The sequence below is a fragment of the Ensifer adhaerens genome, assembly GCF_020035535.1.
GTDB lineage: Bacteria > Pseudomonadota > Alphaproteobacteria > Rhizobiales > Rhizobiaceae > Ensifer.
Window position 1 is genome coordinate 57,672 of sequence record NZ_CP083351.1, and the last position, 55,866, is coordinate 113,537.

The following is a 55,866-nucleotide window of genomic DNA, read 5'->3' on the forward strand; positions in this document are numbered from 1 at the left end:
AGGCTCTGGGGCTATGCGACTACAGGGTCGAAGGCGCAGTCGCATTCTGAGATGCTATACCTCGGGTGTCGGTACGCAATTCACCCGTTCCGATTAGCACCTTCTCGCCAAGGCGGGGCGTACGACGCGGGCCGACATGGTTGCGTGAGGTATCTCCAACTGAGTGCAAAGCCTGACCTCGGCGGAGCCATCTCGCCGGGACACAAGGGCGGGGGAATCCAGTGGCGCCACGGCTGCGCCGCGGTCGCGAAGGGACATCCAAACCTAGGGTGACAGGAATTGTTCCTCCATCGGACTTCGGTCCGATACGCCTCTCGCAAAGGTCTTAGCTTCGTTGCTGCACGATCCGGTCGCACTAGTGTTTTCTCCAGAACCCTTGCCTCTCGGCCCTGCCTGCGTCGGACCGGCAAGGACCCCTATACGAAGGAAACTCAGAAGGACATGGGTTTAATGCAGTTAGGCCGCGCTCGGTTGGCAATGGCGCTTCCCCGTCACCGACGGGCGATCCTTGAATCAGGGACGACTTTTCGACCTGTTCGAAGCTTACGCATGGGCTTCTGCAAAGCTTGATAGGCTGGTGCGGGAGGTTCCCCGACAGGAGGAGCTCATTACCGAATACCAGCAAGTCTGTCTGGCCTTGCAAGGTGACGTTGAATTGCTGGCGTGGCTGGATCGTCGATCGTAGCGTTGCACAGACAGCAGGTCCAAAAACTCAAGCCCCAAGGCGTTTCGGCGCTCAAGGAACCTTCTTGGCGAGTTAGTCAGCAATCATTCCCATAAGTGTGCGCTCAACCACGCACGTCTCGATCAGCGAGGCTTGGCCATTTAGAACCGCGACGAGTTCCCCGGCAGTCATAAAGCGGAACACAAACCGGTAGAGCGCCATCGCTTCCAAGCCCTCATATTCGTCGGGATCACCCTCTTTCAGTTCTTTTCGCTGTTCAACCGCAGCACGGCGACGACCCTAAAGCTACACTAGGGGATCACCGAGCGTTTGCACTTGTTGGTTCGCCTGAAGCATTTGCCGAAGTTCGTTCAATTCCTTCAGCCGGCTTTGTCTTGTCGAAAAGAAGTCGACGACGCACGCCATCACGCCGCCTATCCGCAAAATCGCCTTGCGAACGATCAGCACCTTCACCGCCAGCAAGGCCCAAAATTCCAATGTTGCGACGCTATTTGTCGGGAAAATGTCGAAAAATACGACCGGAAGCAGACAGAGCCAAAACAACCCGGTCCAGAAATTTGCGGCGAGTTGTGCGGCTTGTCTCTGCAGCGTCGCAAGCCGGCTGAGGGCGCGGTAACGGTTGTCGGCCTGCATCGAAAAGTAGCAGCCTTGCCCGTAGCAGGTTGCTAGCAATAATCCATATGCAATCAGGCCGTAACTCATACTCAACCCCGCTAACCTGGCTTTTGAGACGGTAGACGTCGGCATTGTCCTGGAACCCGCACAGCCCCCTGTATGAGGGATGGCGGAGCTTCTTGTGGGTAAGGCGGGAGGCTCGACTTTGGCGACCACAAACCTCGAAAGTGTGGCCCGGTTCTGCCCCCTCCATCTGGTGCTATCTGAGCAGGCGGATTGCTCCTGGATTGTTGATGGTATTGTTGGCAAGCGCCGCCTTGCAATCCAGCTTGAATTTGCTGTTGCCGATCATGGTGATCTCCTGCGCGACGATGCGCACACATTCGCCACTCGTGGACCCGCTGCCGGCATACTGGATTTCACGTGATGCCGGCATGTAGATGATGCCCGCAAGCGACGAGGCGCTGTTGCCGTTGATCGTCGCCGTCGCCGTATTGTTCCTGGCGGCAACGATCGAGAACCCCGCCCAGTCGCCCGTCAGCGCAGGCGTCACCTTGAAGGTCGAACCGCCATGAATGTCGAGCTGGGCGCCGTTCATCAGGAAGAAGGTGACGCCCTCAGCGGTGACTATCGACTGGCTGGCGAATTTGAGGGGATTGCCGTCGATGATATAGGCGCCCGGTCGCAGCAGGACCTTGCCCTTGATTTCCAGGCCTCCATAGGTACCGGGCTTCAGTTCCACGGTATAGCCGGCGGGCGGGTTATTCGGCGTCTTGCTCGTGCCGTTGCAATCGCCATTGCCACTACCGCCACCGACGAAGTTCTGTCCGCATCCCGCAAGGCTCACCCAACTGCCCGTCGTCGGCATTTTCTTCGACAGGAACGGGTCCTGGACCGGTGCGACCTCTTCCACTGCCTTGGGGCAGGCAAGCGTGAGATGGGCAAGCGTCGCTGAGACTTGGCCAGTGGTGTACAGACACTCCGGTCTTGAGCGTAGCTGATCCGCTGAGATAGATCGACTGTGGGTCGCTCGAATTCGAGGTGATGGTGCAGCCGGACGTATCGACCGTGGCGCTGCCGCTTATTTCAAAAGCCCGGGTTGCGGTCGAGCTTAGAGCCAGCATGCATGCTTCTCTGCCTGGCATGCGCGCGGCAACGCTGACGCGATCGATCGTATAGGATTGAAGGCCGACGAAAGCGGTGGGTATGTGAGCTCATAGGTCGCCGTCGCCGTGGTCTCCACGCCGAGGGCACCGAAGGCGACCTTGATTGCCTGGGACGCTGGTGGCGGCGAGCTGCCCGATCCGCTCTGGTCGACGATCTCTGACGTTCCGAAATTGGCGAAGAAGGTGGTGTTCGCCAGGTCCTTCGCCTTGGTTTGATCCCCTTCGTCACCATAGGACTTCAGTGCAGAAAAGGCGGCCGCATCGAGCCCATCCTGCATTTTGGCAGCCTCTAGATTGATGCGGGCGAGATTGACGGCGACAGAAGCGCCGGTAAACAGTGGTACGATTGCCAGAGCCGTCATGATGGCGAAGTTGCCGTTTTTGTCCTTCAGGATGCGGAAAAAGGCGTTCGTCAGATTGCGTAGCATCTGCCCGGATTCCCTCATTGCTACATTAGGTAATGGTAATATTGCGTGGGCTAAGAAGTCGTTAAAGGCGAACAGATGCCGCGCCTGTCTCAATCGGTCCGCGAAATGCGTGCATCGCTGTCTGCAGGTAAGTCTCACTCAAGCAGAGACAGGCAAAAACCCATCTAATCGTGGGAGTCGCAATGACATACGTATTTGAAGTGGTCGACGAAGCTGGGGCAGTGCGCAACTACGTAGCTAAGTTTATGCGCCGGGAAGCAGATAAGCTTGTCGTGGAGCATCGCGGGCTCCAAATGAGGTTCGCAGTATCGCATATCCGCGACTGGTGTGCGGTGGAGTGAATGGAGCGATCCGCTGCCCTCTTCAGGGACGGCAGTGGGAATGTTCGATGCCGTGAGCGTCTGGTCTCAGTCTCCGTCCCGGAAGTCGATACCGACCCAGCCGATAGATGGGTCTGGCGATGTTGTCCGTCGCGATGGCGCGGCCCGTAGGGCGAGAATACTGCCGCTGAATCACAGGGGCAGAACATCTACGGTTAGGTCATGCGGCCCTTGTTCATCGGGCAGGCTGCCCCGGTCTAATAGGTTCTTGTTCTCTGAAAAAGTCATCCAGACAGGCAAGCGTGCGATTGGCAAGCATGCCGCCGACCCCCGGGAAGCGTCAACGATCGCTTGGCGTCCCGACGTTTTCGAGCAGCTTTTGATATTGCGGATGATTGCGCACCGGATCGAGATCTGAATCCTTCATGACCCAAAGTTTCATGTCACTTCCAAACTGCTGCAAGCAAATTTCCAGAAGCTCAATGGCCCGATCGAGCTTGCCAAGCTGCGAGTAGGTGCAGGCGGCGTTGTAGCGGGCGAGGTTATCGTCCGGATCGATCGCCATTGCACGCGCCAGCCATTCTTCCGCCCGATCCCGCTCTCCGAGAAATGCCAGCGCGACAGCTCCCAGCTGCGCAGGCTTAGAGCTGTCCGGATATTGCCTGAGCGCCTCTTCGGCTCGTCTTAATCCAAGACGCGCATATTTTGCCGCCTCCTCTGGACGTCCGAGGGACTTAAGGACACCGCTTAGGAAGAGTGGCGCTTGATAGTCATCGGGCTGAATTTCCATTGCACGAAGGTAATGCCGCGCGGCTTGCTCGAATTCGCCCTGAGTCATGAAAAATTCGGCGTACAACTGATGGGCTTCGTAGCAGTTGGGATCGAGCGCCAGGGCCTTTTCGAAAGCGGCAGCGGCCTCCGCGGCGTGGCTGTCGATCATCAGGGCGTATGCCCGTGCAGTATGGGCTTCCGCCAGGTCGGGCTCGAGCGTCAAGGCCTTTCCGGTGGTCGCCAGAATGTCGCCGGTCGATATCTTCTCGCCATGCTTGGAATGGAGTCGGGAATCACAGTTCGCCATGCCTGCGTAGGCGCGCGCGAAACGTGGATCCAGGTCCGTGGCTCTGGCAAACATCCGCCGCGCCAACATCAGGGAGGTTCTCGTCGCAGCATGAAGTAGCTGGCGACCTCTTAGATAGTCCGTGTAGGCTTCGATATTGTCGGTCGGCGCTAACTCGATTGCCTTCTTCTCATCCGGCAGGAGCTTGACCTTAAGCTGATCGACAATCGTTTTGGTGATCTCATCCTGGATCGCGAAAATGTCGGTGAGCTCACGGTCGTAACGGGCGGCCCACAAATGGCCGCTCGTCGCACCGTCGATCAATTGGGCATTGATCCTCACTCGATTCCCGGCTCGGCGGACGCTACCCTCAACCAAATAGGCAACTCCAAGCTCTTTCGCTATCTGCTCCAGGTTCACCGCCTTGCCCTTGTGGGTAAAGACCGTGTTGCGCCCGAGCACGAATAGCCCCGAAACATTCGACAGGTCGGTGATGATGTCCTCGGTGATGCCGTCACTGAAGAACTCCTGCTCCGGGTCGTTGCTCATGTTCGCGAAAGGCAGGATCGCCACCGATGGTCGGTATGAGCGCTCGCGTGCTGCTTCCGGAACGCCACTGTCCGGCGATCCCAGATTGATGAAGTAGACATGCACGGGCTGGGCAATGTTCTTGACGGTCTTCTCGCCCTGATCGAGGAACTCAAGTTGGAGCTTGTTGCCGACCTGATGACGCACGAACGCTGAACACGCGACACCCCCGGGCCCAGCCAGGCCCTCGAGCCGTGCGGCGACGTTCACACCGTCGCCATAGAAATCCTCGCCGTCGATGATGAGGTCGCCGACATTGATGCCGATGCGGAACTTTATGTGTCGGTCCTCGGGAATTCCCGCGTTGCGCTCCGGCATGCCGCGCTGGATTTCAACGGCGCAACGCGTCGCGTTAAGAACGCTGCTGAACTCGACCAAAAAGCCGTCCCCCATCACTTTGAAGATGCGCCCGCCATGCTTGGCGATGGTGGGATCGAAGAACTCGCGGCGATGCTGGCGCAGCGTGGCCAGCGTGCGCTCCTCATTGGCTTCCATAAGGCGACTGTAGCCCACGACGTCGGCGGCCAAGATGGCCGCCAAGCGTCGCTCAACCTTCTCCTCGGTCATGCATCACCCTCTCAATTGGCCATTATTCTACTCGATCCGAAAGCTGATGTGCAGCTCCAGCGCCGAAGCACGCGGAACGTGCGAATGCCGGTCTGGCCAATGGAATAGGCTCTTGGTGGGAGCATGGACGACATCTTCAAAGCGCTTTGCGATTCCGCGACGTGAGATCCTCTTCCCGCTGTGGGACCAATTGTCGACAGTCACATGACGCGGGATGTCGCTGGACCAGGCTCAAGTGCCGGGTCGTGTGGGCGCGCTAGCTCGTCCCGTGAAAACGAGAATGTGCCCAATCGGCCGTCGAGCATCACATGGTTGCTCGCCTTGTCGGCCAGGCGGCTCTTTTGACTGGGGGGTCGGCAATCGGCGTCGCTGGCCGTGCTCTAAGACGCTACTGGTGAAAGTATTGCTAGTCCCTTTAGGTTGATTGTCTCCAGATGCTGCCTGTGTCAGCCTGATCTCGTTGCGATTTCCGGAGACATTGTTCCCCGGTTCTGCTGTGGACGCCCGCAACCACCCCGACGACGAGCCTCCACTTCGCGGTGGAGGCTCGTTTCATACGCAGACAACGCCATGCGATCTCGCCGTGTTTAGGCTCTGCGGCTGCATCAGCGGGTGCACGCCACAACGTCATTGGCGCGCGGCCCAGGGCGGCATCTAGGGCACTAGCATTAAGCCACATTACCTGTGTCGTCGTTGAGGGCCTCGACTGCCCTTGATGTCCGTCCGACCCGACGCTCAAACGCCCGCCGCGAGCAGAGCCTTGATGTGCCGGATGTCCGAGCCGCAGCATCCGCCAACGACGCGCAACCCGGGGAGCCGTTTTGCCATTTCAGCGCAAAGCGCGCCGAACTCCTGCGGGTCACCGTCATCAAGTTCGGTGGCTTCATCCAGTTCGGCGTGGCTGCGGCGCGATGCGTTTGGCCGGACCATGCCAATGCGATCGAGCCAGCGCGCTGGCAGCTGTTCGCCGAAATGCTGGGGATGGGCGCAGTTGATCCCGTAATAGCGAGCGTAGCCGCCAGTCGCGGCCTCAACCTCGCTGAGCGCGGAATCGAGGTCCTGCCCGGTCGGCAACCGCCCGTCGGTCTCGACCGTGAATGAGAGTGCGAAAGGCAGGCCAAGTTCACGCGCGCGGTTGACCATGCCGATGGCTTCGCCTGGATGGGTGATGGTGAAAGCGGATGCGATGTCCACACCTTCCTCGGCAAAGGTCTCGAGCTGGACGCTGTGCAGGCCGGCCGCTTCGATTGGGGTCAGAAGCTGCTCGGGTGCATAGCCATCGCCTGCCGGCCCGAGTACCCCTTCGATCAGGATATGGTCACGCCATGGATGGGCGCCCCGCAGATCGCGGGCAAAGGCGATAGCCTGCCGGTTGACGTCCCGGATCGCTGCGTCGTCGAGCCCGAGCTTCGGCCCCCAGCCGCCATTGGCGCGCCAAGTCGGCGTGCCCATCACAAAGCCCCGACGCGCTGCTTGGGCCAAGTCGAAATACGAAACCGTGTAGCGCCGCAGCATATCGCGCCCCTCTGGGCTGTCGAGCAGGACGAAGGAGGCGAACAGGGGCATTTCGGCGCCTTCGTGGAAGATCAGGTCTGTCTCCATTCCCCCATCGCTGATGAATGGGTCTGGCGACGAAAACAGGCGGTCAATTATACCCATGGTGTCCTCCCCCAGAGTAACCATTGTAGCAGAATCCGACGGCGTGATCGAACTTGGCAGCGGCGCGCGGCCGGCGTACTCCGTGCTGCCTTGCGCTCGACATTTACCGTTAGAAAATGAGCTGGCCCCGGGTGTGCGCCCACGGCGAAAACTCATTCGTTGGTCGGTGAGCGACAGTCAGCACAGGGCGGTGGTCCTTTGACAGCGAGATAACGCGGGCCGATGAGCCTCATTGACTCTGCTCTTGCCGCGTTGGAAATAGGACTGATAGTCAAAGGGGACAACACATGGCAGACGAGAACAATATCGAGACCGTTGAGGCGACGACGCCGGCTGAAATCGCCCCACCGAAAAAGCGCCGGGGGCCGAAGCCGAAGAACGTTGTTTCGGAAATCGTGTCCGATAGCCCTAAGGTAGATGTTGCGACGACCGCGCCGGTGCGGGGACGCAGGAAGAACGGCGCAAAGGCGGCCGACGGCGCAGCCTCGATCGCGACCATCGGCAAGACCAGGGCGAAGAACATCGCCAAGCGCGCCGAAAAGACCCGAGCTCCAAAGGAAACGGCGCCGGCGGCTCCGGTCCTCGATGATATCGCGGAACTGCTTCAGCTCGAGCAGGAGAATGCACGCCTGCGCAAAACGCTTTCCGAGAAGCTGCGGGCCGAAAACGCCGACCTGCGCAAGCGACTTGGTCTTTCCTGATCGTTTTCGGTATTGGCCGATCGAACTGTGCGATCGGCCTCCTCCTACAATCTGGTCGCTTGCCGGTTCCAGCACTGGGAGCCGACGCGACTGTTTGCGATAAGGGCGCGCGATGAAGTCACCCTGGAAGTTTTTAGCCGATTTGGCGTCTCGGGGCAGAACAGCCAACAATCCTGCGAGCGCGCCAGAAGCCGAGCCGTCAAAGCAGGACGAACCATCGCTCGCCCCGCAAGAGGACACCACGGCATCCTTTGAGCCGAGCGACGACGTTACGAGCGCGGCAGTCGACGCGCCGGACGAGCAGGTCGACCTCGCCGAGACTGTTGTTGACCCGACTGAGATAAGCGAACCTGCGTCTGCGGCCATTCCGCCCGAGCCACCGCGCGACGACGATCACGGGCTGGAACGCGCACCGTCGACTCAACCGAAAACAGTGCAGCGACGCGCCAGGAAGATAAGCGCCAGACCAGTTGCTGCGGTTGAAGCGATCGAGCCCAAAGAAGTGCCAGTCGTCGTGCGACCGCCGCCGACCATGTCCGAGCAAGTCGCTTTCCTGGATGAAGAGGTCCGGCAGCTCAGACGGCAGCTCTCAGAAAAGCTGCGGTTGCAGAACGAGCAGCTTGAAAGATTGCTGAAGCGGTTTGACCCGTCGTGATCGGGAGGCTCGCCCTTGACCAAAATTGGCCCGCCTCACGACCAACGCAACATCGAAATCGCATAGCAAGACCACGGTCCCCATGTCTTCCATTCACGCCTTCATCTGCGAATTGATCAGAGCTGCCAACGAGGTTGAGAAGCTGACCCCGCACGAGATGAGCCGTCTTCTTGACCGTTCTGTCGACACCATCCGCGATCTGCGCGAGCACACCGACCGGGTTGGTAATCGACGCGCGAAGGACGTGCTGATCGACTTGCAAGTAGCGTCCGCGCGGGCCCGAGATCTTTCACCCGAAGATGCGAGGGATACGCTTCTCGATGCGGCGGAGATCATCCGAGCATTGAGGATCATGCAAGACGGCGATGAATGAGTTCGTCCGATCGGCCTGAGCGCTGACGGGACATTCCGTTTGAATCCTCGTTTCTGGTCCGCCGATGATCATTGATGCAGGACCAATCGGGGCTCCGATCTCCCGTGGCCCATAGAGGCGATGACTGCCACCAGTCCGCGTCGCGACTATTGCAATCCCGGTGGCCCTCATCCGCTTTGTCGAGCAACCCTCGAGCGCCTCCCCATAGCAGCGAAGAAAGAAATAGCGCTCGTGCCTCAGGTTCAGACCAGCTTCGCTCCATAAGTGAGTTAATCGTTGAATACGGATTGAAGTCGCCAGGAGTAGCTCCATGCCAAGCCGAGGAAAAATCGTCGGGCTTTTCGCTGAGAGTGACGTTTACATTGACGGACTGGCCATACCTGCGGGGTTCTACAGCGCAACAGAGAGAAAATCTGATGTCGGCGAGCGTCGCAAGAAATCAGCAATGACGTATGAGCTCCACCTGAATGCGCGCAATCTCAAGGAGGTTCGTGGCTTCACGGGAGACGCGCTTGGCGCCACTCTGGATGCGACCAAAGCGGTCCAGAAGGGCCGTTTCATTGTAGCCTGACGGAGCCAGTTGCTCTTCGTGACGGAAGCGGTGTTCCATCGCCTCTATGCGGCGCGACGACATTCGCACCGGTTGCCTGCGAGGTGGTTCAACCGGGCGGTAGCCGCGTTCCGTCCCATCCTTCACCACTGGCTTGCCTGACAAACCGCACCTTTTTCGGTCCCTCAAGCCGTCCGTCCGGAAAGCGCATGGACAGGTCCGGGCTGTCGACTGGTTCGCCGGTTCTGAAAGAGACGAGCCGCGAATAGTGATCGAAGTTGCAAACGTACTGCCGTCCCGGCACTTCTACGGCGCAGCCAGTCTTCACGACCCGTTTCAGCCTCACCTCCAGTTCTCCGAACTTACATCTTACATACTCGTCTGGCGGATAGCGTCCCGGAGAGCATCGCATTGCTGCGAAGGTGTCATTGAACCCTTCGACGACGGCGTACATGTACTTGGCCATATCGTCGGCGCTCGGTTCGTTGCGATCAGCGTCGCCGGCAATACTCTCGACCTTGATCTCCGCAAGCGCTGCCAATCTTCGGCCCTCCACGGCAATGGCAGCAAGTGAGGATGACGTGCTTCGCGGGCCGAGCACGTTGAAAATCACGTTCTCAGTCGCTTCCCGCGGCTTTGCTTGGCTGCGGGCGGTGGCGAGCGCCGAGCGAAACTCGATCGCTATGCCCGGTATAGCTTCGAGTTGTGCAATTCGCTGGACCATGGGAGCAAGCAGGTTTTCCTGGTCCAGCGCCCCGAATGCGTGTTCCAGCGATTGCCGGTAGTCCTCAACCGGAGCAATCGCTGCGCGGGCTTCGGCGAGGCCTTCGAGAGAGGGGGGTATCTTGGCCGCAACCGCTGCGATTTCTTCCAGTTTTGGCCGAAGCACCTCGGCCACTCGTTTCTTGCAGGCGCTATAGACGCGCTGCTTGACGTCGTCCGGCCAGTTTGACTTCTCCGCCTGACCATAGATCCGCAACGCAACTCCAATGCCTCGCGGAAAGTCCTTCGGACCGGCTTCTAGTTCATCAAGCAAGGCTGCCGAGCGGATACTCCCGCGCGCCTCCGTAATCTCCTCCAGCAGCGCGTGTTTGGTGGTGCGATCGACATAGCTCGTCACGACTTCCGTTTCGAGCATCTTCCACCAGCTCGGTTCATCGACGCGCTTCTGAACGTAATCCTGCGTTCTCGCCCGAACCGCGTTTATCCACTTTGTTCCTTTTCTGTCCTGCACCTTCTGCGCCAACGGCGGCGGAGGCTTCTTGAATGGCTTCTGGAAGGTGGCCCTGAAGCCGCCCGGTTTACAGCCCACAGGCCGTCCTTGAATTTGAGGCGGACCGCTCCCCACGCTGATCACTTGCCCTTGCAGTTCGACCGCTCTGAAACCTGGCAACTGATGGATCCAGGTGCCCGGCTTCAATTCGAACGCGCCCGTGGGCGTTGAGGTACCCACGACGTGATAGCTCACCTTATTCCACCCGGCTTGCACTTCAAAAACACCCTCGATCTGGCCGCTAGCCGTTTCTTTGATGTCCAGGATCATCCGGATGTTCTTGGCCTGGCCGCAGGAGAAGACACCGCGCCATTCGCCAACCAGAGGCTCCGCCGACAAAGCCGAACTACCGGAGCCCAGCAAGAGACATGACGCACACAGCCACTGTTTCATCTCAATCTCCCCTGCCTCCGGCTCTCGACGCCCCACCCTCGTCGTGGCGCACCCAGCCTCCGCCACAACCTTCACTGACCACATGCTACGCGCCGAGCCCTGGAGCACAATTCATCCGTTCGGATGACAGCGCCCCAGGGCGCGCCAGGTGCAGAGCGCAAGCGGCATGGGCCGGGTACAACGCACGTCCGCGCGGACCCAGAATCCGAGATCGACGGCATATCAGGCGGCGATCGAGGCGCGCTTACAACGCCGATCGAGCTTTGTCTGCGGCTTGGGTGATGGGCCTTTTTCACCAGTCTGCAAGCCGGCGACAGGTGGTGCAAAACTCGCGTCGGGTCGGACGATGCGAAGGGCTTTAAGGCGGTAACGGCCGCGCTAAATCCTACTTCCAATTGTAAAAGCCGGGATTTCAATGACGCGTTTTACTCTCGATGCGAAATGTTTGATCGAACTCGATGGAAATGGATCTGCCGCGAAGGAAGTGGCCGCGTTGGTCGAGGCGGCAAGGCAGGGTCAGGCGGACGTCGCGATCGTTGCGTCAAGCAGCTATAGATAAGAGCCCGGCGGTGCGCGCTCGGCCCGTTTCGCCGACTTCAAGAAGCGAATGGCCGAGGTCGGACTTGGCTCGCTCTCGCTCCTGCGACCGAAAGCGAAGCATGGATTCACATATCACGGCTTTGGTGTGTTGGGCGATGAGGCCGCGGTTGATCGTGAGCGCCTGATCTTCGAAACGCTCTTCCCAACGATACTGTCGCGATGGTCCGATTATGCAGCGAGGAACGGTCTGGATCGAAAAGACCTGCACAGCTCTGGTGCTTGGCGGTGGCGCAGCCTGCTGTCTGACGCGCAGGCCTTCTGGGCACATGAAAACGAGCAGTGGGATGTGTTTGTGACGTGTGACGTCTGCTAAATAGGGAAGAGTTTGCGAGTGCAGTGATCACGACACCGTCACAGGCGATGCAGATGTTGGCGGTCGCGGGATGAACATGGACACAGCTTCAGCTCTTTCGACTGCTGCTGCGGCCGCCAGAACCGCTGGACCCACCAGAACCACTCGAGCCGCTCTTTCCACCTGAGCCGGAGCTCTTGCTGCTTCCGCTCTCCCGGCTGCTGGATTCGCGCTTATCGTCGTTCTTGTGGCTTTTCTCGCCAGCTTTGCGGTGCTGTTCGCTGCTGCCGCCTTGACCGCCTTGGTTTGCCATCGTCGTTCTCCTTGGTTTGTGCTCAGTCACTTTGACTGAGGCGGACCTAAGCGCGACCAAACGATAAGGTTCCGCAATGACCGAAAATGGTAACGTCGTGAGGATGCGGTTCCCGGACCGCGGAACAAGCTTGGGAACGCTTCTAAGCTTTGCCAGTTCGAAGGTTTTCGGAAGGAGACCGCCATGGCTGACGGACGGTGGGAAAACGAGGAACATTGCGAACGCGATTCCGAGAAGGGCAAACAACCGGCTTCCTGGAACGAAACCGTCGTAATTGGTCTGCCCGATGCGGGCCACGAACGGCTGATCGCATCAGCGCGACAAGCGAAAGCGATTTTATTGAACGATTGGGCCGGATCTCGGTCCCGTCCAGCGTATCAGGCTGCATTGACCGCGTGTCGTGAAGCCATGAATGGTCACGTGCCTGGCTACGTTGCCCGTTTAGCCTTTGAGGAGGCTGCCCGTGACGCCGGGGTCTTGCGCTGAAGCGACTGCGAACAGCCGGCGACTTTCGGCTGAAGCCTGCCTCCCGGCACAATCCTCCTGGGAACTGTCTGATGAACCAGTCCTCGCATGGGCGAACTTATGACTGCATCGTGGTTGGCGGTGGGCCGGCGGGTCTTACCGCTGCTATCTACCTCGCACGCTACCACCTTTCCGTTTTGGTGTTCGACGATCAAACAAGCCGCGCCGCAAGTATTCCCCTCTCCCACAATCTTGCCGGTTTCCCTAACGGCGTGAGCGGCGAAGCCTTGTTGGCTCGGATGCGGACCCAAGCGGCGCGATACGGGGCCGACGTAAGGCATTGCGAGATTACGCAGTTGTCCAAGAGGGGGCGGCTGATTGAGGCAATCTCGCCGATTGGTCATTGGCGGGGAAGGACGGTTCTTCTGGCGACCGGGGTCATCAATCGCCGACCGCACATGCCGTCCTCCCTTCACGATGATGCGGTAGGCCGTGGGCTTTTACGCTACTGTCCGGTTTGCGATGGGTACGAGGTTACGGATAAAGCCGTAGGCGTGATCGGCGTCGGAACGAGGTCGGCCCAAGAGGCGATTTTCTTGAGAAGCTTCACGCGACACGTGACCGTCGTCTCGTGCGAAAACCAGCATCATCTCAATCAGACGCAGATCTCTCAGCTTCAGGAGATCGGTATCAAACTGGAACCGGGTCCCGTGACCTCCATCGAGATCGCGGACGATTTTCTGGTCGTAAACACACCAGGCGCTCGTCTCCGGTTTGCCTCGGTCTATCCTGCGCTGGGCTCTGACGTCCGGTCGGACCTGGCCTTGCGCCTCGGCGCGGGGTTGTCGCCGGAAGGATGCGTGACCGTCGATGCCCATCAAAGGACGACTGTAGGCGGCCTGTACGCGGCGGGTGACGTTGTGCATGGGTTGGACCAGATCAGCCATGCGATGGGGCAGGCAACTGTCGCTGCCACTGCCATCCGAAACGATCTGTGCGAGCAATCGTTGCGGGTGCGGTGAAGAAGCGGTGCGGGCGCCGAGATACTGATGGATCGGAAACATGGTCGAGCGCACGGCTGAAGAAATAGCGCAGCGTCGGACCAGACGCGCCGAGCGCCGTCTAAAGCAGCGCGACGCGAACGTCCTTCGTGCGGCGAAAATGAATGTCGCACGTCTCGCCGGCTGTGCGGCCGTCGATCCGGAAACCGTTGATCATGTCACCGGTCGGATCCACATAGGCTGCTCCGGCTGGTATTACTGGCATTGGAAGGGGCATTTCTATCCGGTCGGGGTTTCATCCAACCAGTTCTTCTCTATCTATCAGAGCCACTTCGACACCGTCGAGCTGAACGCCCCGTTTTACTCCTGGCCGACAATGGCGACCGTCAAGATGTGGATCCGCCAGGCTCATCCGAATTTTGTTTATACCGTCAAGGTGTGCGAGTTGATTACGCATATCAAGCGGTTTGAGGATACCCAGACCCTTATCGCGGATTTTGGTTACATCGCCGACTTGCTTGGCCACCAGATGGGATGCTTCTTGTTCCAGCTCCCGCCGAGCGTGCGATACACGTCGAAGATGCTCGACTCCATAATGTCGCAGCTCGACCCTCGGCGTCGCAACGTTATCGAGTTCCGTCACAAAAGCTGGTGGAACGAGGAGGTGTACGCCGCCTTTCGACACAACGGTGCGATCTTCTGTTCATCCAGCGGACCACGCCTTCCCGATGAACTCGTTCAAACCGCGGATGACATCTACATCCGCTTCCACGGGCTCGAGAAGTGGTATCGCCATGACTATAGCGATGCCGAACTTTTAGTATGGGCACATCGGATCAAGACGTGCGGCGCCAAAACGGTCTGGATCTACTTCAACAACGACCGCGAAGGCAATTCGATCAAGAACGCCAAGCGGCTCCACGAACTCCTCGATCGCTTGCCGAAATAGCCGCCACGTTGGACGGTTGAGCCCGCCAAAGCGACGTTCGATCATTGCGCCAACCTGTTAATGACGGCGCTGCCGAGCCTTTGTTGTGGGCCACCCGCAAAAAACGTTGGTGAGAGGAACCCGGCGGACATTCCCGGGTTGGAGAGGCCTCAAACTTAGAAAGGAGCATCCAATGCAAGACGAGGATCAACGCAATCAGAGTGCTCCGCAGGGCGGCGGTCAAGGTGGCCAACAGGGCGGCCAGGGTGGTGGTCAGGGCGGTCAGCAAGGTGGCCAACAGGGCGGCCAGGGTGGTCAAGGCGGTCAGCAGGGCGGCCAAGGTGGTCAACAAGGTGGTGGCCAAGGCGGTCAGCAAGGTGGCCAGCAGCGTTAGCATCAAGCCCAGCACTGCTAGTCAAAGATTGGAAGGCGAGAGTTTCGCCTTCCAATCTAAGTGTTATCGCCAATGCCGTTCAACACGGGGAGAAAGCTTCACTTCTTTGATCTCGGCAGTTTCGCTGCCCGAAGGAGGGACAGTCGCCGACTTTTGCGGTTGGCCGCGACCGGCTGGTAACTGTAACTGCGAATTGCACTCTGATGCGCGGGCCTCTCGACCGAACGATGGATTTTTTCGCACCGTCATCACGCCTTGTCGCTGAGGGACGTTGGCTGCCACTGCCGATGCACTAACGAAGGCTGGTCGAACAATCGAGCGCTCCGCTTTCCCGGGTCAGTGCAGTCCCCGTGATGGGGAAAAAAGGATCCCGGATGCCGCACAGCCATTGTCGGCCGTGGTGACAAACGCCGCCAATATCGATCGGCAATACGAAGCAGACTGGCACGGATACGGGCGTAACAGCAACCCTGGTGTTCCTTTCAGCACCGGTCGGCGATACGGGTAACCGGGCCCAGTAGCGGCTACGGTCCGGTTCCGCAGGCGGTGACCAGCTTAATTGTGTCCAGCGGATCCCAAAACAGGCAGAGTTTGCCCGCCGGCGGTCATGGGCCGATCTCAAATCCTTATGAGCCCCTGTCCCTGATTACCAGGGGCGCCGTCAATTGCGGCCTTTCCTGTTTGCATTCCTGGTTCTAGGAAAGCGGCCTCAGGGCTCGGCACTGTTGTGCTTTCGCACTCACACACTACGTCGGGTGGCTGAGCCCACCAAAGCGTAGTTTCATCATCAGGCCGATCAGCCATTCGCTTGTTGAGGACGCCGAGTTACGTTGATCGATATGTGCGAGAGCGTATCGGAGGGACTCCCCAGGGGCTGGTAGTCAGGTTGCGCGCATACGCCAACATCTCGGGCAACATTTCCGGGACCCCGGTCTTGCTACTCACGAGTGCGGACGAATTGTCGCCGGTAAGACACGCATCTTCAGTCTAACCTCGAGTTCGAGGGGGTCCCGCATTCCACCCATGTGGCACTCAAGAGCGTAGCGGGTCAGACAGCCGGCTTCATCGGTGTACCGGAAAATGTTCTGATCGTGGATGACCTTCTCAAAAGATTGTCGACAAGGCCTTAAACCCGTCCGGAAGCATGTATCTCGATCGTCGATGATCGATCATGGCGCAACCCACCACTTGCGGCGAAGCCGCCGGAGCCCGTTTTAATAGTACAGCTGTACCGCGAGCATGCGCCTCTCGCACGCCGGTGGCGAGTCAGCTTGTTATGTTGGTTTGGCTTGGCCGGAGCGCGCGTTCTAAACCGGGTTACGCCGCCCGTCGACCTGCGCCCCTGCTTTCAAGCATTCATGCCAGGGGCGCGCAACGGCTGGCCGCAAGAGTTATTTTTGCCACGGCGATCCATCTGCGCTCGTCACAGCTGCACCATCGATGCCCTCGCTGCGGTCTTTTCGAGGAGCGCGCTTCCGTAGGCGCCGAGCGGCGTCGATCTCGATCGCCAGGTCGTCGAGATAATCAAGCGCTTCTTCCGTTGCTACCGTGGATATTTTGCTGCCTTTCACGCTGGTCCCTCGAAGATCGTTGCGGGCCTCCTCCAGGGTCCTTTCGATAAAGCCCGGATCTTCGCTGTGGGATGCAGCCCAACGAATCAGGACGCACGTCAGCCTTTCGTTGACACGCATGGCGGTCACCGCCTGAGCCAGCATCAAATTCATCTTCTGCGCCTTTTCGGCATTGAGTTTTCGCGACATCCGACAGTACCTTCATGCTCGAAAACTCGAACCGCGAAGAATCGCGGTTGTTCCCACGCGTTTTTGACAATGCGAGCAGCGATGAAGCATCGCGATCGGTTGGGGCAATGTCGCTTTTGCACCGGGACGGCCGCCGTCGCCGATGATGAGGCAGCCAAATGCCTTTCAGAGCGCCAGAGCGCGACGCAAGGTCTCGTGCTCATCTCCGGTGGGACATCGGTTTTTCTCGAAAATGAAAAGTCCTCAATGAGAGCCGGTCCGCGCTGGCTCAAGGTGTTTAGGTCATCCGCAACCGGTCCACCCTGCGCCGTCGTGAGTACATCCTCGTTGCCGTCGGAAACCTGGTGAACTTCGCCGCCGTTTCCACGCGTGAGTGTCTGGTCATGGATCGTCGCCTTGTTGCGTGGCGTCGTGCCCGGTTTTGCCATGGTGATACTCCTTGAAAATAGGGATTAAGGCGGTGCGCCTTCTCTAATCTTTCCGGCGCTCAGACGTTCCCGCGGCCGCTCTGAGCGGACGCCCAAGACGGCCTGGAGGCGTTCCAGTGTCATCAAGTCGGGTGAGGGCAGTCAGCCGCCAGATAGAGCCAGGATCAACGTCCCGTCGGTTGGAAGACGGATGTTTCCCGCCTTTGCAGCAGCAATTGGTCGTCGAAAAATCCCGCCTTCTTTGCCTGCATCGAAGCTCAGGGCGTCCGGCGCGTCGCAGGAAGTTCGGCCAAAAGAGCAATCAGGTTTTCCACGCCGGGAACGTTTGGCCGCAGATTAACGTTCGGGTGGGGCGTCTCACCCTTGGCCACGAAGGCAATGCGTCGGAGCGCAGGTTGCCGGGCAGGGCTACATCTACGCGGGTGTTTTGGTGGAGGTCGTCAATGAAGATACTTCGTGACAACGGACTAACGATCGTCTTGCTGCTGGCCACAATCGGCACGCTGGTAGGCATGCTCTTTACGGGCCTGCGGGTCTACAATGCCGAATTGGCTGAACACGGCGGGCAAACTGTAACACTTGCGTCGTACCTTCTCAGCGGGCACTTCCTTTCCGCTTTGTTTGAGAACTGGGAGTCCGAGTTCTTGCAGATGAGCGCCTACGTCGTGCTTACAGCGTTTCTTTTCCAACGCGGATCAGCGGAATCAAAAGATCCCGACCAACCGTCCTCGCAAGACAAGGAGCCGGCGCTTGACGAGGACGATCCCGCGGCCCCTCTGCCGGTAAAGTTGGGGGGCATGGCGAGGTCACTCTATTCGTATTCCCTGGGCTGGATGCTCTTCCTGCTTTTCGTACTGAGCTTTTTGATGCACCTGCGGCAGAGCGCGTCGGCGGAGGCAGTCGAGGCCCTTCTGCATGGCCAACAAGCACCTACGATCGGCGAGCACCTTTTCAGTGCTCAGGTGTGGTTTGAGTCTTTCCAGAACTGGCAGTCGGAATTCCTGTCAACTGCGGTTCTCGTCGTCCTGTCGATTTTCCTGCGTTTCCGAGGGTCCCCCGAATCCAAGGCGGTCTCGGACCCTCACTCGAAGACAGGTGCGTAATCAACGCGGGAAAAGGAGGAGAGCACTTGCCAACGTTTTACTTCAGAACGACCGATCAGGAAGGGTTCAGCGCCGAAGATCGCGGCTTTGACTTTCCTGACGAGCAGACAGCGATTGCCGAGGCAAAAGTCACATTGGCTGAAATGGCGGCCGACGGCCTGCCACAGGAGCCCATTTCCATGATCGGTATCAAAGTACTCGACCAGCGGCATGTTTTGCTGGTCGAACTGAGACTGGTGCTTGAGATCATTCCTAACACAGACAGGGCTGCCCACGAAGCGCGGTAACCTGCCTCGGCAAAGGCGGCGCGCTATTCAAACCGCCGAATTCCACCGCAAGCATCAAAGCGTTGTTCGCGTGCTCGCCCGGCCTGGGCTGACGATTGGAACACCAAGCCCCGTGCGAGTTAGTACAGGATGACAGCTGAGGACAAAGAAAAATTTTACCGCGAATGCGCCGAACAGCTCGGGACTCAACGCGTGGCGTTAGGGGAAACCGGACCGGTGGAACAACAGGGGGCGGGGAATGGCCGTTTTCCCGGCTGCGGCGTAATACGCTATTTCGGCCCGAATTTGATTAAAGTTGCGCTCAAACTTGCATCACGTTCACTCCGTGTTGTTAAAGACAGTACTGGGTTGATGGCGTCGGCCTAAACCACGCGATGATCTGCTCCATCGACAAGCAGAGTGCGCTTAGTGCCATAGACGCCGCCAGACCAAGCGGCGACAGCGCCGAAAACCAGAGCAAGGAAACCGACAATGGCTCCGGTCGAGACCGCCTCCGTAGCAGCTTGCGCGCTGTCGACCGCCGCCTGCTTTGCCGCCGCTACGTTGTCGCGGTACGACTTTTCATACTGGTCGACCTGATTGCGGGCTTGGTCGAGAGGGACACCCTGCGCCTTGGAAATCGCGTCAGCAGCCCGGTTGCGAGCGTCCTCGGCACTTGCCTCGTCACTCGGCATGCAGCGTTGCCGCGGTGCTCATGATGATCGCGATCGCCACCAGATTGGAGACGGCCATCCCGATGAAGGTGTCCCACCGAATACGCCTCAACTCGGATGGAGCTTGCTCCGGAGCCCGTTTCAAAGGTTCGGCGCGATCCTCGGACCCGATCTCTTCCACCTAACAGGGGTATCGCGGTTGGAAAGCGGTCGACCGAGATACCTGTCAGAGCCTAGGCGCGAGGCTAAGGAACCGAGACGTCAAACTGAAGTTGGTGTTTTGCATTCGTCCCCGACCCAACTGTGCTCCCCCCGTACCTGCCCGATATGCTGCCGCCATCAAGAGGCTTAGGAAACTCCTTGGCAGGCGAGATGGATGAGCAGGATTGCTGACCAAGTGACGGCGGTTTCCGCCCGTTTCCCCGAACGCACGATCTTCACGCGCTTCCAGCCGCCACCTTCCGCCGATCAAATGCCGGGCATGTGGCGGTCCTATTACGAGAAGTGGCCAATGATGACTGCGGCGCGCATGGATCCGGGACTGATCGATTTGATCTATCCCCTCCAAAGCCTGGTGCCGCCCGCGCGTATCCTCAACAAGCGCACCTATTCACCCTGGATCACTGGAAGACTGGAACGAGCGCTTGCTCTTGAAAAGGTCGAAACTGTCGTCGTCACCGGCGGTGAGACGGACGTATGCGTGATGGCGACGGTACTCGGCGCAATCGATCTTGGCTACAAAGTGATCGTCTTGAAGGACGGCGTTTACAGCTCGCTCGATGAAACCCACGACGCCTGGCTTCCGTCCGAAATTCATCGTGGGACACTGGCGGAACCATCATCTTGCCATTCAGTTTGGACGCCGACGCGGCGGAAGGAGCCGCCGGCGGACTCCGCAACAGGTCCGGACTTGGCAATAGGTCGGCTTTAAACCGACCCAGGTGGACGCGGGCTCGAAGCCCGATGTGCTTTGTGTGTGAAGCCCCAATGCGTGCTGGAGGCTCAGGCCGAAGTCCGGAAACTACCGAGCCATGCAGATATGATTGCGACGCCGTCAGAGGCCATCCAAATGCTGGTCGTCAGGGGATGAAAATAGCTCGGCCCGTCGCCGAGCCAGCAGATGTCGCAGAATACCCTCTAATTCAGAGGGTTAAAAGACATCGTTCGTGCTGGATGTGTTCTGGCATCGTTCGTCGAGTATTAGTGGCGAAACTATACTTCATTGCTCAACTAACGCGTTCACCGACGACCGGTGAGTCCCGCCCCGTTGTGGGACTACCGTCGGGAGTATTCCTTAGAAGCTCGACTGGGCTCGGACGCCACCAGACGTCGCCGAGCACTGAGCCAGGCTAGCGCTAACCGCTCGGCATTCACCCAATTGGCTTGCTTGTCCCACATTGATCCGAGCGTATAGTCGAGTGATCCGCTCGCCGCAGAGTAGCCGCTGCGGATTTCGCTCGGGTGGGTTTGACAAGCAAGACTAGGCCTTTGCCGGTGGACGGCGAAGGCTCTTTCTTCTACGACGTCACGCATTTCCGTCGCCGGCGAGGCCCGAGGCTAGGCACTTTTGCTACGCAGTCCTCAGCATCTTGCTTACCTTCTGCGATACCTCTTCGAGCGTTGCCATCACTCGATTTATCTGGGACAACGTGGCGGTCCGCTCTGGGGCACACCTGATGATATGCTGCTCACCGTTGGGCGTGAGCGAGGCAAGGTGTGCTGCGGTACGCTTGCGCAGAACCAAACCAGACTCGCACGCTATCCGCATGCGCTCGCCGAGTTCGCGCTGAAAACCGCCGATCGTGCCTTGATCGATACCTTTGGCGAGTAGAAGCGCATCCAAATACAACTCGATGGAATGGAAAGCCAAAAGACGCCGCGGGATGTGGCTGGAATTCGACGCTGCACCAAGAATGATGGTCGCATCCTTGTACTGGGCCGCTAAGTTGAGGAGGTTTCGAACACTCGCTGTTTTGGGATTTGCAAAGTCCATCTTGGTTACCCGCAACAGTCGTGCGAGGCACATGCGTCCTGGCAGCGCGTCCCCATAATCCGAATGAGATCCTTCAACATGGTTCGCAGCTCTGGCCAGGGTGCGTCTTCGAGCTTGAGGTCCGGATCGCGCATAATGATCAGGCAATGAAGTTTGGCGGTGACCTCAACCAGGGAGGAGGGCCGTGTGATCCACATCACCCGGCCGAAGATCCCCGCTTGTTCTGCAAAACCTGAGCGACCGCTGTGCTGTAGCTCAATCGTTGGTCTGCTTCCTTCCATTGTTTTCGACGCCGGCAAAGTTCGGCTTTAGCCCGGGACAGCGCTCCAGCATCCATCTGATTGGCCAGGCGTTTGATATCGGCAAGTGATTGAACCACGACGGGCGCCGCGTTGCCGACAATCTGCAACTCCGCGATTGGGAAGCCACCGGCCGCTCTCAGCATTTGCACCTCCAGCCTTCTTCGCAGATGCGTGGTCCGCACCTGCTGCTGATGGCACGCGTACCATCGGGGCCACATCTCTCGCACGGGGGTCGGGCCGCTCGCCCTAGGCTGTCCGACAGGTTGCGCGATCTTTTCGCTCAGCAGACGCGCGGCGACGGCAAGAAGGTTTCGCCGGTCGATGACGTCCGGCAGGTTTTCGGCGATGCCGCCCTGCGTCATTGCTTTTCTACGCGAAATTGCAGGCAAAGTTCTGCTAGTCTCAGAATCAGCCATGATCCAAGCTCCAACAAGCTAGATTGTGGTCAGGCTGGTTTCGCGTGGTACGAACACGTGGGGCCAGCCGATTGCAGCTTAGGAGGGTACTGTTGCACAGCCGATTGGGCAAGCTAAATCACAGCAGTGCTGTGAAATGAACGCTATTCAGTGCAAACTGGCTCGAGTTGCCATGGGGTGGGGTATCCGGGAACTGGCCGCCGCTGCCGGCGTTTCAATCCAGACAGTAAGTCGTCTAGAGCGAGGCGAAGAACTGCGAACACGCACTTTAGACCGCATGCGGCAGGTGTTTGAAGCGGCTGGAATAGAATTCATCTGCGACGGAAATGGCTTCGGAATAATGATCAGAAAGCCGCACTTGCTGCAGTCAGCGGGTGATTAGGTCCCAGGCGCTGCTAGCCGATTTGAAGGCAGGGTCCTCTCCAACGCGTTTGTGAAGTTCTTGCGAACAAATCGTCACGGTTGCTTCGTTGAATTGACCGGCACCTTTCGGCAAGGTGACAGCGAACGGATGACGCCATTCTCGCGCGAAAGACGAATGTTTGTTGATGAAGACGAGTCTCGATCACCTTCCTTCACGCAAGCAGCACGAACTTCGTCGTGTGGTCGAGATCATTCACGAAGAGTTCGATGACGCACTGAAGGCGGGGGAGGCGGAGTTTAAGAAGCGCGGCCGCATCCTCAAAATGCTTCTCTTCGGTCTACATGCGGGCGGCAGGTTGGTTGATGAGTCAGTTGGCACGGAGGGATATCGCTCCGATTTCGACATCCTGATCGTCGTCAACAATAAGAAGCTGACGGATCCAGCGTTGTGGAACCGGGCGAGAGATCGGTTGATGCGGGATCCGGAAATCAAGACGCCAGTCAGCGTGATCGTGCATGCGCTGCGCGAAGTGAATTCCGATCTGAAACGCGGCCGCTCCTTCTTCGTCGATATTGCGCGGGACGGGATCGCGCTTTACGAACTTGACGATGAACCGCTGGCCGCCCCTGGGCAGCTCAGCCCCGAACTGGCCTGGCGGATTGCGTCCGAATACTTCGAAGACCGCGTTCCACTTGCGCGAAAGTTCCTCAACGGCGCGCGATTTTATCGCGACGAAGACGACTATAAATTAGCGGCTTTCCTGCTGCATCAGTCGATCGAACAGGCCTATTCGTCGGTTCTATTGGTGCTGACGAACTACAGCCCGACCTCGCACAATCTGCGCTTCCTGCGTGGTCTTGCCGAAGAACGGGCTCAAGAATTGACCGGCGTTTGGCGCGAGGATCAGCAGCGCTACGTCGCCTGGTTCAACCTCATTGATGAGGCCTATATCAAAGCCCGCTATTCCCCCCATTACGAGGTCTCCAAGGAAGCCCTGGACTGGGTTCTTCATCGGACCGAAGATCTCGTCTGCAGGGTGGAGGCCGTCGGGGTTGCCCATCTCGCCAGCATTCGCCCGACCGAGCGACATGGACTCGCTACGGATTCTGCCTACACATCTTGCCGCCCGTCTCAAGGCTTCATATCTGAAATCGCAGCCTCGACACGGGGCTCCGAGATGGATCGACTGGGTAGACAAGCGGTCTCCGACCATCAATTCGAAACCCTACCGCCCAAGTCCGCCAGCAGGAGCGCGGGGAACACCGTCACTTGCCTCTGTTGTCAAGAGCAGCGCCCGGCGACGAGCATGGACGCAGACGGTTGTGGGATCTGTGAAGAGTGCCTGGCGCCCTGACACCATCGGCGCGCGCGTGCCGCGCCGATGGCCGCGTTGGAGATTGTTGATGCTGTCGGAGGCTTCATTTGCCGCGATGATTGAGGATGCCGGATCGGCGGCGGGCGGTTCAGACTGACCTGACGTTTTCGGCTCTCGACTTTCCAGTCTTGCGATCCTGACCAATGTCGTAGCTGACCTTTTGGCCCTCTTGCAGCGGCCTCTCGGCGGCGACCGCTGACATATGGACAAACACGTCTGTTCCACCGTTCTCCGGAGAGATGAAGCCGTAACCCTTGTCGTGATTGAAAAACTTGACAGTACCGATTGCCATTGACGTCCTCGTCAGTTGAGCAGGTTGCACAATGCCGCGAAGCTTATTCACCGGGTTCGCCTCCCACAATCACGCAAACGGGTTATGCTAGGGCGGGTAGCCGCGAAATCCAGCGCACATTTGATCTCCCATTCGTCATCGCCTTTTTGACACGGGTCCTTCCGGTGCGGGTGAACCCGCGACATCTGATCTCAAGGCGAGGGGCCGGGGGCGCCGCCCCCTTCGCCCCTTCAAGCGTCTGCCGCCCAGCTTCCTCCACTTCACTGACATTCCGCTCCGTGCAGCCGGGTCCCCGCGCAGCCGCTTGCACCCCAATCCCCCGCTGTTCCGCACGAGCTCGGAAGCAGGAGCGAAGGGCTCCCGCTTCGCGAGATCAAGGAAAGGGCAAGGACATGACAAAGGCAACCAAGACCAACACGACCGTCAGCGACATCTATGAGCGCATCACCGCGCGCATCGTCGAGCAGCTAGAAGCAGGCACGCGGCCCTGGATGCAGCCTTGGGGCGTCGGTGGCACGCCGGTGCGACCGCTTCGCCACAACGGGATCGCCTATCGTGGCATCAACACGGTTCTGCTCTGGATGACGGCGGCCGAGCGCGGTTACGGTTCAAACTACTGGATGACGTTCCGCCAGTCGCAGTCTACGCCAATGCGATTGAGCGGAAAGACACCGACGATGAGGGTGAAGAGGTGGAGCGCCGCATCCCGTTCATGAAGGGCTACAATGTTTTCAACGCCGACCAAATCGAGGGGTTTGCCGGCGCACTACTATGCGACCGAGGTTCAGCCGGGGAACGGCGAGGGAAAGCAGCGGATCGAAGCTGCCGATCAGTTCTTTGCCAATCTTGGCGCTGACATTCGCCACGGTGGCAACAGAGCATTCTATCATCCGGTTTGGCGACTTCATTCAAATGCCGGTGTTCGACGCTTTCGTTTCGGCTGAAACGCACGCTGGGGTCCTTGCGCACGAGTGCGTCCATTGGACGATGGCAGGCACCCGTCTCGACCGAAATCTTGGCTGCAAGAAGTGGGGTGACGAAGGTTATGCCAAGGAAGAGTTGGTCGCGGAGCTTGGCAGCGTCTTCCTCTCGGCTGACCTTGGCATTGCGATCGAGCCGCGCGAGGATCATGCGGCCTATATTGCCTCCTGGCTCAAGTGCTTAAAGTCCGAGAAGCGTGCCGTGTTCCAAATGGCTGCCCATGCCGAACGCGCGGTTGCCTATCTGCACGGACTGCAGCCCGGTTCGAATGTCGCGATCGTGACTGAAGGCAAGTCCGCCGCCGCATAAGGTGCCTCGATCAACGGCTCGTCTCCTAGGCCGGGTCTGTGGTTTTCGCAGATCCTGCCGGGAGGCATATTTACCGGCGGTCGCCCGCAGACGGGGCGACCTACTCTTTTTCCGGCGGCGCCCGCATCCGCGGGCGATATCCGCGCCTCAGCTTTCGGCGCGCCAGATCAAGGAAGAGATCGATCGCGTCTTTTTCGCGCGAAAACTGATGCGCCGCCGTTTGTCCGCGCGCTCCAATCCGTCCCCAGCGGCGTGTCAGGCAGATTTCGCCGAAGAGGTTGCTGCCGATTTCGAGCGAATAGAAACGCGCCATATTCTTCGTCGCGTCCTTGCGTTCGATGTAAAGGCGATAGGGCTGCGTGATCATGCGCGCAGAATTGCGCGTTCCCACGCAGCCGTCCAACGACACTTATGAATCGACCGAGCCTGATCGATTCATTTCCGTGATGGACCGGTCACAAGAAGCGGCGGCCATTGTCGCGGCGAAGCTGCGAGGTAAGGTGACGTGGCTTCGGCTAGCGCGGGTTTTCCTTCCTCCTCAGAAGGGAGATCCGGATTGCCTCTGTCTTCGTCGGTTGAACGGGAGATCTCGACTTTGGCTTGCTGGACCCTTCGCGCGCCTGGAAGCCTTCATACTTCTTGAGCGCATCCAGCCGGTCGGCCTCCGAGACAGGTTCGACCGGCTCGCCATTGATGTCATGGCGGATGGACCCGGCGCGTGCCACCGCGATCTGGTAGCTCCGTGAGTGCACATAGGTTGCCATCGCCTTGCGAAGAGCCGACACGCTGACGTCCGGTTTCAGCAGGGGACGGACGTCATTCCAGAGCCCGAGCGCAAAGGGTCTGACCGGGTCCCCAAGTTTCGCCGGAAGGATCGCGATTGGCCGGGTGAGGAGAGCATTGATCGCCACGGTTTTCGCGACCTCTCGTTCGCGCGCCAGAACCGGCGCAGAGCACGTTCGGGGAGATTTCGTCGCGTCCGCTTTCTGACCCATCGCAGCCCCGTCGATCCAGGATGTCGGTTTAAGAATACGTCATTCGACAGCGCGAACCAACGAGATCATGTTGAGTTCCAAAGCATCTACAGCGTATGTCCACGGAACGTGGGGTACGGCAAGCCACGGCCACCTGCGCCAAGGCGAGGCGCACCTGCCTGATAATTCCAGTAGTAGACGAGGGGTCGTCTTTATCCTATCCGTTGCATATGAAAACGAGCTTGGAACATCTTCCCGAGAAGAAGCAGCGCGAGCTTGCCCGCGTCGTGGAGATCATCCACGAGGAGTTTGCCGATGCGCTCGAGGGTGGCTCGGCCGACTTCAAGAAGCGCGGGCGGATCTTGAAGATCATCCTGTTCGGTTCCTACGCCCGCGGCACCTTTGTTGACGAACCGCATACGATGAAGGGTTATCGCTCCGATTACGACATCCTCGTCACCGTCAATTCGAAGAAGCTCGCAGAACCCGAATACTGGGACAAGGCCACCGACCGGTTGATGTGGGACAAAGGAGTGTCGACGCCGGTGGGGCTGATCGTCCACGGCGCCCGGGAGGTGAACAACTTCCTTGCGGACGGACAGTATTTCTTCGTCGATATTCTGCGCGAAGGGATCGTGCTCTATGAACTCGACGACCGACCATTGGCGGAGCCGCGCCCACGGACACCACCGGATGCTTTTCGCTTTGCCAAAGAATACTTCGATGATCGCCTTCCCCAGGCCAAAACGTTTGCTGATGGAGCCGAGATTTTTGCCAGCCGGGGGAGACTCAAGGAAGCAGCCTTTTTGTTGCATCAGTCAATAGAGCAAGCCTATTCAGGACTGCTGCTCGTCCTGACGAACTATAGTCCGCCGTCGCACAACCTCAAATTTCTCCGCGGCCTGGCTGAGGATCGCGACCAGCGGCTGGTCGAAGCCTGGCCAAGGGACCAGCATCGTTTTACCGCCTGGTACAGCATTCTCAACGAAGCCTATGTGAAGGCACGCTACTCCAAGCACTTCGAGATTACCGATGAGGGGCTCGGCTGGCTGCTCGAGCGGACGGAGCATCTTCTTCGGCTTGTTGAGACGGTTTGCCAGGAGCGGCTAAGGGAACTCGCACGGGCAGCGGACGCGACCTAGCACTGCGCTCGCGCGCAAGTTTGCCCGTCATCAAGTCTCGGCTTTCGTCTTCGATCGGCCAATCGGCTCGCCCATCAAAGGTGCGACAGCTTCGAGCACCGCAGGCGCGATCTGGAACTGCCGCGCCATGCCGCGCCCCATGGAGTTCTTGCCCATCTCCTCGATGAGGATGCCGCGCGCGACGAGTGGGTCATCGGTTTGGGCAGCGACGTTTCTGGCGGGACCTGTCACGTCGACGAGTTGTGCCAGCGTCATCGGCGAGCCGGTTGCGTGCAGTCCCCGATCACGATCACATTTATGATGGCGATCTGTTTGAGGCGGGCTGCTGCCGTTTCATCTTCCCAGGGGATTCGCCATAATCTGCCTGTTGACGATCGTCAAAAGCGCAATTTCAAACTGCATCGAATGCTCCCTTGAATTCTGGATCAGCATAGTAAGCGAGTTTGCGAGCGATGATCGGCCTCTGACCTGCCAGGAACAAAAGCTGAGCTTGGCCGGGCAGGTTTCGGATTTCGTCCGGAGTGAGGAGCGGCCGGCCGGTGTGTTGCTGGCTCAAGGAGATACCCGACTTTTCGGAATCGAGTGCGCGGGCCATGGTCTGAAACACGACCGTTTCCTGTCCAAGCAGATCGGAGACGAGGCGCGCGCTGTCATGGTCATTGACGCCAAAGACTTGCAACACGCCGGCATTTGAAAGGAAGGTTCCGGCCCGTTGTCCATACGTGGCTCTGAGCTGATGCACGTCTTGGAGGATCGGCCAGAGCTGAACGCCGTAGCCGGCCATGAGGCCCATCGCCCGTTCGACGGCAGCCAGGTGTCCAAGCGAGGCGAACTCATCAAGGAGATAGAGCACCGGCGCTTGCGACTTTGCCGGATCGCGAGCCATCTCAAGCAGGCTCTGCGTCACGAGCAGTCGCAGCCAGCGCGAATAGGTCGAGAGACGGTCCGGCGGCAGGACGAGAAACACCGTCACGTTGCGGCGTTTCAGATCGGCGAAGCCAAAGTCCGAGCGGCTGAGCACTGTCGTCATGCGGGGACTGTCGAGGAAATGCGTGTGGCGTTGCGCGGCTGAGAGGACCCCCGTTGCTTCGCGATCAGACTTTCCGAGGTGGCGATTTGCTGCCCGGGCAATCAGTCCGTCCGCCTTGCATGCGCTTCATCAGCGCTGCGAACCGGTCAGGCGCTAAAGTGAGATATTCACGCAGCGTGCCGAGGTGACGGCGCCCTGGAGATTCTGACGCAACGATCTTCAGGATCAACCCGGTAATGAGGGCTTTGGCTTCCTCGTTCCAGTGGGCCTCGCCTGAAGCCCCGGGTTCATCAACCACAAGAGCATCGGCGAGTGTGCTTGCGTCTTCGGCCACATCGATGCCATCGGGATCGAACGTATCGAGCGGATTAAAGGCCGCCGGAGACAGGGCCGTCACGCCGAAGGGATCAAGGATATGAACCGGGCCGAAAAGCTGGCGAGCGCGGCTGGCGATCCTGGCATTCTCGCCTTTGGGATCGATGCAGACCACTGAACGATCGACCGTGAGCAAGTTCGGAATGATGGTGCCCACACCTTTCCCGGTCCTTGTCGGCGCCATGGTCAGGAGATTGGCCGAACCGTCGTAGCGCATGAGCTTTCCGGTCTTGCCGTTGCGTCCGATCAGAAGGCCGGAATGGGATCCGGAAAGCGGAGCGACTTCCTCGTCGGTGGCAAAGCGCGCCGAGCCGTGCGTGTCGTCAGCGGTGTTGCCAAAGCGCAGGATGAGAGGACGCGTGACAAAGCGAAAGAGCAGCGTGCCAAGCAACAGCAGCGTCACGAGGTCGAGCGCTATGAAGGCAATAGAACCAGGGCCGAAGCTTCCCATTTGTGCAAGCAGGAAGCGGCCCCCGAAACCAACGACGAACAACGCCGCGATGAGGAAGAAGAGAATACCGAGCAGCGGTTTCCAGATTCGAAAGGGCGCGGAGAGGAGAGCGATGAACGCCCAGAGCGGATCACGCCCCGCCTCGCGCATCATGTTTTTGAATGCAGCCCAGGCGAGTGTCGCTTCATTCATTCCGAAGATCCTCCCGTGGTCTGGCCTGCGCCCGTAGGTTTCGGGTTGAGCAGATCGACAAAGAGTTCCTGGTCGCCGTCGCGCACGAGAAAGCCGGGCAATTCTTTTTGCAGCCAGTCTCTCAGTCGCCGGGTAAACTCAGGATCGTTGGATTGTTCCAGCCGGTGCAGCACCAGGGCGCCGAGCAGGATCTTGCGCCGGGTATCCTGGGCGCGCTCCTGTTTTCCGAGCCGAGCCTTGAGCGTCTTTTTGCGCTCTTCCAATTCGGCGAGGCGCTGTGAGATCGACTTGCGTGCCATGCGATTCTCCTAATGCTTGTGATGCCCCAGAGTTTCTGCCATTGCCCGTTGTGCCTCAGAAGCTACTCGACATTGCGGAATGCACAACCCCAAATTGGTATGGGGACGGTCCATCCTGCATGATCCCGGACGGAGGAAGCGAAGCGAACGAAGTACTAAAGGGCGCACTTACGAGTTGCTGCGCAACTCAGTGCTTGGTATGGTTGTGCGTCTTTGGAGAGTGTCGTTTGGCCATCTACCATTGCAGCATGAAACCGATAGCTCGAAGCGGCGGCCGTAGCGCGGTTGCCGCCATCGCATATCGCACGGCGACAAAGATGCTGAACGAGCGCGACGGCATCGTGCATGACTTCACGAACAAGCGGGGCGTCGAGCATTCCGAAATTGTGCTTCCGGATGACGTCAATGGCGCCTGGGCGCTCGATCGTTCGACGCTCTGGAACGCGGTTGAGAAAGCCGAGAACCGCAAGGATGCACGTGTCGCCCGTGAGTTCGAAGTGGCGCTGCCGCATGAGATGAGTGCGCGCGATCGGCTGGCCCTGACGCGCGACTTTGCGCGTGACCTTGCCAACCGCTATGGCGCGGCTGCCGACTTCTCAATCCACCAGCCACAGGGCGAAAGCGACGTCCGGAATTTCCACGCGCATGTGGTGATGACGACGCGGGTGGTGACGGAAAGGGGCCTCGGTGAAAAGACGCTGATCGAGCGCGAGAACAAATGGCTGTTGAACCATGATCAGCCAACCTCGCACATGCAGCTGCGCGAGATCAGAGAACTGTGGGAGCACCAGACCAATCGCCATCTGGCGCGGCTCGGTCTGGACATTCGGGTCGATCACCGCTCGCATCTGGAGCGTGGTCTTGAGATCGAGCCGACCGAGCACATGGGTGTGCACGCCTCGCAGATGGATCGGCGCGGCCTGGATGTGTCGCGCGAGCGGATCGACCAGAAGGCGGCGCGCTCAAATGCCGAATTGATCCGCCGACAACCGGAGCAGGTGCTCGCGATCATCACCGGTGAAAAGAGCGTGTTTGATCGTCATGACGTCGCGCGGGCGCTGCACCGCTACATCGACGACCCGCAAGGGTTCCGCAATGCGTTTGCTTCGGTCATGGCGTCATCGGCGCTGGTGGAACTGAAGCCCGAAACCGAGACAGAGCTTGCCCGTTATTCGACGCGCGAGATGGTAGAGATCGAGCACACGATGGCCGCGGGCGCGGAGCGCATGAGCCAGTTGACGAGACACCCGGTCCATCGCCGCCATGTCGAGCGGGCGCTGAGTGTTCAGAACGATGCCATTCGGGCGAGAGCCGCCGCGTCCAGTTCGAACACGTCTGCGCTGCCGGGGGAGGGGCGGGCGTCGGATCGTACCGGGACGATGGGCCATGTGGGCCTGAGCGACGAGCAGCGTCTGGCCGTTCTTCACATCACAGGCTCTGAGCAGATAGCCGCGGTGGTCGGCTTTGCCGGAGCAGGCAAGTCGACGATGTTGGCTGCCGCGCGCGAGGCCTGGGCGGCCCAAGGCTATCGCGTGCATGGCGCCGCTCTTGCCGGCAAAGCGGCCGAGGGCCTGGAGGAGTCTTCCGGCATTGCGGCGCGCACGCTCGCATCGTGGGAATACGGCTGGCAGAACGGAAAGGGACAGCTTTCGAACAACGACGTGCTTGTCATTGATGAAGCCGGCATGATCGGAAGTCGTCAGCTTGCACGCTTCGTCGCCCAAGCGGAGGTCTCCGGCGCCAAGCTGGTTCTTGTCGGGGATCATGAACAGCTGCAGGCGATCGGCGCCGGCTCGCCATTCCGGGCGATCGTCGAAGAGGTCGGTGCGGTCGAGCTCTCGGAAATCCGCAGGCAAAAGGAAGTGTGGCAACGCGATGCGTCGGTCGCCTTTGCCACTCATCGCACGGGCCAGGGGCTGTCGCTTTATGCCGAGCGCGGCGCTGTCCAGCTTCTGGAAGATCGGGGTGAGGCGAGAGCGGCACTGGTGCGCGACTACCTGGCGGACGGCGAAGCCAGGCCCTCCGGATCACGTATTGCACTCGCGCATCGCCGGATCGACGTCAGAGCGATCAATGCCGATATTCGTGCCGGGCTGCAGGAGCGTGGATCGTTGGCGAAGGGCGGCAAAGAGCATGATCTGCTTGGACGGGAAGTCGCCTATCGGACGAATGACGGTGAGCGGTCGTTCGCGCGCGGCGATCGCATCGTACTTCTCGAAAACAACCGCGATCTCGGTGTGAAGAACGGCATGCTCGGGACCGTGATCGCCGTCGAGCCGGACGCACTACATTTACGTCTCGACGGCGGAACCCGCGGGAGCAACAGCGCCCGTGCGATCTCCATACCGGTCAACAGTTACAAAAGCTTTGACCACGGCTACGCCACGACGATCCACAAGTCTCAGGGATCGACGGTCGATCGGGCCTTTGTCATGGCGTCGAGGACCATGGATCGTCATCTGACCTACGTCGCAATGACCCGCCATCGCGATGAGGTTCGGCTCTACGCTGGAGCCGACGAGCTCAAAGACATGAAGACGCTGAGCCTCAGCATGGGACGCTCAGGCGCGAAGGAAACGACGCTCGACTACACCGGCGCCTTCGCCGAGCGGCGAGGGTTGGCCGAGCGGCTTGGCGTCAGCAGTGAGATCCAGATTGCCACGGTTCAAGCTCTCACCTCGTCGGCAAGTTCGCCGAAGGCGGCCGACGAGCGAGAGCGCCGGAGTGAGGTGGCCGCGCCGTCCTCTGGCCTTTCAGGCGTGGAACGTCAAACGGTCCAGCCGCTTGTTCCGGCAATCACGTCCTACGCGCGCAGCGTCGACGAGATAGCCCGCGAAAAAGCCAAACCAGATTTCGACCGAGCAATGGAGACCGTGCGATCGCTCGGGCGAAACGTCTTTGCCGATCCGGAGGGCGCCGCTGCCAAGATTGCCGTCGCGATCGTCGACAAAGGTGTCGACGGAGAGGCTCTTGCAAAAACTGTGGCGGAGCGTCCGGAGCAGTTCGGCGAGCTGCGGGGTAGGGCGGGGCTGCTTGGTGAGAACAAGGACCGCAAGGCAGCCCGTCAGTTTGCGCGCGCGCTCGGCAATCTCGTTGAAGCAGCGGCCGAGACCTGGACGCGGCGTTTGAAGGCGGAGCGTGATGCTGAGACCTGGCAGCGCGAAAATAAAGACGTCGTCGAAGTCCCGGGGCTTACAGAGCGCAGCGAGAGCATTCTGAAGCAACTCGATCAACTGCCCCAAGCTCAGAAGGCGCAGTTCGTGGAAGAACTCGCGCGTAATCCTGAGGGACGGCAAGCGCTCGATCAGGCCAAGAAGATTGCACATACTCTCGAACAGCGCTTTGGCAGTTCAGACCCGCGCACGTTCAAGAAAGGGCTGGAGCGGCTTGGCTTGGCTGACACGACGAAGATCGAGCGCATCACTGACGTCGCCCGAGTTGTCGATAGGGCGCATCGAGCGGAGCTAAGTCGAAAGTGCGAACTCACGCGGGGTTTGAAGAAAGGGCTGGGTTTGGGAATGTAGCGTGGGGCAATGATTTCATTGCGCGATATGCGACGGTCCGGTTTGGAAACAGGATATCAAGCCCGCGACGTCGCTCGGGTGTGGCGGCATCGGGGCCATCAATTCAGGCCTGATCGTTCACCCGAGACCGAAGAACGCCAGCACTGCACCAATCACTACGATTAAACCGACGAGATAGATAATTCCGTTCATTTTCAAACCTCCGTTGCTCGGGGATGAAACGGCCTGCCTGTATCTAAAGTTCCATATCAATCGTGAACCGACCGGCGCCTGCGCCGGCGAGAGGAGAGCTAGTTTGCCAAATATCATGACCAAAGAAGGCATCAACATCAACTGTGAGAACGCTGAGAAAGGGCCTGACAAAATTCCTTCTGTCGGCGGGCGGCGAGAAGATCTGCGAAAGCCTATTCCGACGTGGATGCGAACTTCATCACCGGATCACATGCACTCAAACGCACGAGGCCACGCAGGGGATTGCGGGGCCTCATCCGTGGAAAGTCGTCAAACCATACATCCGGATACGGGCGCTTCCTGGATTATCTGTCCGGTAAAGCAGGCTCAGCCGCCGCAATCGCCTCCTGATAGGCCGTGGTGCGGTTGTCGATGAAGATGTCCATGCAGAACGCCATTGCGGCAAAGGCCATCAGCGGCAGGGCAAGTCCGATGGACCAGTCGCGGCGGACAGCGAAGAGCAGGACGAAAGCCGCGACCATCAGCGTGCCGTAGAAGGCGTAGTAGCCGTAGGAGCCGCGCAGGATGCTGTTGATCCGCTCGGCCTCGGATTGCAGTATCAGCGATGGATTGGCTGCATTGGTCAACAATGCAGGCTTCGGACTTTATGGGTCGGCCGAAGACGTGCCTCTCAGCGAGGCGCGCTATCAGTTCGACGTGAACCTGTTCGGCGCCGCCGCGCTGATCCAGGATCTGGTGCCATACATGCGTGAGAAGCGCGCTGGCAAGATCATCAACATCACCTCGATGGGCGGCAAAATCTACCCCCGCTGGGTGCCCTGGTATCACGCTTCGAAACACGCGCTGGAAGACCTGTCGGACTGCCTTCGTCTGGAACTGCAACAATTTGGCATCGACGTCGTGATCGTTGAGCCCGGCATCATCTAGACCGCATTCGGCAACGTGGTCGAAGGTCCTAATGAAGTTCTCGGGCAATACCGCCTATGGTCCCATGGCGAAGAACGTCGCCAAGGCCACCGCCGACAGCTACAAGGACGGCGGCGGCTCGTCTCCGCAGGTCATCGCGGACGTGGTTTCCAAGGCCGTGAAGGCCAGCAAGCCCAAAACCCGCTATGCCGCCGGCAAATTCGCCAACATGATGATCAATACCCGCAAATGGCTGGGCGATCGCGTGTTCGACCGCATGGTTCTATAGACCGTACGCTGATCGTTGGGAGGCGATAGAGCCTTGGGGCGATGCGAGAGAGTACTCGTGCCGAGCTCTTCTCGCCATCCTTGCGGAGCGGGGAGCTTGATTCGACCTCGCGCTGAATATTTCTGATTTCCGCTTCAGGCCGCTGAGCGACTTCTAGCTCTGGTGTCCACCCGCTACAGTCCTTAGCAGCTGATCGCGAATGGCAGAAAACTGCGTGATTACTTCACTCGCCACGCGCGCGATCGCGTTCGACAATATCAGCAATGGAATTCTTGCTGATCGCCAGATCGCCGCTATTCAGCGGTAGCTTCGGCCCTCCGCGATAACCGCCAGTACCTTCGGTGCGAGCTTGTCCTACTTCGGCCGCCGACCAGTTTGCCGTCCGAAGCTTTCTTCCGCGCGCCTTGGGAGCGGCAAGGCCTGATTTCACGCGTTCGCTGATGAGATCACGCCCGGAAGCGGACTCGGAGCGTCACACTGAAGGCGGAGGGGTAGAAAAGCTCCGGCTTAGGGCCTGCTACGGCGGCTCGTACTTGTCCATCGGCGGACTTACAATCTGGATTTGCGAGTGTCCTGATCTCCATCACAGCTCCTTTGGGCGCGGCGGAGTCAACATTGGCTTGGGACGGTGGCAGTGAAAATCATCGTTGAATCCCGAAGCACTGGTAATAATATCTAATAAAATCAATAACTTAAGCGAATAATGTATCGTCTGAAAGGCACATCGCGGGGCGCCACTTTTCAAGCGATCGCGTTCTATTCATCTCGCGCGACATTGCTCAAGGGCGAAGCGCCGCCATTGGAGAATCCCCTGTAGCGTAAGTGGCTGCGGTTCAGATGCGCCCGCATCGCTTCGCGGGCCTGGTCGGAATTGCCGGTGCTGATCGCTTCGCAGATCGCCCTGTGCTCCCGTACAGTATTCTGTACATAATCGGGTGTGATGAGCGCCGGGTTCAACTGTTTCGAGAAAGCCGGCTGCGGCAGGATCTGGAGGCTCATCAAGCTGAAGAACTCTATGAAGGCGCCGTTATTCGTCGCTTCCGCGATCGATCGATGGAAGACGAAATCCAGGTGGTCGAGGGCGGCCTCGTCGTCGAGCGAGGCTTCGAACTGGCGTGCAGCGTCCCAGATGTTCGATTCCTGCGCCCATGAACGCCGAGCCGCTGCGAGTCCGGCGGCGTGCACCTCGAAAGCCATCCGAAGTTCAAGGAGGTCCATGAATGAGGTCTTCAGACGCTGCAAGGGCGCCAGAACGAGCTCCGGATCGTAGCTGTACGGGTCTTCCGGCTTCGGTTTGTCGTGAACGAACACGCCGACGCCGTGACGTGCCTCAACAACTCCCTCCGATCGTAACGCGGAGACGGCCTCCCTGATTACCGTGCGGCTGACGCCAAACTGCTGCGCCAGCTCGTTCAGCGATCCAAGTTTGTGCCCCTTCTCCAGTTGATTGTCGACAATGTGGGCCTTGAGGGCCTGTATCGTCCGGCTTGCCAAAGTGCTCAAGATGCCATCCGTTTTCTCGGTTCGCGCGCGTGAGCGGCGTACGTCAACTGATAGGGATTTGTTGTGCTTTTGACAAGGTAGCATGACATCGCACGGTGATGCTATCTCAAGAGTGAATTTTCGCTTTTTTAGTGTGCGCACTCTCCGCTGCGTCTTGGAGATCGTGTCCGGTTTTCGAGTCTTTCCTTGCTAACGATCGAACTTTTTTTAAGGCTCTGGCAGTTTCTGTAGGCCACGCAGAGATTTTCGTCTCAATTAATTTATTGAAATGGCATCATAAAACGCTCTGATGCGCTTTGCGAAACGAAGAGATAGTACCTCACACTTTCTTATTGACATGAGATACTATTTCAATAATCTATTGGTTAGAAAAAGCGAGCCAACGGCACGATCCCCAGGCGAACGTGGCGAATAGCTCCGGGAACAGAAACTGCGCCAGCCGGCGCACACACAAAATCAGGTGGAAAACCGCTATGGGTGACGTCTCCGCACGCCTCTCCGAGCTCGGCATCGTGTTGCCTTCGATTGCTTCGCCCTCGGGCAACTACATTCCATATCGGTTTGTCGGGAGCCTCCTCTTTGTTTCCGGGCAGATCCCTCGGATCGACGGCGTGGAGCATTTTGTCGGGGTCGTTGGGCAGGATATCTCCCTTGAGGAGGGCTATAAGGCGGCTCGGCTTTGCGCCTTGAACATTCTTGCCCGTGTCAACGACGCGCTCGACGGGGATCTCGACCGGGTAGTGGCCTGCGTTCAGGTCCGTGGCTTCGTCAACGCACCGGCGGATTTCAAAGGTCACCCCGCGATCGTCGATGGCGCGTCGGATCTTCTCGTCGAAATTCTGGGCGAAAAGGGGCGTCATGTGCGCACGGCACTGGGGGCCGGATCGCTTCCACGCGGATCGTCCGTCGAAGTGGATGCCGTGTTTGAAGTCGCAGCGAAATCCTGAAGGTTACAGGAAAGGGAATTGGCCATGGGCGAGAATGCAAGCAACGAAAGAGCCATCGAGATGACGGGTGTCAACAAATGGTACGGGGCGCTGCAGGTACTTAAGGGCATCGAACTCAACGTTGCGCGGGGCGAGCATATCGTCCTCTGCGGCCCGTCCGGGTCCGGGAAGTCCACGCTCATTCGCTGCATCAATCACCTTGAGGAAGTCCAGCAGGGCAGGATCGTCGTCAATGGCACTGCGCTCAACCAGAAGGGCGCGAACGCCGACCACATTCGCCGCGATGTCGGCATGGTTTTCCAGCAGTTCAACCTCTTCCCCCATATGACCGTTCTGGAAAACTGCATGCTTGCCCAGCGCCGTGTCCGAAAGGCGTCGGCGGCGGATGCCAAGGCGAAAGCCATGCGGCATCTGGAGCGCGTGCACATTGCCGAGCAGGCGCAGAAATACCCCGCTCAGCTTTCCGGCGGCCAGCAGCAGCGCGTGGCGATCGCCCGCGCGCTTTGCATGGATCCGAAGATCATGCTGTTCGACGAACCGACATCGGCGCTCGATCCAGAAATGGTCAAAGAAGTGCTGGACACGATGATCTCACTTGCCGACGACGGGATCACGATGATCTGCGTGACGCATGAAATGGGGTTCGCGCGCGCCGTCGCGCACCGTGTCATCTTCATGGATCGCGGCGAGATCATCGAGAGCGCCAAGCCGGACGTCTTCTTCAACAATCCGGGCCACGAACGCACCAAAGCGTTCCTCAGCCAGATCCTCAACCACTGAGGGCGACCGATGAACTACTCATTCGATTTCGCTCCGGTTTTTGCCGCATGGCCCATGCTTTTGGAGGGCGTGGTCGGCACGCTGAGAATGTCATCGCTCTCCATGGTCTTCGGCCTGAGCCTCGGCATCGTGTTCATGCTGATGCGCATGAGCAAAAGCAACGCTCTTCGGGCGCTGGCGATCGGTTACATCGAGCTGATCCGCAACACGCCGATCCTCGTGCAGGTCTTCTTCGTCTTCTTCGGCATGCCGGCCATCGGTATTCGGCTGAGTGGGGAACAAGCGGCGATCCTCGCCATGACGCTCAATTGCGCAGCCTATGCCGCGGAGATCGTGCGCGGCGGAGTACAGTCGATCCGTCCCGGGCAGATCGAGGCGGGCAGGGCGCTCGGCCTTCACACGGCAGACATCTACCGCTTCGTTGTGTTTCGTCCGGCGATCCGGGCGGTCTACCCGGCGCTCTGCAGCCAGTTCATCCTGATGATGTTGAACTCCAGCCTGGTGTCTTCTGTCTCGGCGGAGGAATTGACCTACTTCGCCCAGACCCTGGATTCCCAGACCTTCCGCAGCTTCGAGATCTATCTCACGCTTGGCGTCATCTATCTCGTGCTGTCCCAGTTCTTCTCTGCCGCGCTTGGTGTGATCGGCAGGGTCTATTTCTCCTATCCGACGAAGTGAGGGCCTTGCGATGATCCGTCAATTTGGCTGGGGAGAGTTCCTTTTTCTGCTCGAGGGCGCGCGCTGGACGGTGGTTCTGACGGTTCTCGCCTTCACTTTCGGCGGCGCACTCGGGCTGGCCGTAGCGCTCGGGCGCACGAGCAAGTGGAGGCCGCTGCGTATCCTGATGGCGACCTACATCCAGATCTTCCAGGGCACGCCGCTGCTGGTGCAGTTGTTTTTCGTCTATTTCGGCCTGCCCCTTCTGGGTCTTAAGGTCGATGTCTGGGCGGCGCTGACGATCGGGCTTTCACTGCATACCAGCGCGTTCCTCGGTGAGATCTGGCGTGGCAGCATCCAGGCGGTTCCCGATGGCCAGAGTGAGGCCGCCCGCGCTCTCGGAATCGGCTATGTGCACCGGATGGTGGACGTCGTCCTGCCGCAGGCGTTCCGCATCGGCCTGCCTGCGACAATCAGCTTCCTCGTGAATCTCATCAAGGGTACGGCGCTTGCTGCTCTGCTCGGACTGACGGAGCTCACACGTTCCGGCCAGTTGATGGCGAATATCACCTTTCAGCCGTTGCAGGTCTATGGCGCCGTCGCCCTCATCTACTTCTTCATATGTCTCCCGCTGACCTACAGCAGCGCATGGATCGAACGGCGGCTCAATGCCGCTCGATAAAACAAGAACGCATGACAAAAACCAACCAGAGGTGACCACATGTTCAAGACAGCATTGCCCCTTTCGCGTTCGAACGTTCCCGGCGTATTTGCCGCCGCGCTTTTGGCCACGACCTTGTTCGCGACGACGGCGCTGGCCATAACGCCCGAGGAACTGAAGGCCAAGGGCACGGCGACCATCGGCGTTCAGATGGACCAGTTCCCCTGGGGTTTCATCGATCAGAATGGCCAGAACGAGGGCTTCGACATCGAAATCGCCAAGCTGATCGCCAGGGAACTTGGCGTGGAGGTCAAATTCGAGCGCATCACCGGACAGAATCGCATTCCGCTGCTGGTCAACGGCAATGTCGACTTCCTCGTGCCATCAATGACGATCACCGAGGAGCGCGCCAAGGTGATCCAGTACGTCATCCCCTATTCGTCGAACGATATCACTGTCTGGGCAAAGAAGGATGCGGCGATCAAGGGTAACGACGACCTCGGCAAATACGTTATCGGTGTGAACCGCGGTAGCGTGTTCGAGCCGATCCTCGTCAAGGCAGCACCGCCGACGACCGAGATCAAGCGCTTCGACGACGACGCGACGACCGTGCAGGCCCTCCTGTCCGGTCAGGTCGACGCCATCCTTGGCAGCGTGACCTATGGTCTCGTCATCAAGGAGACGGGCCACGAAGGCGAATTCGAACGCAAGTACAAGGTGGCCGATAACTTTCAGGGCATGGCTGTCCGCAAGGGCGACCAGGAAATGCTCACCTTCCTCACCGATTTTGTGACCACTCACACCGCTGACGGCACGCTCGACGCACTTTACAAGAAATGGATCGGCGTCGATCGCGCGAAACTTCCGACAACGCTGCCGGGCGTAGACTTCACCGGCAAGCAATAACGCGCCTGCCCTGCGCAACTGCTGCGCAGGGCACCCCGAAACATCAACAATCGAAGAGCTTTAACCTCCGCCTGCAAGTGCGGGCGGGGAATGCCCGCCGCATGTCGAAAGTAAGCCTTCGGGCGCGGTGTGGAAGAGAAGTTCGTTCACGGAGCAGAGTCAAGAAAATGGCGAAAGATGGCAAGCAGATCAGGGTCGGTGTCGACATCGGCGGCACCTTCACCGACGTTGCGATGGAGGTAGGCACCACGCTCCATTCGATCAAAGTGCTGACCGACTATTCCTACCCCGAAAACGCGATCGTCAGGGGCATCCGGCAGGTCGCCGAGGTGGCAGGCGTCGAGCTGTCAGAGATTGACACCGTCATCCATGGCACGACGCTTGCGACGAATGCGCTGATCGAGCGGCGCGGCGCGCGCACTGCCTTCATCACCACCAAGGGCTTTCGCGATGTCATCGAAATGCGGACCGAAAGCCGTTTCGAGCAGTATGATCTCGACATCGTGCTGCCTGCGCCGCTTGTGCCCCGCGATGAACGCTTCGTCGTCGACGAGCGGATTGGCGCCGATGGTGGTGTCCTGAAGCCGCTCGATCTTGGCGAAGTCGACGCTCTCTGCGACCGTACTATCGCCGCAGGCTATGAAAGCGTCGCGATCGGCTTCATCCATTCTTACCTCAACGGCGCGCATGAAAAGGTGGTGCGCGACCGATTGCTTGCCAGGAAGGCGGACCTATCCGTTTCGATTTCCTGCGAGGTCTCACCGCAGATGCGCGAGTTCCAGCGCTTCAACACGGTCTGCGCCAACGCGTTCGTCAAGCCGCTGATGGCATCCTATCTCAATCGTCTCGTCGGCAGGCTTTCGGAAGCGGGCATGCGCAGCCCGGTCTTCATGATCCATTCGGGCGGGGGCATCATAAGCGTCGAGAGCGCTATCGAGTTTCCGGTTCGGCTCCTTGAATCCGGCCCGGCGGGTGGCGCGATCTTCGCCGCGCATATTGCCAGCAGTTACGGGCTAGACCAGGTCCTTTCCTATGACATGGGCGGCACGACCGCAAAAATCTGCCTGATAGAAAACCAGACGCCGAAGACCTCGAAGACCTTCGAAGTGGCCCGCACCTGGCGTTTCAAGAAGGGCAGCGGCATGCCGATCTCCATTCCGGTTATCGAGATGGTAGAAATCGGCGCCGGCGGCGGGTCGATCGCCACCGTCGACAGCATGCGTCAGATCCGTGTTGGGCCGCATAGTGCCGGTTCCGAACCGGGCCCGGCCTGCTATGGCCGTGGCGGTAAGAGCCCGACGGTTACTGACGCCGACCTGATCCTCGGCCGCCTCGATGCCGACGAGTTTGCCGGCGGGGCGATGAAGCTTGATGCAACGGCCTCCGATCGGGCGATGCATGCCGACATCGCCTCGAAACTCGACACCGACATTGCGACTGCAGCCTATGGCCTCAGCGAGGTCGTGGACGAAAACATGAGCAATGCCGCCCGCATGCATGCCGTTGAAAACGGCAAGGAGCTTTCAGAGTTCACAATGATCGCCTTCGGCGGCGCAGCACCCATCCACGCTGCCCGCCTTTGCGAGAAGCTCGGCATTGCGGATCTGCTGATCCCACCGGGAGCAGGCGTCGGTTCGGCCATCGGCTTCCTGCGCGCACCCTTCGGCTTCGAGTCGGTTCGTAGTGCCTACAGCCGCCTTAGCCGTTTCGACGCAGCAGCGATCAACCGGACGATTTCGGAGCTTGTGGCGGAAGCGACGTCCTTCGTGCGTTCCGGCGCACCGGATGCCGACCCTAATCTCGAGTGCACCGCGTACATGCGCTATGTCGGGCAGGGCTGGGAGGTTCCGATCACGATCGACGTGCGTGACTACGCCGGTTGCGATGGTGACCTGTTCCGCACGCTCTTCGACGCGCAGTACGAGCACTTCTTCGGCCGTGTCATCGACGGTCTCGATGTGGAGATCGTCAGCTGGTCGCTGCGAGCGACATCTAAAGTCACTCCGCCGGCCAGGATCAGCAAGGTCGGGAAAGCCGGCAACGCCACGGTGCGCGGCACCCGCGAGATCTTCGACGTCCAGGAAGGCCGCTTCCAGCAGGCCTCGGTCGTCTCGCGCGGCGACATGAAGCCCGGCGACTTGGTGACGGGGCCCGCCGTCATCACCGAGCGCGAGACATCGACCATCATCACCGCGAGCCGCGAAGTCATCATGCAGGCCGATGGCTGCCTGCTCGTACGCGTCAAGCAGAGCGCTTGAACGGAGGACAAATTCATGAAAACCAGCGCACTTTCCGATGTCCACATGCAGATCATGTGGAACCGGCTTATTTCCGTGGTCGAGGAGCAGGCGGTCACGCTCATCCGTACCGCATTCTCGACCAGTGTACGGGAGTCGGGAGACCTTTCCGCAGGTGTCTTCAACCGCGGCGGCAAGATGATCGCCCAGGCCGTAACCGGCACGCCCGGCCACGTCAATGCCATGGCCGAAGCGGTGGGCCATTTCATCCGAGATATCGGGCCTGAGAATATCTTTGAAGGCGATGTCTACATCACCAATGACCCGTGGAAGGGAACCGGCCACCTGCACGACTTTACCGTCGTCTCGCCGAGTTTCCGCAACGGTGCCCTGGTCGGCTATTTCGCCTGCACCGCGCATGTGGTCGATGTCGGCGGTCGCGGCTTCGGCCCGGATGCCAACGAAGTCTACGAGGAAGGCATCTTCGTTCCGATCATGAAGTTCGCCGAGCGCGGTATCGTCAACAAGGATCTCGTCAACATCCTTCGCAACAATGTGCGCGAGAGCCACCAGGTCGTCGGTGACGTCTATTCACTCGCTGCGTGCAACGAGATCGGTCATCGCCGACTGATGGACATGATGGATGAGTTCGATCTGGCGGATCTCGAAACGCTGGGCGAGTTCATCTTCAAGCGGAGTTACGATGCAACGGTCGAGCGCATCGCGGCGCTGCCGAAAGGCTCCTATTTCAACGTCATGCGTGTCGATGGCTATGGTTCCCCAATCGATATCGCCGTTCGCCTCGACGTCGCCGAGGACCATATCCTCGCGGATTTCGACGGCACTTCGCCGCCCAGCCCCAAAGGCATCAATTGCCCGATCATCTATTCTGCCGCCTATGCCTGCTACGGACTGAAGTGCTCGATCGCACCGGAAATCCCCAACAATCACGCATCCCTGCTGCCATTCCGCGTCACGGCGCCGGAGAACTGCATTCTGAACGCGCAGCATCCGGCGCCGGTCTCGGTTCGCCACGTTCTCGGCCATCTCGTTCCCGATGCCGTGCTCGGCGCCGTGCACAAGATGCTGCCGGGTCGCGTTCCTGCGGAAGGGGCCGGTGCATTGTGGAACCTGCACGTCAGCGTTCGTCCGTTGCAGGGCGAGGAAGCACCTACGGACGGCGGCCAGCGCGCCGAAGTGCTGCTGTTCAACAGCGGCGGCGCCGGTGCACGCTCCACGCTCGACGGGTTGAGCGCCACGGCGTTTCCGAGCGGAGTGCACTCCATGTCGATCGAGGCGACTGAACATGTCGGCCCGGTTATCTTCTGGCGCAAGGAGTTGCGCGACGGCTCCGGGGGTGCCGGTCAGTTCCGCGGCGGTCTTGGCCAGGTGGTGGAGATTTCTCCGACACAAGGTCACGAGATGCACTTCAACGCCATGTTCGACCGTATCGATCACCCCCCGCGCGGCCGTGAAGGCGGTGAAAGCGGCGCGGCAGGTGCGGTCCTTCTCGACGACGGCACGCGCCTTGCGTCCAAGGGGCGCCAGCACGTGCCGGGCGGGCGCCGTCTCATTCTCCAACTACCGGGCGGTGGTGGTTATGGCCCGGTCGAAAAGCGCGATCCCGCTGCGCTCAAGCGCGACGACGACTTCGACTACGTCGTGAGAGGTTGACTCGTCCGGCCGGGCAAGGCGCTGCCGTCGCCCGGCTTTCATGCCGAAACTTAGGAAGTTGACAATGCATTTTGAGAACAGGCGCTCAGCCGGTATCAAATCCTCCCCCAGCATGGCGATCGCCATGGCAGCGAAAAGGCTGGCTGCCGAAGGGCGCGACATCATTGATCTGTCGCTTGGCGAACCTGATTTCGAACCGCCGGCCCACGTCTGCGAAGCGGCCGCCGAAGCTATCCGCAAGGGCGGAATCCGCTACGGCGCACCGGCGGGCATGGAAAGCCTGCGCGCGGCGATCGTCGCAAAATTCAAGCGCGAGAACCGGCTAACCTATACGCCCGACGAGGTCATGGTCGCCAACGGCGCCAAGCAGATCCTCTTCGACGCCTTTCTTGCGACCCTCGAACAGGGGGACGAGGTAATCATCCCGACGCCTTGCTGGGTGTCCTATGGCGACATCGTTTCGCTGCATGGCGGCGCCCCGCGATATGTTCATTGCGGCCCTGACGCCGGCTTTAAGATTTCACCAGAAACTCTTGAAGCGGCAATCACGCCGAAGACCCGCTGGCTCCTGCTGAACTCGCCGTCCAACCCGACGGGCGCGATCTATTCGGCCGAGGAATACCGGCAACTGGCAACCGTCCTCGCCCGCCATCCGCGTATTCTCGTCGTCTCTGATGAGATCTACGAGCACGTGCTTCTTGGTGACACGCCTTTCGTTTCCTTTGGTGAGGCATGCCCCGATCTTCGCGAACGCACGTTGATCGTCAACGGTGTTTCCAAGGCCTATGCAATGACAGGCTGGCGCGTCGGCTATGCCGCGGGTCCGAAGCCGCTGATTTCTGCGCTCAACAAGATGCAGTCCCAAAGCGTGTCCTGCGTGTCGCCGGTCGCACAGGCTGCCGCGCTAGCTGCGCTGACCGGAGACCAGGCCTTTGTCGCCGAGGGCGCGCGGATTTTCGCTCATCGCGCAAGGATCGTTTCCGAACGGCTCGCGGAAATCGACGGGTTGGAATTTACCGCGCCGGACGGGGCTTTCTATGCCTTTGTCGGGATCGGCCGCCTTCTCGGGCGCAGGACCGCGTCGGGGCAGGTGATGGCAGACGATACTGGCTTCTCAGCCCATCTGCTGGAAGCGTTCGGGCTCTCCAGCGTCCCGGGTGCAGCTTTTGGTGCGCCTGGCTTCATACGCCTGTCGATCGCCGCATCGGACCGCGAACTCGAAGCGGCCATCGACCGGCTGGCGGCCATGGTCCGTTCGCTTTCTGCCTGAGCCGGACGCCCCTAAACTCGAAGATCACCAAGGAAAGTGGCGGTTCTCGCGGCCGCCCCAAAAGGAGGTTAATCCCATGAAGACTGAAGAACTGAAGAAGGTCCTAGGCGCCGGCCTTCTCTCTTTCCCCGTGACACATTTCGATGCGGAGGGAAAATTCAATGCAAAGAGCTATGCAGATCATGTCAACTGGTTGTCCGGCTTCGGGGCCGCGACCCTCTTTGCTGCAGGCGGTACCGGAGAGTTCTTCTCGCTGACGCCGGAAGAGATTCCGCAGATCGTCCGGGTGGCCAAGGAAGCGGCGGGGAGCACGCCGATCGTTTCCGGCTGCGGCTATGGCACCGATATTGCCGTATCGATCGCGCGATCGGTCGAAAAGGCCGGCGCTGACGGCATCCTGCTTTTACCCCACTACCTGATCGATGCGCCGCAGGACGGCCTCTACCGCCATATCAAAGCGGTGTGTGATGCAACCGGCATGGGCGTCATGGTCTACAATCGCGACAATTCCGTCCTTCAAGCGGAAACGCTCGCCAGGCTTTGTGATGCATGCCCGAACCTTGTCGGCTTCAAGGACGGTACCGGCGACATCGGGCTCGTGCGGCAGATCACGGCGAAGTTGGGGGCCCGGTTGACCTATCTTGGCGGCATGCCGACGGCCGAACTCTTCGCGGAGGCGTATCTTGGCGCAGGTTTTACCACCTATTCTTCGGCGGTCTTCAATTTTGTGCCTGGCCTAGCCATGGAGTTCTACAAGGCGTTGCGCGCGGGCGAACGCGCCCGGTGCGAGAAGATCCTGATCGATTTCTTTTATCCGTTCATGGCGATCCGCAACCGGGCGAAGGGCTATGCCGTTGCGGCCATCAAGGCCGGGGTGCGGCTCCAGGGCTTCGATGCCGGTCCGGTTCGCTCGCCGCTCCATGACCTGACGGCAGAGGAAATGGCTATGATGGAAAGGCTGATCGGAAACCATAAGCGTCGCTGAGAAGAGAGGGCCGCCTTCGCGCGGAGGCGGCCCTCTTGGCAATGCATGAAAAACGGAGAGCGGCTATGACATTGCACCAGAACCTGATTGCCGGCGAATGGGTCGGTGGTGACGGGGTTGCCAACATCAACCCTTCCAACACCAATGACGTGGTCGGCGAATATGCCCGCGCCTCTGCCGACGATGCGCGTGCGGCGATTGCCGCTGCGAAAGCGGCGTTTCCGGCCTGGTCGCGCTCCGGCATTCTCGAGCGCCACGCGATCCTGAGGAAGACCGCGGACGAGATCCTTGCCCGCAAGGACGAACTCGGAAAGCTCTTGTCACGCGAGGAAGGCAAGACACTCGCAGAAGGCATCGGTGAGACCGTGCGTGCCGGCCAGATCTTCGACTTCTTCGCCGGCGAATGCCTGCGACTGGCGGGCGAAGTGCTGCCGTCGGCAAGACCCAATATCGGCGTCGAGATCACCCGCGAGCCGGTCGGCGTCGTCGGCATCATCACGCCCTGGAACTTCCCGATCGCCATCCCCGCCTGGAAGATCGCGCCGGCGCTTTGCTACGGCAACACCGTCGTCTTCAAGCCGGCCGAACTGGTGCCGGGCAGTTCCTGGGCAATCGTCGACATCCTCTACCGTGCGGGTCTGCCGAAGGGCGTGTTGAACCTCGTGATGGGCAAGGGCTCTGTTGTCGGCCAGGCGATGCTCGACAGTCCCGATATCCACGCGATCACCTTCACCGGCTCGACCGGCACGGGCAAACGCGTGGCGCTCGCCTCCGTCGAGCACAATCGCAAATACCAGCTGGAGATGGGCGGCAAGAACCCCTTCGTCGTGCTTGACGATGCCGATCTTGCGGTCGCGGTCGAGGCGGCGGTCAATTCCGCCTTTTTCTCCACCGGCCAGCGCTGCACCGCCTCCTCGCGCATCATCGTGACCGAGGGCATTCACGATCGTTTCGTCGCGGCAATGGGCGAGCGGATGAAGGGGCTGACGATCGACGACGCCTTGAAGGCCGGCACCCATATCGGTCCGGTGGTCGACCAGAGCCAGCTCAACCAGGACACCGACTATATAGCCATTGGCCAGCAGGAGGGTGCGAAGCTTGCCTTCGGCGGCGAACTGCTGAAGCGCGACGCGCCTGGCTTCTACCTGCAGCCGGCACTGTTCACCGAGGCGACGAACGCGATGCGCATCAGCCGCGAAGAGATCTTCGGCCCGGTCGCATCCGTCATTCGCGTTAGGGATTACGATGAGGCGCTCGCTGTCGCCAACGACACGCCCTTCGGTCTCTCGTCCGGCATTGCCACCACCAGCCTCAAGCATGCAACCCATTTCAAGCGCAATGCGGAAGCCGGCATGGTGATGGTCAACCTGCCGACCGCGGGCGTCGATTTCCACGTGCCCTTCGGCGGCCGCAAGGGCTCGTCCCACGGCTCGCGCGAGCAGGGACGCTACGCCGCCGAGTTCTACACAACTGTCAAGACGGCCTACACGCTCGCCTGAAGCACGCCGACAGGGAGACCGGGGCGGCCACTCATTCCCAAGGTCGAGAATGGAAGGGTCGCGGGTTCATATCCTTTCAAGGCGAGGGGTTGAAAGTCAGCTCAGGGGCCGTTTGCGGGCTGTCCGATTCCCGAGAAAAATTGACGAAAGTGGCCAAGCCACCGTGGCCTGCCGACATCCGCTATCCACCCTTTGCGGACATGGCCTTGCGCGCCGTTATCTGCGAAAGCCCCGGGGACACCATCAGTCTAGGAGCCTAGCGGGTCGTAGATCATCGGCGGGATGTTCGTCATCGCCAGACTCCGCAGTGGCTGGCTAGGACACCGACAACGCCGCAACAAGCGTAGGATGGAGTGTGAGAGGGACTTCGCTATCAGCCTTTAGAAGCGCACCAAGGTATTGTCTTTTGTAACCAACATCAAAGATATACCTGGGGCTTCCCGCCTCGATCACCCCAAGGCTTCCGTTCCACAGCATGACGTCGATTAGCTTCCCTACGGTGGCAGCGTCCTTGAGTTCCTTGGAGGCAATGTACTTCAACTTCGACGCCGTTAACTTGTCGCGCTGCTGCACTATTTCGAAAAGCAGGTCGGACCCTTTCGGCACCAAGTCAGCGATCTCCCTGTCCAAGTCCTCGAGAACCTGCCATCCAAGTTCCTTTAAGGCGACCATATAATCATCTTCGGCGATCCTGCCCCTGTTGAACGTGATGGCGCGACGCCGTGCTGTTTCGAAGAGACGGATCAGGTATCTCGGCCGCATCAGGCTGCCGTCGATGAGGAAATCCATCACGGGACGCCCGGCCACGGTCGGGACTGACGCTCGCGACCAAAGAGAGGCCCATTCCTCCTTGATGTCGATCACACTCGCCTGCAGCCGCTGCTCAAAGAGCTGTCTCATCAGAGACCGATCCGACCACTCCAAACTCTGGACCGCCAGCTTGCCATAATCGGCCATTCCGCGGATCAAGAACTCATAGACGTCGCTTCTGACGAAAATACCCCAGCGAAAGTCGAGGTTCTTCCGCCTAAACTTCCTTGAAATTTCCTGCATGGACTCGGTCAGGCCGACGACGATCATTGCGTCATCGTCTGTGAATCCACCAGGCGTCCAAAATCGGTCGAGGTTGTCGAACAGGAAAAGTACGAAGCCTTTGAGACGCAGATAGTCGAGAACGGCTTCGCGCAGCGTTCTTACGTCTTGGCCGTAAATGGCTTCGAGGACTTTGGACGAATCGAGCTGGTTGAGTTCCAAATCCACGATATTGCTTCCACGGAATCGGTCCACGACATTCTGGGATAACCGTTTGAGTCGCTCCGAAAAATCTCCAGTCCCAGTGTCGACTCGTTGCTCGAACAGTTCTCGTAGCTTCGTGTATCCAGGATAGAGGCGTTGGTCACGCAACGCCCTCATCTCGTCCTTTTCCAAAATTTTGTAGGTGATCTCAAGCCAGAGCACGTACTCCCAAAATGCGGCCACTACCTCCTTGCGCGTCCCGAAACTGAGCTTGTCGAGGATGAATTCCTTCATCTTGATCAGCTGATACCCATCCGGGATCAGATCGATGACAATGTTTTGCTTGTTTGAACGGCTAATGTCGCGCACTTGAAGGAAGACTGCGGTCTTACCACTGCCCTTACGACCAACGAGCACATTCGCCTCTCCGGCCAATGTGCGCTGGAAGGCATCGGTCTCCAAGAAATGGTCTGCCAAGCTTGTCGCTTCGTTTTCAGCGATAGGATCGCCGCAAGTCAGCGTCTCAAGCAATCGTTCATCGCTGTGCCGGATGCTTACGAACTCATTCTGGAAGTCGGCCAAGTTGCCACGGAAATCAGCGATGGCCGTATCCAGATCGTCTAGCTTCCACCATCGTTGTGCCTGGTCCTGCAGATCGAGAGGAAGGTTCTGGCTTTCATGCGCGACGAGGCGACAAGGAATTCCTTTCCCCCGCGCGATCCCATACATGAATGCGGCACGCTGGTTGTTTCTGACGGCGTCCTCGCTCGTGCCATCCATCCAGAAGGCGATGACGCCATAAGAGGACAGTGTCAGTTCGTATGCTTCACTTGCATTCAGCCGGCTGATTTCCGCCGGGTTGAAATTTCGAAACTTTACTCGCGCGATCTTCTTCACCGCACTGGTCAGTTTTAGGGAGGCATCGGACGGAGTCGGGGGTTGAAGTATGAAAAGAGGTTGCTCTTTGTTCTTGGCGATTTCGCCCCACCGTGTGGTCTCGTCGGGCTTCGACAGGATTTTTCGGAGTTTGTCGGTGTAATCGTACCCGTCATATCCCAGCGTATCGAGGAGCCCTACGGCTTTGATTGGGTCGAAGTTAAGGTGTGTAGAACGGGCCAATCGTGTGGGCTTCTCAAGCCCGATCGCATATCCCAATTCGTAGGTCACATTGGCGTTGACGATCGATATATCCGCGACAAAGGCGTCAGCATTTTCTATCCAACTCTCGACCGACTCCGCGATCGGCGATCCCGAGGTGTCTTTTGTCGCCCAGGCGGACACGCTTCTTTCAGGCGTCGACGCAGCTGCGCACGCTTCGATGATCATTTTCGAGTGGTATTCGTTGCCCGAGGCATATGCGACGAAAACGGAAGTCATAGCGAGCCGAATCAGAGCCTTTTGATGAAAAGATCAATTTGCGCCATCGGCTGACCGCATGACAAGCAAGGGTTGTCGACATTCCACCAATAACTGATCTATTCTTTATGCAAGGATCGTTGAGCTGTGAGTATTGGCGATTAAGGAAGATGATGTCCGAGAGGTAATGTCCGCTTTCTGCCGCGGGCGACGATGGCTTCGCTGACCGACATGGGGCGCATACCTGCCGTCCCTGCGTAACGAATTGACTATCCGCTTCGGACTACCAAACCGTGGCGGTAGCCAAAGCGACAGCGGTTGAAGGGGCCTGTTCGTCACGAGCGCGTTGGACGGCATGTTGCTAGGATGTTCACGTTCTGGGCCAAAAAGATGGTGTAACGGGCTGACCCGGCCCGCCAGGTTTGAAGGGCTGGTGGTCGTCCCTCACAATGATGGTGTCGCGGAGTCGGGAGTGGCCTGCTCCGGAGCATCACGGAGAAACGACCATGAAGCAGTATGCCGGCATCGACGTATCCCTGGAATACTCAAGCGTGTGCGTGGTGGATGCGGACGGCCGCATCGTCCGGGAAGCAAAGATCCTCAGCGAGCCCGATGCGCTGATCGCCTGGTTTGGCGACCACGACGCGATGGAGCGCATCGGTCTGGAGGCCGGCCCTTTGTCGCAGTGGCTGCATGCCGGGATGGTGAAAGCCGGTCTTTCCGTCGAGCTGATCGAGACGCGCCATGTGCGTGCAGCCGTCAAGACGATGCCGGTCAAGACCGACAAGAAGGACGCCCGCGGCATTGCGCAGCTGATGCGGCTGGGCTGGTTCCGACCGGTCCATTGCAAATCGCTGGCCGCCCAGGAGGTGCGGGCGCTGCTGACCGCCCGCAAGCTTATTCAGGGCAAGCTTCACGACATCGAGACGAGCATCCGGGGCATCCTGCGCGGCTTCGGTCTCAAGGTGGGGCCGACGACGCGGTGCACGTACGCGGGGCGCATTCGCGAACTGATTGCCGGCCATTCGACCCTGGAAACGATCGCCACGGCACTGTTGACGGTGCGCGACGCGCTGGTGCGGGAATTTGCAGGTTTTGAGCGCACGCTGCGCGCCATCGCCCGTCAGGATGACAACGCCCTTCGGTTGATGACGACGCCCGGCGTTGGCGTGCTGGTGGCGCTGACGTTTGTGGCGGCCATCGATGCGCCGGAGCGCTTCCGCTCCTCGCGCGCCGTGGGGCCGCACTTCGGATTGACGCCAAGGAAATATCAATCGGGGGAGACCGATCATAGTGGTCGCATCTCGAAGATCGGCGATGGCAGCGTGCGCACCGCGCTCTACGAGGCGGCCCACGTCATCCTGACGCGGCCGGTCAAAGGCTCCGATTTGAAGGGCTGGGCGTTGGCGGTCGCCAGACGAGCCGGTCCCAAAAAGGCGGGCGTGGCGCTGGCCCGCAAGTTGGCGGTGGTGTTGCATTGCACGCTCAGGGATGGAACCAGCTTCATTGCTCGTAAGGTAGACCCAGCCCTGGCGGCTTGATCGAAGGAGACGACAAGACAGGCTTTCGGACGGGCACAGCCATCCGCCCGCCGGACCAAGGTCCCTTCGCCGGGACGATGGATGGGTTAGGCCGCTATGCGATCAGCAGCACGCGATGACTGCGCCTTCAAAGATTGGCCAGCCGGTCCTTGGCAGACACCATAGAGCAGCGGCAAAGCTCCGACTGCGGACAGAAGCAAGCACCCGGCGAGGGATTGAGCGCATAAGGGATTGACGCAACGCGGGAGAATCTAATCCAAGTGCAACATTGACGGGTGAAGAGTAGGGCACTACGCGCATTCGCGCAAATGCGCCATGAAGACCTCGGTGGGCGTTCGATAGCCCAAGCACTTACGCGGGAGCGCATTCATATGGTGGGCGAGGGCGACGAGCTGCCGCCGCTCTTTGCGGATGTCGTCAGCAACGGTCGGGAAGTAACCGCTATAGTCGGGCAGCTCGCGATCGTGGAAGGTGTTGCGCCGGATCTCACGGTAGATCGTCGATCGATGACGCCCGAGTTCGCGCGCCATTTCTTTGATCGGCAGTTTGCGTTCGACAAAGTGGAAGAGCCGGCGTCGATCGGCCAGATTCAGCTGCGAATAGCGTCGGGACATTCCAAAATCTCCAGGGGGAAATCATTGAAATCATTGGCATGTCGCACTTCAAATTAGAATGTACCCGGCCGTTACAGAAGATCGCATAATGTATCGACTGGAAAAAGAGGCGCTCGGCATATCTGCATATCTCGGGTCTTGAGAACTCGCCATACGCCGTGCCTTTTTTGCGTCTGGTTCCGCCGGACAGAGGCCTGGCGCAGGGCGGTTGCCCCGCTTGCGAACGACCGTAGTTCCCGGCCGCTGGGAGTGCGTGATGTTAAAACGCTGGATGAACGGTTCCTGCTACACCCCGGCGCGTTTCGCGCAGAAGCAGCAACACCCGAAAACCTCGGCGTGGCTTCGTGCGCCCTTCGGCTTCTTGGCTTATAGATGGTACGTTTCAGTGTTTCCATCGACTGCGATCACTTGGCCTGACACCATACGAGCGCTGTCGGACGAGAGGAATCTGCACATGGCGGCAATCTCGCTGGGTTCGGTAAACCGTTTAATGGACTGACCGTTGATGTACTCAGCCGTCACGAAATCAGTCGTCACGTTGCGAGAGTTCGCTTCGCGTTCGATCACCTTCCTCATCCGGTCGCCTGAAACAGAACCTGGGCAAACTGCGTTTACAGTGATGTTGGCACCACCCAATTCGATGGCCAGAGACTTGGTGAGGCCGATCACGGCCCACTTGGCCGCGGCGTACGGGGTCCGAAGCGGATAGCCAAACTGGCCTGCGGTCGAGGAGATGTTTATGATAGTGCCGCTTTTCTGACGCTTCATAATCGGTGCGACGTAATGGGCCGTCAGGAAGTGGCTATCCAAGCCGACCGCAAGGCATTCTCTCCAACTCTTTATGTCGACGCTCTCAACCGGTGAGGTAGGGCCTGCGATCCCCGCGTTATTGATCAGGACGTCTATTCCGCCCATGTTGCGTTCAGCGCAGGCAACCCAGTTTGCAACTTGCGCCGAGTTCGTGACATCAACCTGGGAAACCGTCAGATTGCCCATCGAGGTCGTACCGTCCGGAACAGAAATGTCGCAGACATGCACGAGATGTCCGTCGTCTAAGAAGGCGTTCGCAATCTCGCGGCCAATTCCCGAACACGCTGCAGTGATCAACACACGTCGTAGGTTAGACATAGGCATTTCCTCTCCGTATTTTCGCTTGGTCAAATGCGGGCCGCACAGCCCACCGGCTCGACTACGCATCTGTTTGGCTGCGTTGTAAAAGGTGCTTGGCAAAGGATATTGGGCTTGCAGAACGCCAGGCGGTTTGCAGTATGCGCAAAGAACTTGGCAGGGGGCGCAGAATGATATTTGGACGAACGGACAGTTCCCTTCACGTCACCATCCTTGTTCTACCCGAAGCTTCGTTGATGACGTTCGCGGCCACGGTCGATCCCATGCGTGCAGCGAACAGGCTTGGCGGCAGAAAGTATTATGAGTGGCGCATCATATCGGTCGATGGGCAACCGATCGTCACGACTTCAGACACAGCGATTCAGGCCGACGGTTCAATCAAGGACAGGACATCGCAAGACGTGACGTTGGTACTCAGTTCCTTCAACGCTGAAAAGCATTGTACCGCTGCCGTTCGCAGATACATCAGGACCGCTTCGCGGACCTCAAAGCTGGTTTGCGGCTTCGACACAGGCGCCGCGGTTCTTGCGTTGGCGGATCTTCTGGACGGAAAGTCCGCGACTACCCACTGGGAAGACCTTGAAAATTTTGCCGCCCGTTTTCCTGCGGTTGACGTGCGGCCAGACCGATTTGTTATTTCCGGTCCGGTTGTCACGTGCGGCGGAGCTTTGTCCGTGCTTGACTTCATGCTTACTATGATCGGCTCGCGCCAGGGAGAAATTGCGGCGTTGAACGTCGCCAGCCTTTTCACCTACGATCGCGACAGGCGCCAGTCCGACATGCAACGGATTGTGTCATTGGGCTCGGTCGACCGCCGAGAGCCAAGGGTCTCCCGGGCCATACGGGTTATGGAGAGCCACATTGATATGCCCATTTCAATTTCCGCCATCGCACTGCGTCAGAAGACTTCCAGACGGACGTTGGAATATCTCTTCAAGAAGACTGTAGGTATGACGCCTGCGAGCTTCTACACGTCGCTGCGCCTTCAGGCCGCACGGAGGCTCATCATCGACACGAAACTTTCTCTGGCCGACACGGCCGAAAGAACCGGTTTTCCATCCATTTCGTGTTTGTCTCGCTCGTACAAAAGCCATTTCGGATACCCGCCAAGCGCCGAGCGTAGGTGACTACTGTGACGATCGTGCCTCGTTTGTTCCCGAGCTGTGCGCTCAGAATCGCATAATGTATCGTCGGGGATTGGCGCCACGAGGCTTGGCGCGCTGGGTGCCGGGTATCGCTCCCGGCCGCATCGTTATCAGCTCTCCCATCTCCGTCAAGCTTGAGCACCTCACTGTGCGGGGCAAGCTTGGAAAATCTCGCAGGAAATCGATCTGCGTAAATGTCGGGCGGACCCTGGTGCAGGATCAGAAGTGATTGTTGCGGGAGTCCATCGTCGACGATCCCGCCGCATCGGTAGCGGATGGTTCAGACGATTGGCGCGCCATGAGGACGGCGCGCCATATTTCTAGTTGATTATCGTATCATCGAGCCCTTTGTCATGCTCATGCATCGGGCCGGCCTTTGAACGGTCCGCCTCGCGCCACATTGCTGCTTCAAAAAGGGCTGTCTCGTCGCGAATACCAGCCCGATATTCATGCAACAGGTAAGTCGCGAGGCGGTCGGCACGCTCGCTGGGTCGATCAATCTGGCACCACATGCAAACCCGGTCGAAGATCCTTTGCAGGAAGTTCAACTCGGTCGGGCTTATCCAAGCACTTTCCATGGGGTCAAACATCGGAGCATTCCCATCCTGACCTATGCGGCAGAGCGCCTGTCATCGCTTATTGGCCTGGTGCGATGGGCTAGCCCATTCGCCGGGAGGCCCGCCTCTAGACACGCAGCGACAAAAGCTTCACGCGCGATCGCAACAGGCGCCGTTCGGTTAAGGACGCGTCGACAGACTTCGACAGCTTGCTCGTAGCGCCGTCCGCGACGTCGCGGCCACTCGGTCTCCAGAAAAACGAGCGCGTCGAAGACCGATGAAAAAGTGCGTTTGTTGCCGTTCTGGAACGTTACCTGCAACGGCACAGACCATGGCATCTCCGGAAGATACATGTTTCCCTCCTTCCTATCTAACCGGATGAAAGAAGACGCAAAATCATCTGGGAATGCTGAGATTGGTTTTCAAGACCTCCGACACCTGATGATCGGGACGGTGGTGGGGCGGGCAGGACTCGAATCCGCCACCATTCGCTATGCGCCGACCGCGTTG

General features: G+C 59.3%; 52 protein-coding genes and 6 pseudogenes (1 of these 58 cut by a window edge). 31 read left to right on the forward strand and 27 right to left on the reverse strand.

Annotated features, from left to right (window positions below; translation table 11 throughout):
* Positions 1 to 970: 970 nt before the first annotated feature.
* The 5 genes from LAC81_RS34835 to LAC81_RS34855 form a co-directional block, all read right to left on the reverse strand.
* Positions 971 to 1,387 carry a hypothetical protein gene (locus tag LAC81_RS34835; RefSeq protein WP_223730781.1) on the reverse strand — a complete coding sequence of 139 codons (417 nt, stop codon included), beginning with the start codon at positions 1,385 to 1,387 and terminating at the stop codon, positions 971 to 973.
* Positions 1,388 to 1,559: 172 nt separating this feature from the next.
* A complete protein-coding gene (locus LAC81_RS34840; protein WP_223730782.1) occupies positions 1,560 to 2,213 on the reverse strand; it encodes a hypothetical protein in 654 nt (217 codons plus the stop codon).
* Positions 2,214 to 2,411: 198 nt separating this feature from the next.
* A complete protein-coding gene (locus LAC81_RS34845) occupies positions 2,412 to 2,894 on the reverse strand; it encodes a TadE/TadG family type IV pilus assembly protein (protein WP_223730783.1) in 483 nt (160 codons plus the stop codon).
* 660 nt (positions 2,895 to 3,554) lie between these two features.
* Positions 3,555 to 5,426: an adenylate/guanylate cyclase domain-containing protein gene (locus LAC81_RS34850; RefSeq protein ID WP_223730784.1), complete on the reverse strand. Its 1,872-nt coding sequence runs from the start codon at positions 5,424 to 5,426 to the stop codon at positions 3,555 to 3,557.
* Between the two features lie 735 nt (positions 5,427 to 6,161).
* Positions 6,162 to 7,085 (reverse strand): homocysteine S-methyltransferase family protein, encoded by a 924-nt coding sequence (locus LAC81_RS34855; RefSeq protein ID WP_223730785.1) that lies wholly within the window; start codon positions 7,083 to 7,085, stop codon positions 6,162 to 6,164.
* Between the two features lie 287 nt (positions 7,086 to 7,372).
* Here LAC81_RS34855 and LAC81_RS34860 point away from each other — a divergent pair, with 287 nt between their 5' ends.
* The 4 genes from LAC81_RS34860 to LAC81_RS34875 all read left to right on the forward strand — a co-directional run bounded on the left by LAC81_RS34860 (position 7,373) and on the right by LAC81_RS34875 (position 9,385).
* Complete coding sequence (locus LAC81_RS34860; protein WP_223730786.1) at positions 7,373 to 7,786, forward strand: SyrB-like regulator; 414 nt, start codon at positions 7,373 to 7,375, stop codon at positions 7,784 to 7,786.
* A gap of 112 nt (positions 7,787 to 7,898) precedes the next feature.
* Complete coding sequence (locus LAC81_RS34865) at positions 7,899 to 8,441, forward strand: hypothetical protein (protein ID WP_223730787.1); 543 nt, start codon at positions 7,899 to 7,901, stop codon at positions 8,439 to 8,441.
* 82 nt (positions 8,442 to 8,523) lie between these two features.
* Positions 8,524 to 8,814, forward strand: coding sequence for a hypothetical protein (locus LAC81_RS34870; protein ID WP_223730788.1), 291 nt, complete (start codon positions 8,524 to 8,526; stop codon positions 8,812 to 8,814).
* A 310-nt stretch (positions 8,815 to 9,124) separates the two neighbouring features.
* Positions 9,125 to 9,385 carry a hypothetical protein gene (locus LAC81_RS34875; RefSeq protein ID WP_223730789.1) on the forward strand — a complete coding sequence of 87 codons (261 nt, stop codon included), beginning with the start codon at positions 9,125 to 9,127 and terminating at the stop codon, positions 9,383 to 9,385.
* An 88-nt stretch (positions 9,386 to 9,473) separates the two neighbouring features.
* On the opposite strand, the gene LAC81_RS34880 is transcribed toward LAC81_RS34875, so the two are convergent.
* A complete protein-coding gene (locus tag LAC81_RS34880; protein ID WP_223730790.1) occupies positions 9,474 to 11,030 on the reverse strand; it encodes a hypothetical protein in 1,557 nt (518 codons plus the stop codon).
* Positions 11,031 to 11,637: 607 nt separating this feature from the next.
* On the opposite strand from LAC81_RS34880, the gene LAC81_RS34885 reads away from it, so the two are divergent.
* The 4 genes from LAC81_RS34885 to LAC81_RS34900 all read left to right on the forward strand — a co-directional run bounded on the left by LAC81_RS34885 (position 11,638) and on the right by LAC81_RS34900 (position 14,650).
* Positions 11,638 to 11,943: a hypothetical protein gene (locus LAC81_RS34885; protein ID WP_223730791.1), complete on the forward strand. Its 306-nt coding sequence runs from the start codon at positions 11,638 to 11,640 to the stop codon at positions 11,941 to 11,943.
* Between the two features lie 475 nt (positions 11,944 to 12,418).
* Complete coding sequence (locus tag LAC81_RS34890; RefSeq protein ID WP_223730792.1) at positions 12,419 to 12,721, forward strand: DUF982 domain-containing protein; 303 nt, start codon at positions 12,419 to 12,421, stop codon at positions 12,719 to 12,721.
* A gap of 71 nt (positions 12,722 to 12,792) precedes the next feature.
* On the forward strand, positions 12,793 to 13,722 hold the full coding sequence (locus LAC81_RS34895) for an NAD(P)/FAD-dependent oxidoreductase (RefSeq protein WP_223730793.1): 930 nt from the start codon (positions 12,793 to 12,795) through the stop codon (positions 13,720 to 13,722).
* Between the two features lie 40 nt (positions 13,723 to 13,762).
* Positions 13,763 to 14,650 carry a DUF72 domain-containing protein gene (locus tag LAC81_RS34900; RefSeq protein WP_223730794.1) on the forward strand — a complete coding sequence of 296 codons (888 nt, stop codon included), beginning with the start codon at positions 13,763 to 13,765 and terminating at the stop codon, positions 14,648 to 14,650.
* On the opposite strand, the gene LAC81_RS34905 is transcribed toward LAC81_RS34900, so the two are convergent.
* From LAC81_RS34905 to LAC81_RS34915, 3 genes and pseudogenes are all read right to left on the reverse strand, one after another.
* On the reverse strand, positions 14,601 to 15,026 hold the full coding sequence (locus tag LAC81_RS34905; protein ID WP_223730795.1) for a hypothetical protein: 426 nt from the start codon (positions 15,024 to 15,026) through the stop codon (positions 14,601 to 14,603). The genes LAC81_RS34900 and LAC81_RS34905 overlap by 50 nt on opposite strands.
* A 1,388-nt stretch (positions 15,027 to 16,414) precedes the next feature.
* Positions 16,415 to 16,783: a hypothetical protein gene (locus LAC81_RS34910; protein WP_223730796.1), complete on the reverse strand. Its 369-nt coding sequence runs from the start codon at positions 16,781 to 16,783 to the stop codon at positions 16,415 to 16,417.
* A gap of 221 nt (positions 16,784 to 17,004) precedes the next feature.
* Positions 17,005 to 17,211 (reverse strand): annotated as a pseudogene (locus LAC81_RS34915) (hypothetical protein); the annotation flags it as partial.
* A 443-nt stretch (positions 17,212 to 17,654) separates the two neighbouring features.
* Between LAC81_RS34915 and LAC81_RS34920 the strand changes: the two are divergent.
* From LAC81_RS34920 to LAC81_RS34930, 3 genes are all read left to right on the forward strand, one after another.
* A complete protein-coding gene (locus tag LAC81_RS34920) occupies positions 17,655 to 18,314 on the forward strand; it encodes a DUF6766 family protein (RefSeq protein ID WP_223730797.1) in 660 nt (219 codons plus the stop codon).
* Positions 18,315 to 18,340: 26 nt separating this feature from the next.
* Positions 18,341 to 18,601, forward strand: coding sequence for a DUF6894 family protein (locus tag LAC81_RS34925; protein ID WP_223730798.1), 261 nt, complete (start codon positions 18,341 to 18,343; stop codon positions 18,599 to 18,601).
* A gap of 129 nt (positions 18,602 to 18,730) precedes the next feature.
* Positions 18,731 to 18,967 (forward strand): hypothetical protein, encoded by a 237-nt coding sequence (locus LAC81_RS34930; RefSeq protein WP_223730799.1) that lies wholly within the window; start codon positions 18,731 to 18,733, stop codon positions 18,965 to 18,967.
* Here the strand turns inward: LAC81_RS34930 and LAC81_RS34935 are convergent.
* On the reverse strand, positions 18,964 to 19,275 hold the full coding sequence (locus LAC81_RS34935) for a hypothetical protein (RefSeq protein WP_223730800.1): 312 nt from the start codon (positions 19,273 to 19,275) through the stop codon (positions 18,964 to 18,966). The genes LAC81_RS34930 and LAC81_RS34935 overlap by 4 nt on opposite strands.
* A complete protein-coding gene (locus LAC81_RS38635) occupies positions 19,265 to 19,366 on the reverse strand; it encodes a hypothetical protein (RefSeq protein WP_419195927.1) in 102 nt (33 codons plus the stop codon). The genes LAC81_RS34935 and LAC81_RS38635 overlap by 11 nt, the downstream gene beginning before the upstream one ends.
* 264 nt (positions 19,367 to 19,630) lie before the next feature.
* Between LAC81_RS38635 and LAC81_RS34945 the strand changes: the two genes are divergently transcribed.
* Positions 19,631 to 20,185 (forward strand): cysteine hydrolase, encoded by a 555-nt coding sequence (locus LAC81_RS34945; protein ID WP_328717956.1) that lies wholly within the window; start codon positions 19,631 to 19,633, stop codon positions 20,183 to 20,185.
* Positions 20,186 to 20,824: 639 nt separating this feature from the next.
* Here LAC81_RS34945 and LAC81_RS34950 read toward each other — a convergent pair.
* Both LAC81_RS34950 and LAC81_RS34955 read right to left on the reverse strand, forming a co-directional pair.
* A complete protein-coding gene (locus LAC81_RS34950) occupies positions 20,825 to 21,247 on the reverse strand; it encodes a hypothetical protein (protein WP_223730801.1) in 423 nt (140 codons plus the stop codon).
* Between the two features lie 196 nt (positions 21,248 to 21,443).
* Positions 21,444 to 21,965 carry a hypothetical protein gene (locus LAC81_RS34955; protein ID WP_223730802.1) on the reverse strand — a complete coding sequence of 174 codons (522 nt, stop codon included), beginning with the start codon at positions 21,963 to 21,965 and terminating at the stop codon, positions 21,444 to 21,446.
* A 136-nt stretch (positions 21,966 to 22,101) separates the two neighbouring features.
* Between LAC81_RS34955 and LAC81_RS34960 the strand changes: the two genes are divergently transcribed.
* Together LAC81_RS34960 and LAC81_RS34965 are read left to right on the forward strand one after the other, a co-directional pair.
* Entirely contained in the window at positions 22,102 to 22,347 is a 246-nt protein-coding gene (locus tag LAC81_RS34960; RefSeq protein ID WP_223730803.1) for a helix-turn-helix domain-containing protein, read from the forward strand.
* Between the two features lie 166 nt (positions 22,348 to 22,513).
* Complete coding sequence (locus LAC81_RS34965; protein WP_328717957.1) at positions 22,514 to 23,683, forward strand: nucleotidyltransferase and HEPN domain-containing protein; 1,170 nt, start codon at positions 22,514 to 22,516, stop codon at positions 23,681 to 23,683.
* A 109-nt stretch (positions 23,684 to 23,792) separates the two neighbouring features.
* Here the strand turns inward: LAC81_RS34965 and LAC81_RS34970 are convergent, their stop codons facing one another.
* Positions 23,793 to 23,996 (reverse strand): cold-shock protein, encoded by a 204-nt coding sequence (locus LAC81_RS34970; RefSeq protein ID WP_223731029.1) that lies wholly within the window; start codon positions 23,994 to 23,996, stop codon positions 23,793 to 23,795.
* A 392-nt stretch (positions 23,997 to 24,388) separates the two neighbouring features.
* Between LAC81_RS34970 and LAC81_RS34975 the strand changes: the two are divergent.
* A pseudogene (locus tag LAC81_RS34975) lies at positions 24,389 to 25,286 on the forward strand (ArdC family protein).
* Between the two features lie 100 nt (positions 25,287 to 25,386).
* Here the strand turns inward: LAC81_RS34975 and LAC81_RS34980 are convergent.
* Positions 25,387 to 25,677 carry a WGR domain-containing protein gene (locus LAC81_RS34980; protein ID WP_223730804.1) on the reverse strand — a complete coding sequence of 97 codons (291 nt, stop codon included), beginning with the start codon at positions 25,675 to 25,677 and terminating at the stop codon, positions 25,387 to 25,389.
* Between the two features lie 124 nt (positions 25,678 to 25,801).
* Positions 25,802 to 26,281, reverse strand: a complete 480-nt coding sequence (locus tag LAC81_RS34985) for a ProQ/FINO family protein (protein ID WP_223730805.1) — start codon at positions 26,279 to 26,281, stop codon at positions 25,802 to 25,804.
* A gap of 209 nt (positions 26,282 to 26,490) precedes the next feature.
* Here LAC81_RS34985 and LAC81_RS34990 point away from each other — a divergent pair, with 209 nt between their 5' ends.
* The gene (locus LAC81_RS34990) at positions 26,491 to 27,402 is read left to right on the forward strand and encodes a nucleotidyltransferase and HEPN domain-containing protein (RefSeq protein ID WP_223730806.1); all 912 of its coding nucleotides are present in this window, start codon (positions 26,491 to 26,493) and stop codon (positions 27,400 to 27,402) included.
* A 30-nt stretch (positions 27,403 to 27,432) separates the two neighbouring features.
* Here the strand turns inward: LAC81_RS34990 and LAC81_RS34995 are convergent, their stop codons facing one another.
* The 3 genes and pseudogenes from LAC81_RS34995 to LAC81_RS35005 all read right to left on the reverse strand — a co-directional run bounded on the left by LAC81_RS34995 (position 27,433) and on the right by LAC81_RS35005 (position 29,749).
* Positions 27,433 to 27,657 carry a hypothetical protein gene (locus LAC81_RS34995; RefSeq protein WP_223730807.1) on the reverse strand — a complete coding sequence of 75 codons (225 nt, stop codon included), beginning with the start codon at positions 27,655 to 27,657 and terminating at the stop codon, positions 27,433 to 27,435.
* A gap of 136 nt (positions 27,658 to 27,793) precedes the next feature.
* Positions 27,794 to 29,450 (reverse strand): annotated as a pseudogene (locus LAC81_RS35000) (type IV secretory system conjugative DNA transfer family protein).
* A complete protein-coding gene (locus tag LAC81_RS35005) occupies positions 29,447 to 29,749 on the reverse strand; it encodes a mobilization protein (RefSeq protein ID WP_223730808.1) in 303 nt (100 codons plus the stop codon). The pseudogene LAC81_RS35000 and the gene LAC81_RS35005 overlap by 4 nt, the downstream one beginning before the upstream one ends.
* Before the next feature lie 227 nt (positions 29,750 to 29,976).
* On the opposite strand from LAC81_RS35005, the gene traA reads away from it, so the two are divergent.
* Entirely contained in the window at positions 29,977 to 33,273 is a 3,297-nt protein-coding gene (gene traA / locus LAC81_RS35010) for a Ti-type conjugative transfer relaxase TraA (RefSeq protein WP_223730809.1), read from the forward strand.
* A 536-nt stretch (positions 33,274 to 33,809) separates the two neighbouring features.
* On the opposite strand, the gene LAC81_RS35015 is transcribed toward traA, so the two are convergent.
* A complete protein-coding gene (locus LAC81_RS35015) occupies positions 33,810 to 34,094 on the reverse strand; it encodes a hypothetical protein (protein WP_223731085.1) in 285 nt (94 codons plus the stop codon).
* Here LAC81_RS35015 and LAC81_RS38640 point away from each other — a divergent pair.
* Positions 34,072 to 34,660 (forward strand): annotated as a pseudogene (locus LAC81_RS38640) (SDR family NAD(P)-dependent oxidoreductase); the annotation flags it as partial. The gene LAC81_RS35015 and the pseudogene LAC81_RS38640 sit on opposite strands and share 23 nt — an antisense overlap.
* A gap of 223 nt (positions 34,661 to 34,883) precedes the next feature.
* Here LAC81_RS38640 and LAC81_RS35025 read toward each other — a convergent pair.
* A pseudogene (locus LAC81_RS35025) lies at positions 34,884 to 35,111 on the reverse strand (DNA resolvase); the annotation flags it as partial.
* A 305-nt stretch (positions 35,112 to 35,416) separates the two neighbouring features.
* Positions 35,417 to 36,163 carry a FadR/GntR family transcriptional regulator gene (locus LAC81_RS35030; RefSeq protein ID WP_328717966.1) on the reverse strand — a complete coding sequence of 249 codons (747 nt, stop codon included), beginning with the start codon at positions 36,161 to 36,163 and terminating at the stop codon, positions 35,417 to 35,419.
* Between the two features lie 473 nt (positions 36,164 to 36,636).
* On the opposite strand from LAC81_RS35030, the gene LAC81_RS35035 reads away from it, so the two are divergent.
* From LAC81_RS35035 to LAC81_RS35080, 10 genes are all read left to right on the forward strand, one after another.
* Positions 36,637 to 37,110 carry a RidA family protein gene (locus tag LAC81_RS35035; protein WP_223730811.1) on the forward strand — a complete coding sequence of 158 codons (474 nt, stop codon included), beginning with the start codon at positions 36,637 to 36,639 and terminating at the stop codon, positions 37,108 to 37,110.
* A 24-nt stretch (positions 37,111 to 37,134) separates the two neighbouring features.
* Entirely contained in the window at positions 37,135 to 37,890 is a 756-nt protein-coding gene (locus tag LAC81_RS35040; protein ID WP_223730812.1) for an amino acid ABC transporter ATP-binding protein, read from the forward strand.
* A 9-nt stretch (positions 37,891 to 37,899) separates the two neighbouring features.
* On the forward strand, positions 37,900 to 38,568 hold the full coding sequence (locus LAC81_RS35045) for an amino acid ABC transporter permease (protein WP_223730813.1): 669 nt from the start codon (positions 37,900 to 37,902) through the stop codon (positions 38,566 to 38,568).
* A 10-nt stretch (positions 38,569 to 38,578) separates the two neighbouring features.
* Positions 38,579 to 39,229, forward strand: coding sequence for an amino acid ABC transporter permease (locus tag LAC81_RS35050; protein ID WP_223730814.1), 651 nt, complete (start codon positions 38,579 to 38,581; stop codon positions 39,227 to 39,229).
* Positions 39,230 to 39,268: 39 nt separating this feature from the next.
* Positions 39,269 to 40,114, forward strand: a complete 846-nt coding sequence (locus tag LAC81_RS35055) for a transporter substrate-binding domain-containing protein (RefSeq protein ID WP_223730815.1) — start codon at positions 39,269 to 39,271, stop codon at positions 40,112 to 40,114.
* A 167-nt stretch (positions 40,115 to 40,281) separates the two neighbouring features.
* Positions 40,282 to 42,372 (forward strand): hydantoinase/oxoprolinase family protein, encoded by a 2,091-nt coding sequence (locus LAC81_RS35060; RefSeq protein WP_223730816.1) that lies wholly within the window; start codon positions 40,282 to 40,284, stop codon positions 42,370 to 42,372.
* 15 nt (positions 42,373 to 42,387) lie between these two features.
* Positions 42,388 to 44,025: a hydantoinase B/oxoprolinase family protein gene (locus LAC81_RS35065; protein ID WP_223730817.1), complete on the forward strand. Its 1,638-nt coding sequence runs from the start codon at positions 42,388 to 42,390 to the stop codon at positions 44,023 to 44,025.
* 64 nt (positions 44,026 to 44,089) lie between these two features.
* A complete protein-coding gene (locus LAC81_RS35070) occupies positions 44,090 to 45,295 on the forward strand; it encodes a pyridoxal phosphate-dependent aminotransferase (RefSeq protein ID WP_223730818.1) in 1,206 nt (401 codons plus the stop codon).
* A gap of 76 nt (positions 45,296 to 45,371) precedes the next feature.
* Positions 45,372 to 46,280 (forward strand): 5-dehydro-4-deoxyglucarate dehydratase, encoded by a 909-nt coding sequence (gene kdgD / locus LAC81_RS35075; protein WP_223730819.1) that lies wholly within the window; start codon positions 45,372 to 45,374, stop codon positions 46,278 to 46,280.
* 65 nt (positions 46,281 to 46,345) lie between these two features.
* Positions 46,346 to 47,779: an aldehyde dehydrogenase family protein gene (locus LAC81_RS35080; protein ID WP_223730820.1), complete on the forward strand. Its 1,434-nt coding sequence runs from the start codon at positions 46,346 to 46,348 to the stop codon at positions 47,777 to 47,779.
* A gap of 315 nt (positions 47,780 to 48,094) precedes the next feature.
* Here the strand turns inward: LAC81_RS35080 and LAC81_RS35085 are convergent, their stop codons facing one another.
* Positions 48,095 to 50,341, reverse strand: coding sequence for a nucleoside 2-deoxyribosyltransferase (locus tag LAC81_RS35085; protein WP_223730821.1), 2,247 nt, complete (start codon positions 50,339 to 50,341; stop codon positions 48,095 to 48,097).
* Between the two features lie 536 nt (positions 50,342 to 50,877).
* Between LAC81_RS35085 and LAC81_RS35090 the strand changes: the two genes are divergently transcribed.
* On the forward strand, positions 50,878 to 51,912 hold the full coding sequence (locus tag LAC81_RS35090) for an IS110 family transposase (protein WP_223730822.1): 1,035 nt from the start codon (positions 50,878 to 50,880) through the stop codon (positions 51,910 to 51,912).
* Positions 51,913 to 52,304: 392 nt separating this feature from the next.
* Here the strand turns inward: LAC81_RS35090 and LAC81_RS35095 are convergent.
* Positions 52,305 to 52,526, reverse strand: a pseudogene (locus tag LAC81_RS35095) (helix-turn-helix domain-containing protein); the annotation flags it as partial.
* 366 nt (positions 52,527 to 52,892) lie between these two features.
* Positions 52,893 to 53,654, reverse strand: coding sequence for an SDR family oxidoreductase (locus tag LAC81_RS35100; RefSeq protein WP_223730823.1), 762 nt, complete (start codon positions 53,652 to 53,654; stop codon positions 52,893 to 52,895).
* A gap of 170 nt (positions 53,655 to 53,824) precedes the next feature.
* On the opposite strand from LAC81_RS35100, the gene LAC81_RS35105 reads away from it, so the two are divergent.
* The gene (locus tag LAC81_RS35105; RefSeq protein WP_328717967.1) at positions 53,825 to 54,781 is read left to right on the forward strand and encodes a GlxA family transcriptional regulator; all 957 of its coding nucleotides are present in this window, start codon (positions 53,825 to 53,827) and stop codon (positions 54,779 to 54,781) included.
* A gap of 338 nt (positions 54,782 to 55,119) precedes the next feature.
* On the opposite strand, the gene LAC81_RS35110 is transcribed toward LAC81_RS35105, so the two are convergent.
* Both LAC81_RS35110 and LAC81_RS35115 read right to left on the reverse strand, forming a co-directional pair.
* A complete protein-coding gene (locus LAC81_RS35110; protein ID WP_223730825.1) occupies positions 55,120 to 55,389 on the reverse strand; it encodes a hypothetical protein in 270 nt (89 codons plus the stop codon).
* Positions 55,390 to 55,409: 20 nt separating this feature from the next.
* Positions 55,410 to 55,709, reverse strand: a complete 300-nt coding sequence (locus tag LAC81_RS35115) for a DUF982 domain-containing protein (RefSeq protein WP_223730826.1) — start codon at positions 55,707 to 55,709, stop codon at positions 55,410 to 55,412.
* On the opposite strand from LAC81_RS35115, the gene LAC81_RS35120 reads away from it, so the two are divergent.
* Positions 55,708 to 55,866, forward strand: the 5' portion of a protein-coding gene (locus tag LAC81_RS35120) for a hypothetical protein (protein ID WP_223730827.1). The gene runs 30 nt beyond the window's last position; only the first 159 of its 189 coding nucleotides appear in the window; the start codon lies at positions 55,708 to 55,710; its stop codon lies off the right edge, out of view. The genes LAC81_RS35115 and LAC81_RS35120 overlap by 2 nt on opposite strands.

Bases quoted from the DNA above. Each gene is read 5' to 3' on its own strand.
- LAC81_RS34950 (WP_223730801.1), bottom strand. From the start codon at position 21,247: ATGGACTTTGCAAATCCCAAAACAGCGAGTGTTCGAAACCTCCTCAAC.
- LAC81_RS35100 (WP_223730823.1), bottom strand. From the start codon at position 53,654: ATGTCTAACCTACGACGTGTGTTGATCACTGCAGCGTGTTCGGGAATT.
- LAC81_RS34930 (WP_223730799.1), top strand. From the start codon at position 18,731: ATGACAGCTGAGGACAAAGAAAAATTTTACCGCGAATGCGCCGAACAG.
- LAC81_RS35105 (WP_328717967.1), top strand. From the start codon at position 53,825: ATGATATTTGGACGAACGGACAGTTCCCTTCACGTCACCATCCTTGTT.
- LAC81_RS34905 (WP_223730795.1), bottom strand. From the start codon at position 15,026: ATGCTAACGCTGCTGGCCACCTTGCTGACCGCCTTGGCCACCACCTTG.
- LAC81_RS34910 (WP_223730796.1), bottom strand. From the start codon at position 16,783: ATGTCGCGAAAACTCAATGCCGAAAAGGCGCAGAAGATGAATTTGATG.
- LAC81_RS34990 (WP_223730806.1), top strand. From the start codon at position 26,491: ATGAAAACGAGCTTGGAACATCTTCCCGAGAAGAAGCAGCGCGAGCTT.
- LAC81_RS35050 (WP_223730814.1), top strand. From the start codon at position 38,579: ATGATCCGTCAATTTGGCTGGGGAGAGTTCCTTTTTCTGCTCGAGGGC.
- LAC81_RS34965 (WP_328717957.1), top strand. From the start codon at position 22,514: ATGAAGACGAGTCTCGATCACCTTCCTTCACGCAAGCAGCACGAACTT.
- LAC81_RS34850 (WP_223730784.1), bottom strand. From the start codon at position 5,426: ATGACCGAGGAGAAGGTTGAGCGACGCTTGGCGGCCATCTTGGCCGCC.
- LAC81_RS34960 (WP_223730803.1), top strand. From the start codon at position 22,102: ATGAACGCTATTCAGTGCAAACTGGCTCGAGTTGCCATGGGGTGGGGT.
- kdgD (WP_223730819.1), top strand. From the start codon at position 45,372: ATGAAGACTGAAGAACTGAAGAAGGTCCTAGGCGCCGGCCTTCTCTCT.
- LAC81_RS34860 (WP_223730786.1), top strand. From the start codon at position 7,373: ATGGCAGACGAGAACAATATCGAGACCGTTGAGGCGACGACGCCGGCT.
- LAC81_RS35090 (WP_223730822.1), top strand. From the start codon at position 50,878: ATGAAGCAGTATGCCGGCATCGACGTATCCCTGGAATACTCAAGCGTG.
- LAC81_RS34885 (WP_223730791.1), top strand. From the start codon at position 11,638: ATGGCCGAGGTCGGACTTGGCTCGCTCTCGCTCCTGCGACCGAAAGCG.
- LAC81_RS34845 (WP_223730783.1), bottom strand. From the start codon at position 2,894: ATGCTACGCAATCTGACGAACGCCTTTTTCCGCATCCTGAAGGACAAA.
- LAC81_RS34865 (WP_223730787.1), top strand. From the start codon at position 7,899: ATGAAGTCACCCTGGAAGTTTTTAGCCGATTTGGCGTCTCGGGGCAGA.
- LAC81_RS34970 (WP_223731029.1), bottom strand. From the start codon at position 23,996: ATGGCAATCGGTACTGTCAAGTTTTTCAATCACGACAAGGGTTACGGC.
- LAC81_RS34920 (WP_223730797.1), top strand. From the start codon at position 17,655: ATGAAGATACTTCGTGACAACGGACTAACGATCGTCTTGCTGCTGGCC.
- LAC81_RS34900 (WP_223730794.1), top strand. From the start codon at position 13,763: ATGGTCGAGCGCACGGCTGAAGAAATAGCGCAGCGTCGGACCAGACGC.
- LAC81_RS34890 (WP_223730792.1), top strand. From the start codon at position 12,419: ATGGCTGACGGACGGTGGGAAAACGAGGAACATTGCGAACGCGATTCC.
- LAC81_RS35045 (WP_223730813.1), top strand. From the start codon at position 37,900: ATGAACTACTCATTCGATTTCGCTCCGGTTTTTGCCGCATGGCCCATG.
- LAC81_RS35085 (WP_223730821.1), bottom strand. From the start codon at position 50,341: ATGATCATCGAAGCGTGCGCAGCTGCGTCGACGCCTGAAAGAAGCGTG.
- LAC81_RS34995 (WP_223730807.1), bottom strand. From the start codon at position 27,657: ATGACGCTGGCACAACTCGTCGACGTGACAGGTCCCGCCAGAAACGTC.
- LAC81_RS34835 (WP_223730781.1), bottom strand. From the start codon at position 1,387: ATGAGTTACGGCCTGATTGCATATGGATTATTGCTAGCAACCTGCTAC.
- LAC81_RS34935 (WP_223730800.1), bottom strand. From the start codon at position 19,275: ATGCCGAGTGACGAGGCAAGTGCCGAGGACGCTCGCAACCGGGCTGCT.
- LAC81_RS34985 (WP_223730805.1), bottom strand. From the start codon at position 26,281: ATGGGTCAGAAAGCGGACGCGACGAAATCTCCCCGAACGTGCTCTGCG.
- LAC81_RS34955 (WP_223730802.1), bottom strand. From the start codon at position 21,965: ATGGCTGATTCTGAGACTAGCAGAACTTTGCCTGCAATTTCGCGTAGA.
- LAC81_RS35060 (WP_223730816.1), top strand. From the start codon at position 40,282: ATGGCGAAAGATGGCAAGCAGATCAGGGTCGGTGTCGACATCGGCGGC.
- LAC81_RS35070 (WP_223730818.1), top strand. From the start codon at position 44,090: ATGCATTTTGAGAACAGGCGCTCAGCCGGTATCAAATCCTCCCCCAGC.
- LAC81_RS35115 (WP_223730826.1), bottom strand. From the start codon at position 55,709: ATGTATCTTCCGGAGATGCCATGGTCTGTGCCGTTGCAGGTAACGTTC.
- LAC81_RS35110 (WP_223730825.1), bottom strand. From the start codon at position 55,389: ATGTTTGACCCCATGGAAAGTGCTTGGATAAGCCCGACCGAGTTGAAC.
- LAC81_RS35065 (WP_223730817.1), top strand. From the start codon at position 42,388: ATGAAAACCAGCGCACTTTCCGATGTCCACATGCAGATCATGTGGAAC.
- LAC81_RS34875 (WP_223730789.1), top strand. From the start codon at position 9,125: ATGCCAAGCCGAGGAAAAATCGTCGGGCTTTTCGCTGAGAGTGACGTT.
- LAC81_RS35040 (WP_223730812.1), top strand. From the start codon at position 37,135: ATGGGCGAGAATGCAAGCAACGAAAGAGCCATCGAGATGACGGGTGTC.
- LAC81_RS34855 (WP_223730785.1), bottom strand. From the start codon at position 7,085: ATGGGTATAATTGACCGCCTGTTTTCGTCGCCAGACCCATTCATCAGC.
- LAC81_RS35080 (WP_223730820.1), top strand. From the start codon at position 46,346: ATGACATTGCACCAGAACCTGATTGCCGGCGAATGGGTCGGTGGTGAC.
- LAC81_RS34880 (WP_223730790.1), bottom strand. From the start codon at position 11,030: ATGAAACAGTGGCTGTGTGCGTCATGTCTCTTGCTGGGCTCCGGTAGT.
- LAC81_RS35005 (WP_223730808.1), bottom strand. From the start codon at position 29,749: ATGGCACGCAAGTCGATCTCACAGCGCCTCGCCGAATTGGAAGAGCGC.
- LAC81_RS34895 (WP_223730793.1), top strand. From the start codon at position 12,793: ATGAACCAGTCCTCGCATGGGCGAACTTATGACTGCATCGTGGTTGGC.
- LAC81_RS35055 (WP_223730815.1), top strand. From the start codon at position 39,269: ATGTTCAAGACAGCATTGCCCCTTTCGCGTTCGAACGTTCCCGGCGTA.
- LAC81_RS34870 (WP_223730788.1), top strand. From the start codon at position 8,524: ATGTCTTCCATTCACGCCTTCATCTGCGAATTGATCAGAGCTGCCAAC.
- LAC81_RS35035 (WP_223730811.1), top strand. From the start codon at position 36,637: ATGGGTGACGTCTCCGCACGCCTCTCCGAGCTCGGCATCGTGTTGCCT.
- LAC81_RS34945 (WP_328717956.1), top strand. From the start codon at position 19,631: ATGAGCAGGATTGCTGACCAAGTGACGGCGGTTTCCGCCCGTTTCCCC.